Origin of the sequence: Mesobacillus zeae, assembly GCF_003570705.1 — a bacterium.
Lineage (GTDB): Bacteria > Bacillota > Bacilli > Bacillales > Cytobacillaceae > Mesobacillus_C > Mesobacillus_C zeae.
In genome coordinates this window covers 1-56230 of record NZ_QWVT01000014.1, presented here as the reverse complement: position 1 = coordinate 56230, position 56230 = coordinate 1, and the positions used below count along the sequence as shown (strand labels likewise).

The window sequence follows — 56230 nt, the reverse complement described above, 5'->3', positions numbered from 1 at the left end:
AAAATAGGTAATCTCGTTTTTTGTATTTCAATTCGCAATCAGGGTGAACAAGCCTGTCATCGCCCTTATCTTATTTAGAGTCCAGAAGCATTCAACAAACAACCGGACTGTTAATGATCTGTCAGATTCTTGTCTTAAAAGAAGTAGCCTGATAAGGTCGCTTCTTTTTTTATCGATAAAGGGCTTTTTTTTGCACAAAATAACTTAATTGAACATTTTGAGTAATTTTAATAGTAAAACCGAACAATTCAACACAGTGGTGGCACATAAAAATTGAAAAAGCTGAACAAAGAAACAACGAACCCTTTAGTTAGGGGACATAGTCACAAACAAATGGTGCTGGCTACAAAAGAAAGCGGCCCTCTCCGAATATCTTGAATTGAAGGTTTTTGTTCCTTTGTTCCTACTTTATTCGGGAAACCTTTATATGCGTGATATGTTTATATATACTTTTTTTATATAGTCTTTACTTAAAAGAAGAAGGAACAAAGGAACATAATTGAATGAACCCTTGGTACGCATGGATTCAGTCGTTCCTTTTCGCGTGAAAAAGCAGGGACATTTGAGGAACATTTTAAGGTAAAAAGGAACCAAACACCTAATTCCACTCAAACTAGATCGTTTGTTCGCGTGACCCTAGCCTAGATTTAATCGAAAATATTTCTGAATCAACCTCAAACCAGGAACATTTGAAGCAATAAGGAACATTTTTCTCCAAAAAGGAACCAAACCAGGAACAAAGAAAAGGCACCTAATACATCCAAATTAATAATAATCAGAATAATTTTTTCTGTGACCAAAGCCATTTTTTACCCATAAAAAAACTGAGTAAAATGCCCAGCTTTCTTGTCTTGAGGATATCGGATTTCCTGTAATTTATTCTCCACTCATTCAACTGTTTACGAATGAATTTAATTTCGCCTGCCAGCGATTAAATTATTTTAATTATGGTTTTCAACTTTTTTATATTTACTCATGAACTTTATTACATCCTCCCGATCAACGAGCACCTTTCCTTCTAACTCAATAACTGGTAAGCCAAACTTCTCTAATTTTTGCAAATGACCAAAAGAAATACCGATAAACTCACAACATTGTTTTTTGGTCATAAACCTCCCCGCTCCACTATCCCTCTTAGCAGCTTCAAAAGCCTCTTTACTAAGCTCATAAAATAACTCAAAATATTTACCTTTAAACTCATCTGAGACCTGTAACGGTATGAAACCATTCATAAGCTTTGTCCTCCTCTTTACCAAATAAGTAAATTACTTACTTACTTACTTAAGTATATACCCTCCCCTTGTTAGAGTCAATATTTGGTTAGAAAAATATTTACTTAGTAAAGTAAATGTGTAATAATAATAATAATAAACATAAGAGGTGAGGAGAATTTTAATGGATGCGAAAGAATTCGGGCTTAAACTCAAAGAGATACGGAAAGAGAAAAAAATTACTTTACTCGACTTAAAAGCACGAACTGGTTACTCTGATTCCTATTTGTCTCAAATCGAAAACGGTTATAAAGATTTACCTAAACCTGCATTATTAAGGAAGCTTGCTATAGGGTTAGACGTTTCACCTATATATCTAATGAATTTAGCCGGTTACTCTGATTCTTATATAGACGTAGAGAATGACCTTGTAAAATATGAAGGTAATAATCCTTTTAAAGAAGAAAAATTTTTAAATGAAATGAGAAATATAGATGTCAATCTTCCATGCACTGAAGAAATAAAAACGGAATACGGAGAACAAACTATTAGAGAATTATCAGATGACGAATTAAGAAGAAGATTATTTGACCTTCATGATCTTCTTAATATGAAGATTGACTTGTACTATAAGAATGGATTATTAACAGATGAAAAACGCAAAAAAGTTAGAACTATACTTGAATTAATTTTTGAATAAAGAAATTCCCTTTCCTGTATATAGCCTGCCAGCGTATTGGAAAGGAAACTATTATGGCAAACATTAAAAAGTATACAAAGAAAGATGGAACCACCGCTTATATGTTTAATGCGTATCTCGGTAAGGACCCGCTCACTGGAAAGAAGAAACGGACCACACGGCGGGGCTTTAAGACAAAAAAAGAAGCAAATGTTGCGCTATCTAAAATATTGGTGGAAGTCGATGAACACGGGCTCCGCCAAAATGACCAGATGACCTTTCAGGAAGTTTTTGAGGAATGGTTTAAGCAGCATCGTAGAGAAGTAAAGCCAACTACGGTGTATGCAATGGAGAGTAAATTCAGCCGCAGAATCCTCCCAGTCTTCGGTCTTTACAAAATGAAAGACATATCCCGCTCGCATTGTCAAAAAGCTATCAACGTTTGGGCCCAGGAGCTTAAAACCTTCAATGATTATAAGATACAAGCAAACCTGGTCTTTCGATATGCCATGAAAATGGATATTATTAAGCGCAATCCGATGGATTATGTCACGTTGCCGAAACTAAAACATGAAATGGAATATAATGCGGAACTGGAAGAGAAAAAGTATTACTACACACGAGAGGAGCTTAGGAGCTTCCTGAAGGCGATTCAAGACGATACAATGGCATATACCATGTTTCGGCTACTCGCCTTCACAGGAGCGCGTAAGGGGGAACTGTACGCCCTGCATTGGTCGGACGTGGACTTCCACCTTAAGACGATCAGCTTAAAAAAGACATTGATTCATCTGAACGGTAAAAAGCATCTCCAGACATCAAAAACAAAGGCCTCTCGGCGTGTGGTTAGCGTGGACGATGAAACTCTGTCGCTCTTAAAGAAATGGCGTAGCAAGCAAATACAGCTCTATCTGACGTTACAACTTGCCGCTCCTTTTCAATCTGATGATAAGCAGCCCGTCTTTACGGTCTATAATCAGTTAAAAAATGAAATGGATTATTGCCGACTCGCTTACTTGAATGAAAAGTTGGAGCGGATCTATCAAAAGAACCCGGAGCTGCCGCAAATAAATGTTCACGCCTTTCGGCATACACATGCCAGTTTGTTATTTGCTGCTGGTGCTTCCATCAAAGATGTACAAGCTCGACTCGGACATACAGATATTCAAACCACAATGGATATTTACACTCATGTGACCGATGAAGCGAAAGAGAAAACAGCCGAGATGTTCCAAAAGTACATGAAATTTTAGCGTGGGGTATTCAAGGGGTATTCAATTCCAAATTCGGACATGAAAAAACCCTCTCCCGAAAGTTCGGGAAAGGGTTTGAAACGTTGATATTTAAGCAATATTAACGCTTTGAGAACTGAGGTGCACGACGAGCGCCTTTAAGACCGTATTTTTTACGTTCTTTCATACGAGCGTCACGAGTCAGGAGACCTGCACTCTTCAGGGATGGACGGTATTCTGGGTCAACTTGCAAAAGCGCACGGGCGATTCCGTGACGGATTGCGCCAGCTTGGCCAGTGTAGCCGCCTCCGTTTACATTGACAAGAATGTCATAGCTGCCAAGAGTTTCAGTAGCTACAAGCGGTTGCTTAACTACTTCACGCAAAGCTGCGAATGGGATATAATCTTCGATCTCACGACCATTGATAATGATTTTGCCGTCGCCAGGTACTAGACGAACCCTTGCAACGGAGCTCTTACGACGACCGGTACCGATATATTGAACCTGTGCCAAGTTAATTACCTCCTTAATAATTATCCGCGAAGTTCGTAAACTTCAGGTTGTTGTGCCTGATGTGGATGCTCGTTTCCAGCATATACATTCAGTTTTTTGTAGATTTGACGTCCAAGGGAGTTCTTTGGAAGCATGCCTTTGATAGCAAGCTCAAGCATTTTTTCAGGGTAGTTTGTGCGCATTTCTAGCGCTGTTCTTTGCTTCAATCCGCCTGGATGCATTGTGTGACGGTAGTAGATTTTGTCAGTTAACTTTTTACCAGTTAAATGAATTTTAGAAGCATTGATGATGATTACGTGATCTCCAGTATCTACATGTGGAGTGAAAGTCGGCTTATGTTTACCGCGTAGAATGGATGCAACTTCGCTTGCAAGACGGCCAAGAGTTTGGCCTTCTGCATCAACAACATACCATTTACGCTCGATATTCTTGGCATTTGCCATAAACGTTGAACGCATGAGTGTCCCTCCTGTTAATTAAAAAATCCAATTTTCATTACGGTCGATATATTTTACACAGATAAGACTTCCGGGGCTTATCGTGGGTTTAAAATACATACATATGATATGATATATCCTTAACGCCATATTGTCAACACCAGGATTAGTTGTCATAAACTTTTTTCCTGTGTGCTAGTAGAATACTTCCCATAAATACAACCCATGTCCAGGAGCAGTTTTGCCCGCGGCCGATCGATCCTTTTTTTTCAGTATCCCAGGAAGCTCGTCTGGATTGCGGTCACCAGATCCAATCTCCAAAAGGGTTCCAGTCAGTATCCGCACCATATTATATAAAAAGCCATTCCCCCTGAACCGAAAAACGAGACCGCCTTCTACTTCCAGCAGCTGAATCTCTTCCAGCGTCCTCACCCTATCCTCCACTTCCGTCTTTGCCGAACAAAAACTCGTGAAGTTATGCGTGCCGATTAAGTAAGGAAATGACTCCCTTATCCTCTGAATATCCAGTGGATAAGGGTATTGATAGGCATAATTCCTTCTGAAAGGATCCCGTTGCCTGGAACGGTAGATAAAATAGCGATACTCTTTTCCTTTTGCATCAAAACGGGCATGGAAGTTTCCCGGGGCGATTTCCGAATGGAGAACGGAAATATCAGCTGGCAAAAGCGAATTAAGCGCAATCGTCCATCGGTCCTCAGGTAGCATAAGCGGTGTATCGAAATGTATGACCTGCCCTCTCGCATGCACACCCGCATCTGTACGCCCTGATGCGCTCACACGCATTTCCAGGCCCTTATGGATTTTCCCCAGTGCCGCTTCCAATTCTCTCTGAACAGTTCTCTTCTCAGGCTGTACCTGATAGCCTGAAAACCCAGTCCCGTCATAAGAAACGATGCATTTGATCCGGTTTGTCATCACCATCATCCTCTGAATACAATCAATAAAAGTGTTACGGCTGCAAGAAGAAGGATCATTCCTGTATCTGCGAACGTCCAGTTAAGCTGTCTGTACTTCGTCCTGCCTACTCCGCCCCTGTAACCGCGCGCCTCCATGGCAATGGCCAGTTCCTCAGCCCGTTTGAACGAACTGATAAACAGCGGGATTAAAAGGGGGACAATCGCCTTAAGACGGTCCTTAATTGGGCCGCTTGTGTACTCGACACCCCTCGCCATTTGTGCCTTCATGATTTTATCCGTCTCCTGCATGAGGGTAGGAATGAACCGAAGGGAAATGGACATCATCAATGCAAGCTCATGGACCGGGAAGTTGACTTTTTTCAACGGTCCCAAAAGGCTCTCAAGACCATCCGTTATTTCTATAGGCGTGGTCGTCAATGTCAGCAGGGAAGTCACCACAATCAGCAGCAGGAACCTTAGGGAAATGAAAATCCCCTGTCTGATTCCTTCTTCGTATATGGCAAAGCTACCAAGCTGTACGACTGGCTCGCCTCCTTTTGTAAAGAACAAGTGCAGCAATAACGTAAAGAGCACGAGCCACAAAACAGGCTTCAGGCCGGCGATCAAAAACCTCGGAGCGATTTTTGACAGTCCCGCCATCAAGATTGTATAAGCTGCTAATATAAGATAAGTCCAAGGATTGTTTGCCAAAAAAACAATGCAGACATACAAAAAGATAATAATGAGCTTTGAACGCGGATCCATCCTGTGAAGGAGGGAGTCCGCTGGCACATAACGGCCGAACAAAACTTTCTCCATCATGAAGGGTTTCCTCCCTTCAAGAAGCTTGCAACAACGTCCGTGAGTTCCTCAGCCGTCAAACACACCTTGCCCATTTTCCTGCCGAAAGCCTGTTCAAGCTTCAGCTGGAAACGGACCACTTCCGGTACATCAAGCCCCATATCGATCAGGGCTTGCGGCGCTGAAAAGATCTCCGACGGGGTTCCCTTTTCGAAGACTGAGCCTTGATGCATGATAATGATCTCATCCGCGTAAGCAGCGGCGTCTTCCATGCTATGGGTAACAAGGACCGTCGACAGGTTTTTGTCTTGATGGAGCTGGTAAAACAAGTCCATAATTTCTTTGCGCCCGCGCGGGTCAAGTCCTGCAGTAGGCTCGTCCAGGACGATGACCTGCGGTTCCATCGCAAGGACTCCTGCAATCGCCACTCGGCGCATCTGTCCACCCGACAGATCAAAAGGAGACTTTTCAAGGATATCCTTAGTCAATCCAACCTGCTCAATCGCAACAGAAGCCCGCCTTTTTGCTTCTGTTTCAGAAACTCCGAAGTTCATCGGGCCAAAACAAATATCCTTTTCTACTGTTTCTTCAAAAAGCTGGTGCTCAGGAAACTGAAACACGATGCCTACCTTTTCCCTGACCGCTTTCAGATTCTTCTCTTTCCTGCCTGCCCTTATCTCCCTGCTGCCAATCAGGACGGTCCCTTTAGTGGGTTTCAGCAATGCGTTAAGATGCTGAAGAACTGTTGATTTCCCCGATCCCGTATGGCCAATAATGGCTATATAGGAGCCTGAAGGGATATCAAGGGAAACATCCGAAAGAGCCAGGCGCTCAAATGGCGTATCGGCCTGATAACGGTATTCTATATTTTGTAGTGAGATGTCCATAGCTCTGCCACCAACTCTTCTTCACTTAAAAACTGCTTTGTGAGGGGAATTCCCGTTTCACGCAGCATTTTGCCCAGTTTAACCGGGAATGGTATATCGAGCCCCAGACCTATCAATTCTTCATCCATCTGAAAAATTTCTTCTGGGCTTCCCTGACGGTGAATTTGGCCTTGATTCATGACAATGATCCGATCTGCTTTGGCCGCTTCCTCGAGATCATGTGTAATCGAAATGACCGTAATTCTATCCTGCTGCTTTAATTCCTTGACCGTTCCGATGACCTCTTCCCTGCCACGGGGATCAAGCATGGAGGTCGCTTCATCAAGGATAATGATTGACGGCCGTAATGCCAGGATACCCGCGATGGCAACCCGCTGCTTCTGCCCGCCTGAAAGATGGTGCGGCTCTTGATCGAGAAAGCTATCCATTTTCACTTTGTGAAGCGCATCCTTAACCCGCGTTTTCATGGCTTCCTGTGGTACTCCGGCGTTTTCCAGACCAAAAGCCACATCATCCTGTACAGTAGTCCCGACAAATTGGTTATCAGGGTTTTGGAATACCATCCCGATTTGCTTCCGGATGTCCCAGACTGTCTCCTCGCTCAGGCTGTGCCCGCATACAGAAACATTTCCCTCTTGCGGAAACTGAAGTCCATTCAGGATTTTGGCAAGCGTTGACTTGCCTGAACCATTATGTCCTACAATCGCAAGCCACTCGCCTTCAAATACTTCAAGGCTGATTTTCTTTAAAGCAGGGGATGTTTGGTCATCATATTGATAGGTTACATTTTCTAAAGCAACAAGCTGCTTTGCCATACCTGTTCTCCACTCCTCGGTCACTGTCTAAGCTCCGCTGCGCAGTCCTCTTCCATCATACCTGAAGCATAAAAAAATGTCTTTTCCAACATCTATCATTAATCAATACCGCAAAAAAAGCCGGAATATAAAAAAAGCCTGCACCCTTTCCCCTGCGGATTAACGGATTCCGCGTGAATCATAACATCCATTTTTCAGGATGAGGGAAAAGGTGCATGAGCTAGACGAGACGAACAGGAATAGCGGAAGCGGCCTGGTGAGCACTGAAAATTCCGGATATCCCTTTTGCAAAACTTCGCTCATCGTAACGCTCGTTTGGCCTGCATTGCTTTATTCGTCAAAGTTACTTATAAAAAAAGGGGATGAAACAAGTTGTCTAAACTGTCCATCCCCCTTGTTTGAACGCTAATGTTATTAAACTAGCTCGATGATGACCATTGGGGCACCGTCACCGCGACGAGGTCCAAGCTTCATGATGCGAGTATATCCGCCTTGACGCTCAGTGTAACGAGGTGCAATATCAGCAAAAAGCTTTTGTACTGCATCTTGTTTTGTCTCAACATTTGCAATTTCATTACGAATGAATGCAGCAGCTTGACGACGAGCATGAAGGTCACCGCGTTTTCCAAGGGTGATCATTTTTTCAACGACTGAACGCAATTCCTTCGCGCGGGTTTCAGTTGTTTCAATACGCTCATTTATGATTAAATCTGTTGCCAAGTCACGAAGCATTGCTTTGCGCTGTGCACTTGTACGGCCTAACTTTCTGTATGCCATGAGTGTTTCCCTCCTTTGTTGAAGTCATGAACGGGCTTTTTACTAACAGCAAAATGCCCAGTTAACCGCAATTAACTAGTCATCTTTACGTAAGCCTAAGCCTAGCTCTTCTAGTTTTGCTTTTACTTCTTCTAATGATTTTCTGCCAAGGTTGCGGACTTTCATCATATCTTCTTCCGTCTTATGAGCAAGCTCCTGGACGGTATTGATTCCGGCACGCTTAAGGCAATTGTATGAACGCACTGAGAGATCCAATTCTTCGATGGTCATCTCAAGAACTTTCTCTTTTTGGTCTTCTTCTTTCTCAACCATGATCTCAGCATTTTGAGCTTCATCAGTCAATCCGACAAAAATATTCAGATGCTCTGTAAGGATCTTTGCACCAAGCGCAATCGCTTCTTTCGGTCCATTGCTTCCATCCGTCCATACATCCAAAGTCAATTTATCATAGTTAGTCATTTGTCCGACACGTGTGTTTTCAACCTGGTAAGATACACGGGATACAGGTGTGTAGATTGAATCGATCGGAATGACACCGATTGGCTGGTCTTCTCGCTTATTTTGATCAGCAGGTGTATAACCACGGCCTCTTCTTGCAGTCAAGCGCATGCGCAATGACCCTTTGCTTGAAAGAGTAGCAATATGAAGATCGGGATTTAAGATCTCGACATCGCTGTCGTGTGTAATGTTGCCCGCCTTTACGGCACCTTCGCCCTGAATATCGATCTCTAGTGTCTTCTCTTCATCAGAGTAAATCTTTAACGCCAGCTTCTTAACATTCAAGATGATAGATGTAACATCTTCCACGACGCCTTCAATTGTAGAGAACTCATGAAGTACACCATCGATTTGAATCGATGTAACAGCGGCACCTGGGAGTGAGGATAACAGGATACGACGTAAGGAGTTACCCAAAGTTGTACCATATCCACGCTCAAGCGGTTCTACGACAAACTTGCCGTACTTGGCATCATCGCTGATCTCAATCGTTTCGATTTTTGGTTTTTCTATTTCGATCATCAAATATACCCTCCTTCAAAACGTCGAAACCCCGGCAGGATTCTCCTGGCCGTAAGTCCCCCATGTATACGTTCCCGTCTGTGCACAACAACTGGACAATTCTCTGTATATGCAAAAATACTCGTATCACATCCCATTATAGACAGGGATACAAATTCTATACAGGAAAATTAAACGCGGCGACGTTTTGGTGGGCGGCAGCCGTTATGCGGAACTGGAGTGACATCTCTGATCGCAGTAACTTCAAGGCCTGCTGCCTGAAGGGCACGGATAGCAGCTTCACGTCCTGCTCCTGGTCCTTTAACAGTTACTTCAAGAGTTTTCATGCCATGTTCCATAGAAACTTTAGCTGCAGTTTCAGCTGCCATTTGAGCAGCGAATGGAGTAGATTTACGGGAACCTCTGAATCCAAGCGCACCTGCACTTGACCATGAGATTGCATTCCCATGTACATCTGTGATAGTTACGATAGTATTATTGAAAGTTGAACGAATATGCGCAATTCCTGCCTCAATATTCTTTTTGACACGGCGCTTGCGTGTATTAGTTTTACGAGCCATTTAAATGTTTACCTCCTTTACCGATTATTTTTTCTTGTTAGCTACAGTCTTACGAGGACCCTTACGAGTACGGGCATTGTTCTTAGTGTTTTGTCCGCGAACAGGAAGCCCACGACGGTGACGAAGACCGCGGTAAGAACCGATTTCCATTAGACGCTTGATGTTAAGAGAAACTTCACGGCGAAGGTCACCTTCAACCTTAAGCTTGTCAACGATTTCACGGATTTTGTTCAATTCATCTTCAGTAAGGTCGCGAACACGAGTGTCTTCAGAAACACCTGCATCAGCAAGAACTTTTTCAGCAGTAGGTCTGCCGATTCCGAAAATATAAGTCAAAGAAATAACTACACGTTTTTCACGTGGAATATCTACACCAGCAATACGTGCCATTAATGTGCACCTCCTTCAATATTAACCTTGTTTTTGTTTATGTTTAGGGTTTTCACAGATCACCATAACTTTACCTTTTCTGCGAATGACTTTGCACTTTTCGCAGATAGGCTTAACCGATGGTCTCACTTTCATTACTCTAACCTCCTTGATAGTTCGGAGTCTTCCAGTTTATTTAAAGCGGTAGGTAATTCTTCCGCGAGTTAAATCATATGGAGAAAGCTCAACCGTTACTTTATCTCCAGGCAAAATGCGGATAAAGTGCATTCTGATCTTGCCGGAAACATGAGCTAACACTGTATGACCATTCTCTAGTTCTACCTTAAACATGGCATTTGGCAAAGTTTCAAGCACTGTGCCTTCCACTTCAATTACATCATCTTTCGCCATCGAACTCGTCTCCCTTCTATATTCATATGCGTACAGTACTAACAGCTCTGCGAATGCAAAGCCCAGCTTTCTATTGTCTTGCGGCCGGCTTTCCCAATGCTGTCATTTTGAGAGACGGATTCAATATGATCCTGATGCGTAAATCATCCCTGATGGTTGAAGCGTATGTCAGCCGCTTGAGAAAACATGCCTATCATCCGTCAACCTTATAAATATAACATATTGATCCGGTCCCCGTCCTCTAAAAACTCAATAAAATGAGTAATTTTATGAACAGAAAACCCAAAATGATTACTGAATACCCCGTTAGGCTTTTGTCAGAATCTCATAACCAGTCTCGGTAACTGCAATTGTATGCTCATAATGGGCACACATTTTGCCATCCACCGTCACGACGGTCCAATCATCTGCTAAAGTTTTTACATACCGGCTTCCGGCATTCACCATTGGTTCCACGCAAAAAACCATACCAGGCCTTAGCCTTGGTCCTTTGTTCGGAGGGCCGAAATGAGGAACTTGTGGGTCCTCATGTAATTCTTGCCCGATTCCATGGCCTACATACTCACGCACAATCGAAAAGCCGTTGTTTTCCACATACGTTTGAACTGCATGGGAGATGTTCGACAGACGCTGACCCGGCTTCGCTTCTTCCAGACCCCGGTATAACGATTCCTCAGTAACCTCTAAAAGGCGCTGGGACTCTTCGTCAATTTTTCCTACCGGATAAGACCAGGCTGAATCACCATGATATCCATTGTACTTAGCCCCGATATCAATGCTGATGATGTCGCCTTCCTTCAGAAGTCTCTTACCAGGAATCCCGTGAACTAGCTCATTGTTAACAGATGCACAGATGCTCCCGCTGAAACCGTTGTAGCCTTTAAATGAAGGAGTGGCGTCATGGCTGCGGATAAATTTCTCCGCGATGGCATCCAGCTCTTTCGTCGTGATCCCGGGAACAACATGTTTCTTAAGTTCCTGATGGGTCAGCGCTACAATTTTCCCGGCTTCCCGCATGATCTCTATTTCACGAGGGGTTTTGCAAATGATCATTATTTTAAGCCCCCAAGCAATTCTTCAATGTCCTGAAATACAACATTGATATCCTGCTGGCCATTGATGTTGCGAAGATAGCCACGTTCCTCATAAAAAGAAAGCAACGGCTGTGTCTGCTGAATATTAACATCCAGCCTGTTCTGAACAGTTTCTTCGTTATCGTCTGCTCGCTGGTACAATTCTCCGCCGCAGCGGTCGCATATACCTTCGACAGCAGGAGGATTGAAAACAAGGTGATAGGTCGCCCCGCACTTCTTGCAGATCCTTCGTCCTGTCAGACGTTCCATCAGGATGCTTTGATCAACATCAATATTGATGACATAATCGATTTTTTTATTCAAGTCAGCAAGCATTTCTTCCAACGCTTCTGCCTGGGCGACAGTGCGCGGAAATCCGTCCAGAAGGAAACCCTTTGAGCAGTCAGACTTACTTAAGCGCTCACGGACAATACCAATGGTCACTTCATCAGGGACAAGCTGGCCTGCATCCATGAATGACTTGGCCTTCAAGCCTAGTTCCGTTCCTTCTTTCATTGCGGCACGGAACATATCTCCTGTTGAGATATGCGGAATGCTGTACTTAGCAACAATCCTTTCGGCCTGTGTGCCTTTTCCGGCACCCGGGAGTCCCATTAAAACTAAATTCATATGAATTCCCCCCAGTCTTCAATGAAGGTTTAGGGAACGCAGTCCCCTAAACCTCTATTTTATAAAACCTTTATAATGGCGTTTTACAAGCTGGGCCTCGAGCTGTTTCATTGTTTCGAGTGCAACCCCGATAACAATCAGCAGGCTGGTTCCGCCAATCTGGACCGATTGCGGCAGACCGGCAATTTTAATAAAGAATACCGGAAGAATCGAAATAGCCGCCAGGAAAAGCGCTCCTACAAAAGTTAGTCGGTAAAGAACTTTTGTTAAGTATTCCTGAGTATTCTTTCCAGGACGGATGCCCGGGACATATCCACCTTGCTTCTTCAGATTTTCCGCAACCTGTTCTGGATTTACCTGAATAAACGCGTAAAAATAAGTGAAGGCAATGATCAGAGCCACATACACGATCATTCCGATCGGCTGTGTGTAATCGAATGTCTTTTGGATCCAGAGCGTCACATCGTTCGTCCCAAAGAATTGGGCAATCGTTGGCGGTGTGACAACAAACGAAATAGCGAAGATGACTGGAATAACACCGGCAGCATTCACTTTAAGCGGCAAGTGTGTGTTCTGGCCGCCGACCGGGTTATTGCCTGCACTCATTCGTTTGGCATACTGAATCGGGATTTTCCTGTTTGCCTGCTGGACAAAAATAACACCAACAATAATAGCGATAATCGCAACGACAATCAGGACAACAGTTAAGATGCGGATGAACATCTGCTCTCCGGCATTCTCAAACTGCTGTGCATAGATTTGGTTAACCATTGACGGCATTCCAGCAACAATCCCTGCAAAAATGATGATTGAGATCCCATTTCCGACACCTTTTGCCGTAATCTGTTCGCCAAGCCACATCAAGAAAGCAGTTCCGGCAGTAAGTACGGTAGCGATTAGAAGATACGAAGCCATTCCAGTATCAGTAACCAGCCTACCGCCTGCCATATTGTTAAAGCCGTAAGACATGCCAAGAGCCTGGATAAATCCAAGCACAATTGTAAAATAGCGGGTGATTTGTGCCAGCTTGCGACGTCCAACCTCACCTTGTTTGGACCACTCCGTAAATTTAGGCACCACATCCATCTGCAGAAGCTGAATGATGATGGAAGCTGTAATGTACGGCATGATTCCCATCGCAAAGATCGAGAAGTTTTTCAAAGCTCCCCCGCCAAATGTATTAAGCACTCCAAAAACGCTGAGGTCATCCTGCTGAGCCAAAATATCTGCATCTACCCCAGGCACTGGTATAAAGGCACCAAGGCGGAATATGATCAACATTAAAAGGGTGAAGAGAATTTTATTTCTAATTTCACCCACGCGCATAAAATTGGAGATTGTCTGAAACATTAGATCACCTCAGACTGCCCGCCGGCAGCTTCGATAGCTTCCTTAGCAGCAGAGGAGAACTTGTGAGCTTTGATTGTCAGCTTTTTCTCAAGCTTGCCGTTGGCAAGGACCTTGATTCCAGCTAACTCTTTCTTTACAAGCCCTGTTTCAATTAGAAGTTCTGGTGTTACTTCAGTTCCATCTTCGAAACGGTTCAATGCATCAAGGTTTACGACTGCATATTCCTTACGGTTTATGTTCGTGAAACCACGCTTAGGCAGACGTCTGAACAAAGGTGTTTGACCACCTTCGAATCCAGGACGTACGCCGCCGCCAGAACGCGCGTTTTGGCCTTTGTGACCTTTACCGGCAGTTTTACCGTTACCGGATCCAATACCACGGCCTTTACGTTTGCGGTCTTTGCGTGAACCTTCTGTAGGCTTTAACTCGTGAAGTTTCATATGTTGGCACCTCCTTATTTTAAAAGAAGAAAAAAATCAATTACTTTTCGTTTACCTTTACAAGATGAGCGACTTTGTTAATCATTCCGCGGATTGCAACATTGTCTTCTTGCTCAACTGTTTGGTGCATTTTTTTCAAACCAAGGGCTTTAACTGTTTCACGCTGATCTTGCGGACGTCCGATCAAGCTGCGTGTGAGGGTAATTTCCAATTTAGTTGCCATTTCGATTTCCCTCCTATCCTAACAGTTCTTCTACTGATTTGCCGCGAAGCTTAGCAACATCTTCAGCACGCTTTAGTTGTGTAAGTCCATCGATAGTTGCACGGACCATGTTGATTGGTGTGTTAGTACCAAGTGATTTTGAAAGGATATCAGCAACACCGGCAAGTTCAAGCACGGCACGGACAGGTCCTCCCGCAATAACTCCAGTACCTTCAGAAGCAGGCTTCAAAAGAATTTCGCCAGCACCAAAGTGACCGATAACCTGGTGCGGAATTGTAGTTCCGACCATAGGCACATGGATAAGACTTTTCTTAGCATCTTCGATAGCCTTGCGGATCGCATCTGGCACTTCTTGCGCTTTGCCAGTACCGAAACCTACATAGCCGTTTTTGTCGCCTACTACTACAAGAGCAGTGAAACGGAAACGACGGCCGCCTTTAACAACTTTCGCAACACGGTTAACCGTAACTACGCGTTCTTCAAGTTCAAGTTTGTTTGGATCAATACGACGCATCTTTGTGTGTCCCTCCTTTTTTATTAGAATTTCAGACCGTTCTCGCGGGCAGCATCGGCAAGAGCCTGGATGCGTCCGTGGTAAAGATATCCTCCACGGTCAAATACTACTTCGCTTACGCCTTTTTCTACAGCACGCTTTGCAACCAATTCTCCGACCTTTTGTGCAGCTTCAAGGTTGCATGTAGATTCAAGGTTAAGTTCATTCTCTATAGTAGAAGCACTCGCTAAAGTAACTCCTTTTACGTCATCAATCAGCTGAGCATAAATGTGCTTGTTGGAGCGGAACACATTTAAACGAGGACGAGCTGCTGTTCCGCTGAGTTTCGCACGTACACGGGCATGTCTCTTTTTGCGAGTAGCGTTTTTATCAGCCTTAGTGATCATTTCTGTCACTCCTTTCGTTTAACCTATGCGGCATTACTTGCCAGTTTTACCTTCTTTGCGGCGCACGAATTCGCCTTCATAGCGGATTCCTTTGCCTTTGTAAGGCTCAGGCGGACGAACGTCGCGGATGTTGGCAGCTAAAGCTCCAACGCGTTCTTTATCAGTGCCTCTTACAATGATTTTTGTATTGGCAGGCACTTCAACTTCGATGCCTTCTTCAGGCTCGATTTCTACTGGGTGAGAGTAACCAACGCTCAATACAAGCTTTTTGCCTTGTTTTGACGCACGGTAACCGACACCGATTAGCTCAAGGGATCTTTCGAAACCTTTGGAAACGCCCTCTACCATGTTCGAAAGGACTGCGCGAGTTGTTCCGTGCAGAGCGCGGTGTTCTTTCGCATCGGATGGACGGGAAATTGTGACGACATTCTCTTCGATAGCGATTGTCATGTCTTTATTAAATGTACGGGAAAGTTCGCCTTTCGGGCCTTTAACCGTTACATGGTTGTTGTCATTAGTAACCGTTACCCCTGTTGGGATTTCGATTGGTTTTTTACCTACGCGAGACATTCATTGCACCTCCATTCTTTAAGAACTTTATTACCAGACGTATCCTAGAACTTCGCCGCCGACTTGCTTAGCGCGCGCTTCTTTGTCAGTGAGTACGCCATTTGATGTTGACACTAGTGCGATACCAAGTCCGTTAAGTACACGCGGTACTTCGTTAGACTTTGCATAGACGCGAAGACCAGGCTTGCTGATTCGCTTAAGGCCAGTGATAACACGTTCGTTATTGGCACCGTATTTAAGGAAGATACGGATAATACCTTGTTTGTTGTCTTCGATATATTCAACGTCACGCACGAAGCCTTCACGTTTCAGAATTTCTGCGATTTCTTTCTTAACGTTGGAAGCAGGCACTTCCAGCTTTTCGTGACGAACCATATTCGCATTACGAATACGAGTAAGCATATCTGCAATCGGATCTGTCATGACCATTATTGTTTACCTCCTTCCCAGACTTGGGGTTTACCAGCTAGCTTTTTTCACACCAGGAATTTGCCCTTTGTATGCTAATTCGCGGAAACAAATACGGCAAAGCTTAAATTTACGGTATACAGAGTGCGGACGTCCGCAGCGCTCACAGCGTGTGTACTCTTGAACCTTGAATTTAGGCGTGCGTTTTTGTTTTGCAATCATTGATTTCTTAGCCACGTTTTCGCCTCCCTCTATTTAGAGATTACTTTTGGAATGGCATTCCGAATGATGTTAATAGTTCACGAGCTTCTTCATCAGTGTTAGCAGTCGTTACAATAACAATATCCATGCCACGGACTTTATTTACTTTATCGTAATCAATTTCAGGGAAGATCAGCTGCTCTTTAACACCAAGAGTGTAGTTTCCACGGCCATCGAACGACTTCTTGGAAATACCGCGGAAGTCACGTACACGTGGAAGAGAAACTGAGATCAATTTGTCCAGGAATTCATACATGCGCTCGCCGCGAAGTGTAACTTTCGCACCGATAGGCATACCTTCACGAAGACGGAAACCAGCAATTGATTTTTTAGCACGAGTGACAACTGGTTTTTGACCAGTGATCTGTGCCAATTCTTCAACAGCTACGTCAAGTGATTTCGCGTTGGCTACTGCATCGCCCACACCCATGTTGATTACGATTTTATCAAGCTTCGGTACTTGCATTACGGATGTATAGTTGAACTTGCTCACAAGAGCAGGAGTAATTTCTTTATTGAACTTTTCTTTTAGGCGGTTCATTCAATGTGTACCTCCCTTCTTCATTAAACTTTTATTTATCTAAAACTTCACCGGATTTTTTCGCTACGCGTACCTTTTTTCCGTCTTCTTCCTTGTAACCAACTCGGGTTGGTTTGCCGGATTTAGGGTCGATAGGCATAACGTTTGATACATGAATCGGTGCCTCTTTGCTGAAGATTCCGCCTTGCGGATTCATTTGAGAAGGCTTAGCGTGTTTTTTCACGATATTAACGCCTTCTACGAGGACACGGCTCTGCTTAGGAAAAGCTGCCAGGATATTACCTGTTTTGCCTTTGTCCTTACCAGAGATGACCATTACTTTGTCACCCTTTTTCACATGCATCTGTGCGCACCTCCTTAAAGCCAATGTTTTATATTAAAGTACTTCTGGAGCTAATGAAACGATTTTCATGAAATTGTTGTCACGAAGTTCGCGGGCAACCGGTCCGAAGATACGAGTACCACGCGGGCTCTTGTCATCACGGATGATGACACATGCGTTTTCGTCGAAACGGATGTAAGATCCGTCTTTACGACGAAGACCGCTCTTTGTGCGAACAATAACAGCTTTTACAACATCACTCTTTTTAACAACGCCGCCTGGTGTTGCTTGTTTGACTGTGCAAACGATGATGTCTCCGATATTGGCAGTCTTGCGTCCGGAACCGCCTAGAACCTTAATGGTTAGCACTTCACGGGCACCTGAATTATCAGCAACTTTTAAACGTGTTTCCTGTTGGATCATGCGAGTAACCTCCCTTCGGAATCAACCTAAGTCCGAACGATTTAGATAATAACTGCTTTTTCTACTACTTCAATCAAACGGAAGCGTTTAGTGGCAGAAAGTGGGCGTGTTTCCATGATACGTACTACATCGCCGATTTTTGCTTCGTTTTGCTCATCATGCGCCTTGAACTTTTTAGAGTATTTCACGCGCTTGCCATACAGAGAGTGCTTTTTGTATGTTTCTACAAGAACTGTGACAGTTTTGTCCATCTTGTCTGAAACCACTCGTCCTGTATAAACCTTGCGTTGGTTGCGTTCACTCATTGTGAAAGGACCTCCTCTCAATTATCGATTGTTAATCCCGATCTCTCTTTCACGAATCACAGTTTTCATACGGGCGATCGCTTTCCGTACTTCACGGATGCGAGCTGTATTTTCAAGTTGTCCAGTCGCTAATTGAAAGCGCAGGTTGAAAAGTTCTTCTTTCAAAGACTTCACTTTTTGTTCAATTTCGGCAGTGGTAAGGTCACGAAGTTCATTAGCTTTCATTGGATTCACCACCAATTTCTTCACGTTTTACAAACTTACACTTCACTGGAAGTTTGTGTGCTGCAAGGCGTAATGCTTCACGGGCTACCTCTTCAGATACACCTGCGAGTTCAAACATTATTTTCCCTGGCTTTACGACTGCTACCCAGCCTTCAGGAGAACCTTTACCGGAACCCATCCGAACTTCTAGAGGCTTTTTAGTGTACGGCTTGTGTGGGAAAATTTTGATCCATACTTTACCGCCACGTTTCATATAACGAGTCATTGCAATACGGGCTGCTTCGATTTGGCGGTTTGTGATCCATGAAGCTTCAACAGCTTGCAAACCGTACTCACCAAATGCTACTTCAGTGCCGCCTTTGGCACGTCCGCGCATGTTTCCGCGATGTTCACGGCGATATTTAACGCGTTTTGGCAATAACATTTTATTTGCCTCCTTCCCCAGTTTTCTTCTTAGCAGGAAGGACTTCTCCACGATAGATCCATACTTTAACGCCTAGTTTGCCGTAAGTAGTATCGGCTTCAGCTGTTGCATAATCAATGTCGGCGCGAAGCGTATGAAGTGGAACTGTTCCTTCGCTGTAGTGTTCAGAACGAGCGATATCAGCACCGCCAAGACGGCCAGAAACCATTGTCTTGATTCCTTTAGCGCCTGCGCGCATTGCACGCTGGATAACTTGTTTCTGTGCACGACGGAAAGATACGCGGTTTTCAAGCTGGCGCGCAATGTTTTCCGCAACCAATTTAGCTTCGATATCCGCTTTTTTAATTTCAAGGATATTTATATGGACGCGTTTGCCAGTAAGTTGGTTAAGAGCTTTACGAAGTGCTTCGACTTCTGTTCCGCCTTTACCAATTACCATTCCTGGCTTCGCAGTGTGGACAGTTACATTCAAACGGTTTGCAGCACGCTCGATCTCAATCTTGGAAAGAGAAGCATCGCGCAAACGCTTTGTGATGTACTCACGGACTCTAAGGTCTTCGTGTAAAAGATCAGCATAGTCTTTGCCTGCGTACCACCTGGATTCCCAATCACGGATGATTCCGATACGCAAACCGACTGGATTTACTTTTTGACCCACTGATTATCCCTCCTTCTTTTCTGATAAAACGATTGTAATGTGGCTTGTGCGCTTGTTGATTGCACTAGCACGGCCCATTGCGCGAGGACGGAAACGCTTCAGTGTCGGTCCTTCATTTGCGTACGCTTGGGATACTACAAGGTTATTAACATCCATTTCGTAGTTGTGCTCTGCATTAGCAAGGGCAGATTTCAATACTTTTTCCACGATTGGTGAAGATGCTTTTGGGGTAAGTTTTAAAATAGCTACCGCTTCACCAACTTGCTTTCCTCGAATTAAATCTAGTACTAAACGAGCTTTACGAGGAGCAATACGAACTGTTCTAGCAACAGCTTTAGCTTGCATTAGGATGGCCTCCTCTCATTAACGTCTTGTTTTCTTATCGTCACTGGCATGGCCTTTGTACATACGAGTTGGAGCAAATTCTCCAAGCTTGTGGCCTACCATATCTTCAGTGATATATACAGGAACATGTTTGCGACCATCATAAACTGCTACAGTGTGGCCGATGAATTGCGGGAAGATCGTTGAACGGCGAGACCAAGTCTTAACAACTTGCTTGCCTTCAGTTTCATTTAACTTTTCGATCTTTTTAATTAAATGGTCATCCACAAAAGGTCCTTTTTTCAAACTGCGACCCATGATTGAACCTCCCTTCGTGATTGTCCTACGGTTCTTTTGAACCGTAGCTCAATCCCGTTATTTTTTACGACGGCGTACAATAAACTTGTCGGATTTGTTTTTCTTCTTGCGAGTCTTGTAGCCAAGGGTTGGTTTGCCCCAAGGAGACATTGGAGACTTGCGTCCGATTGGTGAACGGCCTTCCCCACCACCATGCGGGTGATCGTTCGGGTTCATAACGGATCCACGGACTGTTGGGCGCTTGCCTAACCAGCGAGAGCGTCCAGCTTTACCGATGTTGATCAGTTCGTGCTGCTCGTTTCCTACTTGACCGACAGTTGCGCGGCACTCAGAAAGAATCATGCGCACTTCACCAGAGTTCAAGCGGATAAGAACATATTTGCCTTCTTTACCAAGAACCTGTGCAGAAGTACCAGCGGAACGAACCAATTGTCCGCCTTTAGCTGGCTTAAGTTCGATATTGTGGATTACAGTGCCGACCGGGATGTTTACTAATGGAAGGGCATTACCCACTTTGATGTCGGCTGTTGGGCCTGACATGATTTCCATACCAACTTCCAGGTTTTTCGGTGCTAGGATGTAACGTTTTTCTCCGTCTACATAATTGATTAGTGCAATGTTTGCAGAGCGGTTTGGATCATACTCAATTGTGGCAACGCGTCCTGGAATGCCATCTTTGTTACGTTTAAAATCGATGATACGATATTGACGCTTATGGCCGCCACCTTGATGACGAACAGTTAACTTACCTTGGTTGTTACGGCCGCCTTTGCGCTTCAACGGAGCAAGCAAGGATTTTTCCGGCTTGTCAGTAGTGATTTCAGCGAAATCAGAAGCTGTCATGTTACGACGACCGTTAGAGGTAGGTTTGTACTTTTTAATCGCCATTTCTTTTCCCTCCTCTTCTGGTTATATGAATTATACTTCGAACAATTCGATTTCTTTGCTGTCTTTTGTAAGAGTGATAACGGCTTTGCGGCGTTTGTTAGTGTATCCGCCGAATTTGCCCATACGCTTGAATTTACCTTTGTAATTCATCACGTTCACTTTTTCAACATTCACGCCGAAGATTTCTTCAACAGCATGTTTTACTTGTGTCTTGTTCGCTCTGACATCAACTTCGAAAGTGTATTTCTTGTCAGCCATTTGTTCAGAGGAACGTTCAGTAATAACGGGGCGCTTAATGATATCGCGTGCATCCATTATGCAAGCACCTCCTCTACTTTTTCAACCGCTGCTTTAGTCATGATCAACTTGTCATGATTTAAAACATCAAGGACATTGATTCCATCTGCAGGAACAAATGTAATGCCAGGGATATTACGTGCTGACAGAGCAACGTTTTCCTCTGTGCCGGCAGTTACGATCAGTGCTTTTGTATCAACTGAAAGGCCTTTTAGTACATTTGCGAATTCCTTTGTTTTCGGAGTTTCGAATGCAAGGTTCTCAAGAACGATGATGTTTTCATCTAGCACTTTCGTAGAAAGCGCAGACTTGATAGCCAAACGGCGTACTTTCTTAGGCAATTTATAGCTATAGCTGCGTGGAGTTGGACCAAATACTGTACCGCCTCCGCGCCATTGTGGAGAACGAATAGAACCTTGACGCGCACGTCCAGTTCCTTTTTGGCGCCATGGCTTACGTCCACCGCCCGCTACTTCAGAACGAATTTTTGTTTTATGAGTGCCTTGTCGCAGTGATGCTCTTTGCATGATAACAGCGTCGAACAGCACATGGCTATTAGGCTCAATACCGAAGACAGAATCATTCAGTTCGATTTCTCCAACCTGTGATCCAGCCTGGTTGAATAATGCTACTTTTGGCATACCTTTTTCCTCCTTTCTCTAAACGTTATTACGCTTTAACCGCAGTTTTGATTTTAAGCAGGGCTTTTTTAGCGCCTGGAACGTTACCTTTGATTAAAAGCAGGTTGCGCTCAGCGTCAACTTTAACGATTTGCAGGTTTTGAACAGTGATCTGGTCTCCACCCATGCGTCCTGGCAATGCTTTGCCTTTGAATACACGGTTTGGAGCGACAGGGCCCATTGAACCTGGACGACGGTGATAACGTGATCCGTGTGCCATAGGTCCGCGGGATTGTCCGTGGCGCTTGATAGAGCCTTGGAAACCTTTACCCTTAGAGATACCTGTTACATCTACTACATCGCCTTCTGCGAAAATATCAACTTTGACTTCCTGACCAACTTCGTAACCCGCCAAGTCAACTCCGTTGAATTCACGAACGAAGCGCTTAGGAGCAGTGTTCGCCTTAGCGACATGGCCTTTTTCCGGTTTGTTGGAAAGTTTTTCACGCTTGTCATCAAAGCCAAGCTGAATCGCTTCATAGCCGTCAGTTTCATTGTTCTTCACTTGAAGGACAACGTTCGCTGCTGCTTCAACTACTGTTACCGGAATAAGATCGCCGTTCTCTGCAAACACTTGAGTCATACCAATCTTTCTTCCTAAGATTCCTTTGGTCATTAGTCACACCTCCTATATTCTCTCGTTTGTTTGATTTATTACATTAAAGTTTAATTTCAATATCTACACCTGATGGCAGGTCTAAACGCATCAATGAATCAACTGTTTGTGGAGTTGGGTTCACGATGTCGATCAAGCGCTTATGCGTACGCATCTCGAATTGCTCACGAGAATCTTTGTACTTATGCACCGCGCGCAGGATTGTGTAAATTGTCTTTTCAGTTGGAAGCGGGATTGGACCAGATACAGCCGCACCAGAACGCTTCGCTGTTTCAACAATCTTTTCTGCAGATTGATCAAGAATCCTGTGATCATATGCCTTCAAACGGATACGAATCTTTTGTTTTGCCATTATTTTCCCTCCTTTTCGCCTATTTTAAAATAGACATTCTCCGCGAAAATTTCCCACACACTCGCCATGGCAAAGCGGCCGGGTGTGTCAGCAACCTTCCGCATCATCGCAGTCAAAGACCAACATTGTCTATTATACAGAAAACATTAGGCAAGTGCAACACTTGATTGCAATCTTTTCCCGATGTTTCGCACACTTTTACTATTATAAGGGTAACACGCTATGTTTTCAAGTAGAGAGTTGCAATTACATTATTTGGGACAACGAAAAGCGAATGCGACCATTCAGACATATAGTCTTTTATACCTTCTTGTTTTTCAGGAGCAGGAATAGTTTCTTCTATATAAAGCAAATCCCTGGTACAACTCCTCAACGCTTGACGAGATAACTTCGTTTTCTCTTAAACATAAAAAAAATCAGCCGGATCGTCACCCGGCTGATTTCTTTATATTAAATTACTCTTGGATAGTCGCAACTACGCCAGCGCCTACAGTACGGCCGCCTTCACGAATAGAGAACTTAGTTCCTTCTTCGATAGCGATTGGAGCGATTAGTTCAACAGTCATTTCAATGTTGTCTCCAGGCATAACCATTTCTACGCCTTCAGGAAGGTTACAAATACCAGTTACATCAGTTGTACGGAAGTAGAACTGTGGACGGTAGTTTGTGAAGAATGGAGTGTGACGTCCACCTTCTTCTTTTGAAAGAACGTATACTTCAGCTCTGAACTTAGTGTGTGGCTTAACAGAACCTGGCTTTGCAAGTACTTGGCCACGTTGGATTTCTTCACGTGCTACACCACGAAGAAGAGCTCCGATGTTGTCACCAGCTTCAGCATAGTCAAGAAGCTTACGGAACATTTCTACACCAGTTACAGTAGTAGATTTTGGCTCTTCAGTCAAACCGATGATTTCGATAACGTCACCGACTTTAACCTGTCCGCGCTCTACACGACCAGTTGCAACTGTTCCACGGCCAGTGATTGAGAATACGTCCTCAACAGGCATCATGAATGGCTTGTCAGTGTCACGAGTTGGTGTTGGGATGTACTCGTCAACAGCAGTCATAAGCTCGATGATTTTTTCTTCCCATGCAGCGTCTCCTTCAAGAGCTTTAAGGGCAGAACCTTTGATAACAGGAATGTCATCGCCAGGGAATTCATATTCAGTAAGAAGGTCACGAACTTCCATTTCTACTAATTCAAGAAGTTCTTCGTCGTCTACCATGTCGCATTTGTTCATGAATACAACAAGGTAAGGTACGCCTACTTGACGAGAAAGAAGGATGTGCTCACGAGTTTGTGGCATTGGACCGTCAGCAGCAGATACTACTAGGATACCGCCGTCCATTTGCGCAGCACCAGTGATCATGTTTTTAACATAGTCAGCGTGTCCTGGGCAGTCAACGTGTGCATAGTGACGAGTTTCAGTTTCATACTCAACGTGTGCAGTAGAGATTGTGATTCCACGCTCGCGCTCTTCTGGAGCTGCGTCGATTTGATCGTATCCGCGGGCTTCAGCGCCACCAGCTTTTGCAAGAACAGTAGTGATTGCAGCTGTTAGAGTAGTTTTACCATGGTCAACGTGACCAATTGTACCGATGTTAACGTGGGGCTTGGAGCGGTCGAATTTAGCTTTTGCCATTATGAAATCCTCCTTCGAATTTTAAAGGTTAAGTATATAATGGGCTGGGGAACACTATAGCATCCCCCGGCTCCACGGCTTACAATAGTAGTTATACTTTATTAAAGGTGCAAAATCAATTATTCACCTTTATTTTTTTTGATGATTTCTTCAGAAATCGATTTAGGTACTTCTTCGTAGTGGTCGAAGTGCATTGAGAACACTCCACGGCCTTGCGTGCTAGAACGAAGCGATGTTGCATATCCGAACATTTCGGATAGTGGAACCATCGCACGAACTACCTGTGCATTTCCGCGTGCTTCCATACCTTCAACACGTCCACGACGGGAAGTGATTTGGCCCATGATGTCTCCAAGATACTCTTCAGGGATAACAACTTCTACCCTCATGACAGGCTCAAGGATAACCGGCTTACACTTGGAAGCGGCATTTTTAAGAGCCATTGATGCAGCAATCTTAAACGCCATCTCACTGGAGTCAACATCATGGTAAGAGCCGTCAAACAGCCTAGCTTTGATGTCAACCAATGGGTAACCGGCAAGGACACCACGGTCAAGCGAGTCTTCAAGACCTGCTTGTACTGCAGGAATGTATTCACGTGGAACAACACCACCGACGATGCCGTTCTCGAATTCAAATCCTTTACCTTCTTCGTTTGGAGAGAATTCAATCCAAACGTGTCCGTATTGTCCGCGACCACCGGATTGGCGTGCGAACTTGCCTTCTACTTGAGCAGAACCGCGGAAAGTTTCACGGTAGGCAACCTGAGGCGCACCTACGTTAGCTTCCACTTTAAACTCACGGCGCATACGGTCAACGATGATATCAAGGTGAAGCTCTCCCATTCCAGCGATGATAACTTGTCCAGTTTCCTGGTCAGTATGAGCACGGAATGTTGGATCTTCTTCTTGAAGCTTCTGAAGAGCAGTAGTCATCTTGTCCTGATCGGCTTTAGATTTTGGCTCTACAGAAAGCTGGATTACTGGTTCAGGGAATTGCATGGATTCCAGGATAACTGCTGATTTTTCATCACACAGTGTATCTCCAGTTGTTGTATCTTTCAAACCTACAGCTGCTGCGATGTCGCCTGCGAAAACCTTAGAAATTTCCTGGCGGCTGTTCGCGTGCATCTGAAGGATACGGCCGATACGCTCACGCTTTCCTTTTGTGGAGTTCTGGACATATGATCCGGACTCAAGTGTACCTGAGTAAACGCGGAAGAATGTCAGTTTACCAACATAAGGGTCTGTCATAACTTTGAATGCAAGCGCCGAGAATGGCTCTTCATCGTCAGCATGACGTTCGATTTCTTCTTCTGTATCCGCTGAATGACCTTGGATAGCAGGAACATCCAGAGGAGATGGAAGGTAGTCGATAACAGCATCTAGCATTAGCTGGACACCTTTATTTTTGAATGCTGATCCGCAAATAACCGGATAGAATTCTACATTGAGGGTACCTTTACGGATTCCTGCTTTAATCTCATCGATTGTAAGCTCTTCTCCACCAAGGTATTTTTCCATCAATTCTTCGTCAAGCTCCGCTACAGCTTCGATAAGCTTTTCGCGGTACTCTTCTGCAAGCTCTCTATGTTCTTCAGGAATTTCACGTACTTCGATGTCAGTTCCAAGGTCATTGCCGTAGAAAACTGCATTCATTTCAACAAGGTCAATGATTGCTTCGAAGTGATCTTCCGCTCCGATTGGAAGCTGGATTGGATGTGCATTCGCTTGAAGGCGTTCATGGATTGTCTTTACAGAATAAAGGAAGTCAGCGCCTAGTTTATCCATTTTGTTAACGAATACTACACGCGGTACTCCATAAGTAGTTGCCTGGCGCCAAACTGTTTCAGTTTGGGGCTCAACACCGGATTGTGCATCAAGAACAGCTACCGCTCCATCAAGTACCCGGAGTGAACGTTCAACTTCAACCGTGAAGTCTACGTGTCCCGGAGTATCAATGATGTTTACACGATGGTCATGCCACTGTGCTGTTGTCGCAGCAGAAGTAATCGTGATTCCACGTTCCTGCTCTTGCTCCATCCAGTCCATTTGAGAAGCGCCTTCGTGAGTTTCGCCGATTTTGTGAATACGGCCGGTGTAATAAAGGATACGCTCAGTTGTTGTTGTTTTACCAGCATCAATGTGAGCCATGATCCCAATATTACGAGTCTTATCCAAGGAGAACTCTCTTGCCATTGGGTATTTCTCCTTCCATGTTATGAGTGTTTTAAATTTAGAGTTGGATTACCAACGATAGTGAGCAAATGCTTTGTTCGCTTCTGCCATTTTGTGAGTGTCTTCGCGTTTTTTCACTGCTGCGCCAGTGCTGTTGGCTGCATCTAGAATTTCATTAGCAAGACGCTCTTCCATCGTTTTTTCACCACGGAGGCGGGCATAGTTTACGAGCCAGCGAAGACCAAGAGTTGTGCGGCGGTCAGGGCGCACCTCAACTGGTACCTGGTAGTTCGCACCACCCACACGGCGTGCTCTTACTTCTAAAACAGGCATGATATTCTTAAGCGCTTGATCAAACACTTCCATTGCATCTTTACCAGAACGCTCAGCAATGATATCAAATGCAGAATAAAGAATCTTTTGGGATTTCCCTCTCTTGCCATCGATCATCATTTTGTTGATTAGGCGTGTTACTAACTTTGATTTGTAAATAGGATCCGGCAATACGTCTCTTTTGGAAACTGGACCTTTACGTGGCATTCTATTTCCTCCTTTCAGAAAGGCTGTTTATTGGTTTAATCGTTTATTTCTTTGCTGCTTTAGGACGCTTTGTTCCGTACTTGGAACGACCTTGCATACGACCGTTTACACCAGCAGTATCAAGTGCTCCGCGAACGATATGGTAACGCACACCCGGTAAGTCTTTCACACGGCCTCCGCGAATAAGAACAACACTGTGCTCTTGAAGGTTGTGGCCGATACCCGGGATATAAGCAGTTACCTCGATTCCGTTTGTCAAACGAACACGAGCGTATTTACGTAGCGCTGAGTTCGGTTTCTTCGGAGTCATTGTACCAACACGAGTACATACACCGCGTTTTTGTGGAGATGATACGTTTGTTTGTGCTTTTTTGAAACTGTTGTAACCTTTATTAAGCGCAGGAGATTTTGACTTCTCCTCTTTAGAGCTACGAGGCTTGCGCACTAATTGGTTAATTGTAGGCATGATTTTTCCTCCCTTCATTTCTTTTGTAAGCCCACACATCCAGGTGGTTCATTTTTTGCCAAAAAACAAAGTTTCTGCAGGCGTACGCCCCGCAAAAACAGTTTTTACTTGAGTATGGCAACAGTGGCTGCCCCAACATTGATTCCGCAAGCTTTCCCGAGTTTTTCCATCGAATCCGCATAAGAGATTGCTGTGCCTGCCTCTTTGGCAGCCATCAACGCTCCAGCTACGATTCTCAGATCTGCATCGGAAGCTACTACCAGTTCGGCAACCTCACCGGTTTTTAAGGCTTTTACTGATTGTTTTGTTCCTATAATGTAGCGTTTCGCCTGCGTTACTTTTTCATAAGACATGAAGACATCCTCCAAAGTTTACAGGTAAATAGGAGCACCTTTGCAATATTAGCATTTTGCTAATTCATTGTCAATACATCATGCGAATTTATACTGATTCTTTTTTCAAAAAACACGGTACTTCCCCTAAAGGGAAAGTACCGGGATCTTTGCTGGAACACTGCTGCTCCGAAATCTATTCAACAGTTACGGTATCTTCTTCCTTGCCAGCGAGTACTGGCACAGCACGCCGGTAGCGCTGCATGCCTGTACCTGCTGGTACAAGTTTCCCGATGATAACATTTTCTTTCAGGCCGAGAAGTTCATCCCGTTTGCCTTTAATAGCGGCATCGGTAAGGACTCTCGTTGTTTCCTGGAAGGATGCTGCAGACAAGAATGAGTCTGTTTCAAGCGATGCCTTCGTAATACCGAGAAGGACCGGACGGCCAGTAGCAGGCGTCTTGCCTTCAAGCAGTGCTTTTCGGTTTGCGTCGGTAAATTGGTGGATTTCCAGCAGAGTGCCTGGAAGGACATCTGTTTCACCCGCATCATTTACCCTTACTTTCCGAAGCATCTGGCGAACCATTACCTCAACGTGCTTATCACCAATCTCAACGCCCTGCATACGGTAAACTTTTTGCACTTCACGAAGCAGGTATTCCTGGACTGAGTTGACATCTTTTACTTTCAGGAGTTCTTTTGGATCGATCGAACCCTCCGTCAACTCCTGGCCGCGTGCAATCTTGGTGTTGATTGCAACTTTAAGCCGCGCTGTATACGGAGCATTATAAGTCCTCGATTCAACATCGCCCTGTACGACAATTTCCTGCTGGCGGTCGCGTCCTTCATTGATTCCGACGACAACGCCGTCGATTTCGCTGATGACTGCCTGACCTTTTGGATTACGTGCTTCAAACAGCTCCTGGATACGCGGAAGACCTTGTGTAATATCGTCTCCTGCAACCCCACCGGTATGGAAGGTACGCATCGTCAGCTGTGTGCCCGGTTCTCCGATAGACTGGGCGGCAATGATGCCGACAGCTTCGCCGACTTCAACTTCCTGCCCTGTCGCGAGATTCCGGCCATAGCATTTTTTACAGACGCCGTGACGCGTATTACACGTAAAGGCGGAACGGATCCAAACTTCTTCAATACTGGTGTTTGCCACTTCTGTAGCAAGATCCTCTGTAATGAGTTCGTTCTCTGCGACCATGACTTTGTTTGTCTCAGGGTGCCTGATCGTTTTTCTTGCATAGCGTCCAACAAGACGCTCTTCAAGTGCTTCGATCACTTCAGTGCCATCTTTAAGCGAGCTGACCTTCAATCCTCTGTCAGTACCGCAGTCATCTTCTCGGACAATAACATCCTGTGCAACATCGACGAGGCGGCGTGTCAGGTAACCCGAGTCAGCAGTTTTCAGAGCTGTATCGGCTAGACCTTTACGTGCACCGTGAGTCGAAATAAAGTACTCGAGAACTGTCAGTCCCTCACGGAAACTTGATTTAATCGGCAATTCAATAATCCGTCCAGCCGGGTTGGCCATCAAGCCCCGCATACCAGCAAGTTGGGTGAAGTTAGATGCGTTACCACGGGCACCGGAGTCACTCATCATGAAGATCGGGTTCGTTTTATCAAGGGATTCCATCAGTTTTGCCTGGATGTTATCCTTCGCAGCACTCCAAATGGAGATTACGCGATCGTAACGCTCATCCTCAGTGATCAAACCACGTCTGAACTGTTTCATCACATTATCCACTTTTGTTTGCGCTTCATGGATGATTTCCTGCTTCTCAGGGAGAACGACGATGTCAGCAACACCGACAGTGATTCCCGCTCTTGAAGAGTAACGGAATCCTAGGTCCTTCATTCTGTCAAGCATTTTTGATGTTTCCGTAATTTTGAAGCGCTTGAACACTTCTGCAATGATATTTCCAAGAATCTTTTTCTTGAAAGGATCTACCGTAGACATTGACTTGATAGCTTCTTTGGCATCAGTGCCTTTATCAAGGAAATACTTCTCTGGTGTTTTCTCTTCAAGGTTTGTTTTCGTTGGCTCATTGATATACGGGAACGATGCAGGAAGAATTTCATTGAAAATCAGTTTTCCTACAGTTGTAACAAGCAGCTGGCTGGCTTGCAGTTCAGTAAAGGTCTGGTTGCCAAGCGAGCCTGCATGGATTGCTACCCTTGTATGAAGATGGACGAAACCATTTTGATAGGCAATCAAGGCTTCATTTGTATCCTTGAAGACCATTCCTTCGCCAATTGCACCTTCCCTCTCCATTGTCAGGTAGTAGTTTCCTAATACCATGTCCTGGGACGGGGTAACAACAGGTTTTCCATCCTTAGGGTTCAGGATGTTCTGCGCCGCTAGCATCAGAAGACGGGCCTCTGCCTGCGCTTCAGCTGAAAGCGGAACGTGGACAGCCATTTGGTCACCATCAAAGTCCGCATTATAAGCAGTACATACAAGCGGGTGAAGACGGATTGCGCGGCCTTCAACCAGCGTCGGCTCAAATGCCTGGATGCCAAGCCTGTGAAGAGTAGGGGCGCGGTTTAACAGTACTGGGTGCTCCTTGATGACTTCTTCAAGAACATCCCAAACTTCCGGTTGTACTCTTTCAATCTTGCGTTTGGCAGATTTAATATTATGGGCAAGTCCTTTTTGGACAAGTTCTTTCATGACAAATGGTTTGAATAGCTCCAAAGCCATTTCCTTCGGCAGGCCGCATTGATACATTTTCAGGTTTGGACCAACAACGATAACGGAACGGCCTGAATAGTCAACACGCTTTCCAAGAAGGTTTTGACGGAAACGCCCTTGTTTTCCTTTCAGCATGTGTGAAAGGGATTTGAGCGGACGATTTCCCGGCCCTGTAACCGGACGGCCACGGCGGCCATTGTCGATCAAAGCATCAACAGCTTCCTGCAGCATCCTCTTTTCGTTCTGGACGATAATGCTCGGAGCACCCAAATCAAGCAGGCGCTTCAAGCGGTTGTTCCGGTTGATTACCCTGCGGTAAAGGTCATTCAGGTCGGAGGTCGCAAAGCGTCCACCGTCCAGCTGGACCATCGGGCGAAGCTCCGGTGGAATAACCGGCAGCACATCTAAGATCATCCATGATGGCTCATTTCCGGAATTACGGAAAGCTTCAAGCACCTCAAGGCGCTTAATGGCCCTTGTACGGCGCTGACCCTGAGCTGTCTTCAGTTCTTCCTTCAGGAATTCAACTTCCTTGTCGAGATCAATGTCGGACAGAAGCTTCTTGATCGCTTCAGCACCCATTGCCGCTTGGAACTTATTCCCGTATTTGTCCCGATATGCACGATATTCCTTTTCGGAAAGCAGCTGTTTTTTCTCCAGCGCTGTGTCCCCGGTTTCCGTTACTACGTATGATGCAAAATAAATGACTTCCTCGAGCGCTCTTGGCGACATGTCCAGCACAAGGCCCATACGGGAAGGAATCCCCTTGAAATACCATATGTGTGAAACAGGAGCCGCTAGCTCAATATGACCCATGCGTTCGCGTCGGACCTTCGCGCGGGTAACTTCGACGCCGCATCGGTCACAGACAACACCTTTGTAACGCACTCTTTTATATTTTCCGCAGTGGCATTCCCAGTCCTTGGTTGGACCGAAAATCCGTTCACAGAACAAACCGTCTTTTTCAGGCTTCAATGTACGGTAGTTGATTGTTTCTGGCTTCTTCACTTCTCCGAAAGACCATGAACGGATCTTATCCGGCGAAGCAAGGCCGATTTTCATGTACTCAAAATTATTGACATCCAGCAAGGGGCCTACCTCCCTTTAATCTCGGGCTTGGACGGGCGGCCAGCTGTTTTCCGCTGGCTCCGCCTATCCTATTTAAATGCATCTATTCTTTGGATCCCACTTTTTCCGAGTCGAAATCCTCTTGTTCCGGAGCAATTGTCAATGTTTCGGCATGCTGCAGTTCTTCTTCTTCATCAAAATCGCGCATTTCGATCTCTTTTTCGTCGCCTGAAAGGATTTTCACATCCATACCAAGGCTTTGAAGTTCTTTCATCAATACTTTGAATGATTCAGGAACACCTGGCTCAGGGACGTTTTCACCCTTGACGATTGCTTCATATGTCTTAACCCGTCCTACAACATCATCCGATTTGACAGTCAGGATTTCCTGAAGTGTATAGGCTGCTCCATATGCTTCAAGCGCCCAAACCTCCATTTCCCCGAAACGCTGTCCGCCGAACTGAGCTTTACCGCCTAGCGGTTGCTGTGTTACAAGCGAGTATGGACCAGTTGAACGTGCATGGAGTTTATCATCAACCATGTGTGCCAGTTTGATCATATACATGATTCCTACGGAAACACGGTTGTCAAATGCATCGCCGGTGCGGCCGTCATAAAGGACAGTTTTCGCATCGCGGGCCATGCCGGCTTCCTCAATAGTTGCCCAGACATCTTCCTCACGCGCACCGTCAAATACTGGTGACGCAACATGGATGCCAAGGTAACGCGCTGCCATTCCAAGGTGAAGCTCAAGCACCTGCCCGATATTCATCCGGGATGGAACGCCCAGAGGATTAAGCATGATATCTACCGGAGTGCCGTCTGGAAGATATGGCATATCCTCCTCTGGCAGGATGCGGGAGATAACCCCTTTATTACCATGGCGACCGGCCATTTTATCTCCTTCAGAGATCTTACGTTTCTGAACAATATATACGCGGACAAGCTGATTTACGCCTGGTGGCAGTTCATCGCCGTCTTCACGGTTAAATACTTTGACATCAAGGATGATGCCTCCGCCGCCATGAGGTACACGCAATGAAGTATCGCGGACTTCACGAGCCTTTTCGCCAAAAATGGCATGCAGCAGGCGTTCTTCGGCTGTCAGCTCCGTTACCCCTTTAGGTGTAACTTTTCCGACAAGAAGGTCACCGTCTTTTACTTCGGCACCAACCCTGATAATTCCGCGCTCATCAAGATTACGGAGCGCATCTTCCCCCACATTCGGGATATCGCGGGTAATTTCTTCAGGTCCAAGCTTCGTATCGCGGGACTCGGATTCATATTCTTCGATATGGATGGAAGTATAGACATCATCTTTAACAAGACGTTCGCTCATGATGATGGCATCCTCATAGTTGTAGCCATCCCAGTTAAGGAAAGCAACCATGACGTTACGGCCAAGAGCTAGTTCTCCTTTTTCCATCGATGGACCGTCTGCAAGGATTTCACCTTTTACAACCCGGTTACCTACGCTTACGATTGGGCGCTGGTTGTAGCATGTGCCTTGATTGGAACGAATGAATTTTAGCATCCTGTACTTGTCAAGGTCACCACGAACTTCCTGACCATCAACCATATTCATGCGTCGGACCCAAACTTCACGTGCTTCTACATGCTCGACGACACCTTCATGCTTGCAGATGACTGCAGCACCGGAGTCCTTCGCACTTACGTGTTCCATTCCCGTTCCGACTCTTGGCGCTTCAGGCTGCATCAATGGAACAGCCTGACGCTGCATGTTCGCACCCATGAGGGCACGGTTGGAGTCATCGTTTTCAAGGAAAGGAATACATGCAGTTGCAGCTGATACAACCTGTTTAGGAGAAACGTCCATGTAGTCAACACGGTCATTCGGAACGACAATGTTTTCTCCGCGGAAACGGGCAACCACTTCATCCTCCATGAATGTACCATCTTCTGACAACTGGGCATTCGCCTGTGCCACAACATAGTTATCCTCTTCATCGGCAGTAAGGTAATCAAAATGTTCGGTTACCTTGCCTGTTTCAGGATCAACCCTGCGGTATGGAGTTTCAATGAACCCGAACCGGTTTACTTTCGCAAACGATGACAGGGAGTTGATCAGACCGATGTTCGGTCCCTCAGGCGTTTCGATTGGACACATACGCCCGTAGTGGGAGTAGTGAACGTCACGCACTTCAAACCCTGCGCGCTCACGTGTCAAACCACCAGGTCCCAATGCAGATAAACGGCGTTTGTGCGTCAATTCTGCTAGCGGGTTTGTCTGGTCCATGAATTGCGAAAGCTGCGAGCTTCCAAAGAATTCTTTAATGGAAGCAATAACAGGCCTGATGTTGATCAGCTGCTGTGGAGTAATTGTATTTGTGTCCTGAATGGACATTCTTTCTCGGACAACCCTTTCCATCCTGGACAAACCAATACGGAATTGGTTTTGGAGAAGTTCCCCAACAGAACGCAGACGCCTGTTTCCAAGGTGGTCGATATCATCGGTATTTCCCACTCCGTGAAGAAGGTTGAAGAAATAGCTGATTGAAGCAATGATATCCGCAGGTGTAATATTTTTCACAGGTTCAGGCACGTAGGCATTCCCTGTTACGTTAATGATTTTTTCATCTTCATCATTCGGCGCATAAATCTTGATGGTTTGAAGAGCAATATCCTCTTCTACCACTCCGCCTACAGGACGGCTGGTTTGGAAACCAACGTTGTTTTCAAGGCTTGGCAGGATTCTGTCAAGTGTCCTGCGGTCAAGAGTGACGCCTTTTTCCGCAATGATTTCACCTGTTTCAGGATCAGCCAGTGTTTCGGCAAGCTTTTGGCCGAACAAACGATTCTTTATATGAAGCTTTTTATTAATTTTATAGCGTCCTACACTCGCTAAATCATAGCGCTTTGGATCGAAGAACCTTGATACAAGGAGGCTCTTTGCATTATCTACAGTAGGAGGTTCACCTGGGCGCAGACGTTCATAGATTTCAAGAAGCGCTTTTTCAGTGCTTTCTGTATTGTCCTTCTCAAGCGTATTGCGGATGTACTCATTGTCACCCACTAGTTCAATAATCTCTTGGTCTGAACCAAACCCAAGAGCACGCAAAAGAACCGTAACAGGGAGTTTCCTCGTACGATCGATCCTGACATATACAACATCCTTGGCATCTGTTTCATACTCGAGCCAGGCACCGCGGTTAGGAATTACGGTTGCAGAAAAGCCTTTTCTGCCGTTTTTATCCATCTTTCCGCTGTAATACACGCTTGGAGAGCGTACCAGCTGAGATACGATAACCCGTTCGGCACCATTAATGACAAACGTGCCCGTTTCTGTCATAAGCGGGAAGTCGCCCATAAAGACATCCTGGTCCTTGACCTCGCCTGTCTCCTTATTAACAAGACGCACCTTCACCCTCAGTGGAGCAGAATAGGTAACATCTCTTTCCTTCGATTCTTCAACTGGATATTTTGGTTCGCCAAGACTATAATCGATAAACTCGAGTGACAGATTGCCAGTAAAGTCTTCAATCGGGGATATATCCTGGAACATTTCCCTAAGCCCCTCATCGAGGAACCATTGATAGGAAGATGTTTGGATTTCGATTAAATTCGGCAATTCCAAAACTTCACTGATACGAGCGTAACTTCTGCGTTGGCGGTGTCGTCCATACTGAACTAGTTGACCTGTCAACTGATTCACCCCTCAAATCAAGCGTTTATTATTCCTGTAGTGCTGCCTCGCAAATCGCAAGGCTACCTTTCATTAGACAAAAAGAAAAAGGGTTTTCACTGTCAAAAACCACAATTCCTTTAACGAACAATTATTTTATTAGCTTTCCCATTTTAGCTAAAATTATACTTTAACAGTTGATTTTAGCAAAGCAAAGAAAACTAATCTTTTGGCATTTTATAATACTAACATAGCGAAATTATTACGTCAACTTTTTCGCTAAGATAATATAGTAGCCTTTCTTCTTTTCCGCCACTTCTACAGACCCAAAGAATTCTTCAAGTTTCTCGATAGCGGACGGAGCTCCCTGTTTTTTCTGGATAACGACCCATAGTTCTCCGCCATCAGCCAGTTTCCCGAAGCTTTGCTCAAAAATGTCATGGACGATTTTCTTACCTGCGCGGATCGGGGGATTGGTGACGATTGCCCGAAAGCCATTTTCGCTCACGCCAAGCAGGCGGTCGCTGGCATAGATTTTGACATTATCTATTTTATTCAGCCGGGCATTTTCACGAGAAAGGCCAAGCGCCCTTTCGTTCACATCAACCATATGGACAGTGGCATCACCGAAGGATTTAGCCAAGGAAAGCCCGATTGGGCCATACCCGCAACCGACATCAAGAATCTTGCCGTTTTCGGCTTCCATCCTAAATGTCTCAATAAGGAGGCGGGAGCCAAAATCGACTTCTTTTTTTGAAAAAACACCGCTGTCTGTTTTAAATCGAAAATCGCTGCCTCTTAACCGAAAATCCCAATATACCGGATTGCTTTCCGTCCCGGGGTTTTTGGAATAATAATGGTCTGACAAAACTTCCACCTCCTCATTTGGTCTTAAGGGTTCATTGCGGTTCTTCCGGAAAGTCCCGCCTGGCGGCAACATTCGCGGTAGTTAAAAAAAGCCCGCTTATACAGCGAGCTTTTTTCAGGTTTATTACTTAACTTCGACGTTTGCTCCAACTTCTTCAAGCTTGCCTTTGATTTCTTCAGCGTCTTCTTTAGATACGCCTTCTTTAACTGCTTTTGGAGTGTTGTCAACAAGTTCTTTTGCTTCCTTAAGTCCAAGGCCTGTGATTTCACGTACAACCTTGATAACTTTGATTTTTTGGTCGCCAGCGCTTCCAAGGATTACATCAAATTCAGTTTGCTCTTCAACTGCAGCTCCGCCAGCAGCTCCGCCCATCATTGCAACTGGTGCAGCAGCTGTTACGCCGAATTCTTCTTCGATTGCTTTTACAAGGTCATTCAGTTCTAAAACAGTCATGGATTTAACTGCTTCAATGATTTGTTCTTTAGTCATTGTTATTTCCTCCTAAGAGTTTATTGGTTTTTTTATTGGTTAAACGCAGATTAGCTTACGCGCCTTGTTCTTCTTTTTGATCTGCAACAGCTTTTGCAGCAAGAGCAAGATTGCGGATTGGAGCTTGAAGCACGCTGAGTAGCATAGACAGCAAGCCTTCGCGTGATGGAAGGTCAGCAAGAGCCTTAACTTCCTCAACAGTCGCAAGGTTTCCTTCGATAACACCCGCTTTGATTTCAAGCGCTTCATTTTTCTTCGCGAAATCATTAAGGATTTTCGCAGGAGCAACAACATCTTCTGTACTGAATGCAATTGCGTTAGGGCCTGTCAACGCTTCGTTCAGGCCTGCAAGCTCAGCAGATTCAGCAGCACGACGAGTCATAGAGTTTTTATAAACTTTGAATTCCACGCCAGCTTCACGAAGCTGTTTACGAAGTTCAGTCAATTCTCCAACAGTCAAACCACGGTAGTCAACAACGATCGTTGATTTGCTCGCTTTGAACTTTTCGGAGATTTCTTCAACTAATTGTTTTTTTGTTTCTAGTACGCTGCTCATTTTTACACCTCCTGTAGAATTGTATCCATTCATACCAGGCAAATAAAAACCTCCATGTCCTAAGCAGACATGGAGGGAGTATACAATAAGTGATCCGAAGGGATCTATCGTATGACCTCGGCAGGTGAATTAAGCCTTACGGCACCTGCTGTCTGCGGTACAAATGTTTAGTTTATATTCACAACAAGATACATTATATAAAATGCATCTTTAATTGTCAATTGGTATTATTTTACTGAAGCAGTAGAAGGATCTACTTTCACGCCAGGTCCCATTGTAGTGGAAACTGTAACGTTTTTCATGTAGGTTCCTTTTGCAGCTGAAGGCTTAACCTTCATCATTGTTTCGAAAATAGTGTTGAAGTTTTCGATTAGCTTGTCATCTTCGAATGAAACTTTACCGATTGGAACGTGAATGTTCCCAGCTTTGTCAACGCGGTATTCTACTTTACCAGCTTTGATCTCGTTAACGGCTTTTGTTACATCGAAAGTAACTGTACCAGTTTTAGGGTTTGGCATTAAGCCTTTAGGTCCCAATGTACGTCCAAGCTTACCAACTTCACCCATCATGTCAGGAGTCGCAACGATTACATCAAATTCGAACCAGCCTTGGCTGATCTTAGTGATGTACTCGGAATCTCCTACATAATCAGCGCCAGCAGCTTCTGCTTCTTTCGCTTTTTCACCCTTCGCGAATACAAGTACGCGCTGAGTTTTACCAGTTCCGTTTGGAAGCACAACTGCTCCGCGGATTTGCTGGTCAGCTTTCTTAGGGTCAACGCCCAAACGGAATGCTGCTTCTACTGTTGCATCGAATTTAACGACGCTTGTTTTTTTCGCAAGTTCAACCGCTTCAGTAACAGAATACGCTTTTGTGCGGTCAACTAGCTTTGCGGCTTCTACATACTTTTTGCCTTTTTTAGCCATTGTTTTTTCCTCCTAGATTGTGGTTTTAGCGGAATAACCTAACCTCCCACTTAGAAAAGCGCAGGCGCCTTCCATCAGCATAGAAGAAAGGTTGCGAGTAAGATATTTCAACCCCGCAACCCCCATCTTGCCATTTGAGCCGAAACATGGATTAATCTTCGATGACGATACCCATGCTGCGCGCAGTACCTTCAACCATAAGCATTGCTGCTTCAACGCTAGCTGCGTTAAGGTCAGGCATCTTTTGTTCAGCAATCTCGCGTACTTTATCACGCTTAACTGTTGCTACTTTATTACGGTTTGGTTCACCAGAACCAGACTGGATTCCAGCTGCTACTTTCAAAAGAACGGCAGCAGGAGGAGTTTTCGTAATAAATGTAAAGGAACGGTCTTCAAATACCGTAATTTCAACAGGAATGATCAAACCAGCTTGATCAGCTGTACGAGCATTGAACTCCTTGCAGAATCCCATGATGTTAACACCAGCTTGACCCAATGCAGGACCTACCGGCGGCGCTGGGTTTGCTTTCCCTGCAGGGATTTGAAGCTTAACCATCTTAATTACTTTTTTAGCCACGAGACACACCTCCTTAAAGTCCGTGATGTGGTAATAGGGGATTTTCCCCTCCCACTCATAACTGTCCCTATGAATCATAAAGACGAATTGATCTATGTCAGTCTCGTTTTGCGAGACATACTGACCTATGAAATGTTACCACTTTTTAAAAATGAATTCAAGTTATTTCAAGCTATAATTTTTTAATCTGGGAAAATTCCAGCTCAACCGGGGTATCGCGCCCGAACATATTCACGAGCACTTTAAGTTTCCCTTTGTCCTTATCAATCTCTTCAATCGAGCCCGAAAAGTTATTGAAAGGTCCTTCACATACTTCTACTGTTTCGCCCACTTCAAAGTCAACGTCGATCCGATTCTCTACTACACCCATCCGTTTCAGGATGACTGCCACTTCTTCCGGCAGCAGTGCGGTTGGTTTGGATCCCGATCCGGCTGAACCTACAAATCCTGTCACTCCAGGAGTGTTTCGCACAACGTACCATGAATCGTCGGTCATAACCAACTCTACCAACACATAGCCAGGGAATGTCTTACGTTTAACAACTTTCTTTTTGCCATTCTTGAAATCTGTCTCTTCATCCTCAGGCACGATCACCCGAAAAATCTTATCTTGCATCCCCATTGTTTCCACGCGCTTTTCAAGGTTCGTTTTCACCTTGTTTTCATAGCCCGAATACGTATGAACAACATACCAATTCTTTTCCATTAAAGAGGACTGTATCGTCCTTCCCTCCTCATATCCTATTCTCCGCAAAAAAAGCCGCGCGAGTCTAGTTCATAGCAGCAAGGCTGCAAGGCATGTGTTTCCATCCCTTTTCACCCAGTTTTAAAACAAATGAAAAAACCCGTTGAACGGGCTTTGTAAACATATCCTGCGTTATTTTCCATTATACCATGAGACTGCTGTGGTTATTCAAGAATTAATCGAATCAATTCAGAAATACCTAAGTCAACGCCAGCAAAAAACAAAGCCATTAGAACGACAGTGGACAAAACCGTGATGGTGTACCGCACCAGTTCCGGGCGTTTTGGCCAGCTGACTTTTCTCATTTCACGCGAAATATCGCCAAAAAACTTCGTGACGCTCATCTTGTAACCTCCAACTTATGCAAATACAAACAGAGACGATTCTATCAATATCTATTTTGTTTCCCGGTGGATTGTATGAGCGCTGCATTTACCGCAGTACTTTTTCAATTCCAAGCGTTCTTGCTGGTCTTTGCTGCTCATTGTTGAGTAGTTGCGTGACCCGCAATCCGCGCATGCCAATGTGACTTTTTTCCTCATTTTGCACCTGCTGTTTCTGTCATATGTCTCTAAAAAATGTATCATGGCTAAAATTCTGTGTCAATAAGGCTTAATCAGAATAAAAAACTGTTTTACGGCTGCTTCTCTTGTATTCGTTACATTGAGAGCTCTCTGACTTCCAAATATCTTTCAAGCTTTCTCTTAACCCGCTGAAGTGCATTATCAATAGATTTCACATGCCTGTTCAGCTCTTCGGAAATTTCCTGGTAGGATTGTCCGTCCAAATAAAGAGAGAGAACCTTCCTTTCAAGATCGCTCAGCAGCTCAGCCATCTTTATTTCTATCTGGTCAAATTCTTCCTGGTTAATAATCAGTTCCTCCGGATCCATCACCTTTGCTCCGGAAAGAACATCCATGAGTGTCCGGTCCGATTCCTCATCATAAATCGGCTTGTCGAGCGAAACATAGGAATTGAGCGGGATGTGCTTCTGCCTTGTTGCTGTTTTAATAGCGGTAATGATCTGCCTGGTAATACACAGCTCGGCAAATGCTTTAAAGGAAGTTAGCTTATCCTCCTTAAAGTCGCGGATCGCCTTATAAAGGCCGATCATCCCTTCCTGGACAATATCCTCTTTATCGGCACCAATCAAAAAATAGGATCTGGCTTTAGCACGCACAAAATTTCGGTACTTGTGGATCAAATAATCGAGGGCTTCGCTTTCTCCCCGATGGACTGCTTCTACAATCTCTTCATCTTCAAGCTCGATATATTTTACAGCTTGTTTCACTTTGAAATCTGCACTCACAGTGATCCCCCCGCCCGGACTTCCATAGATAGAAATATTATACAGCAGGTTTTTTTTTAGCGTCAACCAGTTATTTGTCTCCTCTGCGCCATTTTTCAAAAATTTCTGCTATCTCATTTGTAAGCGGAATCTTGCTGGCTGGCCTTTTTTCCTGGATTCCCTTCACTTTTTTCTCAATCTTCTTTTCTATCATATTTATTTCTGTCAGAAGCTCCCGCGCTGATTTACGGAGGGCACCCTGACCAAAAATAGCCCATTGCTCCGTAAAATCGGAAGTAGCCACATGGATTTGGGTGCGCCTGTTATTCAGCTTGATTGCAAGCTTTTCAATCCGCTCATCAGCCGTTTCATTTTCTTTCGTAAAAATGACTTCCACCTTGTAATTCCGGAATTTTTTTTCTGTACCCTGGACATAGTGTGCATCAAAGACGACGATGACCCGGTAGCCGGTGTAAGCCTGATACTCGGCCATCTTCTCGACCAGCAGGTCCCTGGCCGCTGAAAGTTCTTTGCTCTTAAGCTGGGTCAGCTCGGGCCAGGCACCAATGATGTTATAGCCGTCAACAAGCAGGATATCCATGCCTATTCCCCTAGCGGGTGGCGTTTCCTGTATACTTCGTACATAAGAAGCGATGCGGCTACAGAAGCGTTCAGTGAAGTTACCTTCCCGGCCATCGGAAGGCTGATCAGGAAATCGCATTTTTCACGGATGAGCCTGCCCATCCCTTTTCCTTCACTGCCGATGACAAGCGCAAGCGGCATGTCCGCGTCCATGGCTCGGTAATCCTGCTTCCCGGAGGCATCCGTCCCAGAGATCCAAACCCCTCTATCCTTGAGTTCATCCATTGTCTGAGCAAGGTTGGTTACCCGTACAACAGGAATATACTCAATCGCTCCAGTCGATGACTTGGCAACAGTTGCCGTCAGGCCGACTGCGCGCCGCTTGGGAATAATGATTCCATGCGCTCCCGCCGCATCCGCGGTCCTCATGATTGACCCAAGATTATGAGGGTCCTCAATTTCGTCCAGGATTAAGAAAAACGGCGCTTCATTCCGCTCCTCAGCAACCTTGAACAAATCGTCAAGCTCCGCATATTCATAGGCAGCAACCTGGGCGATCACACCCTGATGGTTCTCTCCAAAAAGCTGATCAAGCTTCTTTCTAGGAACAATTTGAACGATGACATTGGCTTCCTTTGCAAGGGTTACGACTTTCATCATCGGCCCCCGCTGTGATCCTTCTCCAATTAAAATTTTATTGATATCCCGGCCTGATCTCAGTGCTTCAAGGACTGGATTTTTCCCGGCAATATATTCTTCGCTCATCATATTCTCCTCCTTTCTATCTTCAAACCTTACAGCCTGTCCCAAAAACAGTTTGGGTTTTTTCCAAATCTAAGGCTGTTCTGCCAATTCAAGCGCTTTACTCATTAGTTCCTCAAGCCGGCTCGTTGAATTCCCCAAGTATAAAAAACCGATTAATGCTTCAAATGCCGTACTGTAACGGTATGTTTGGACGTCCGTATTCTTGGGGACAGTCCCTGACTTTGCATTTCTGCCTCGCCTTACCACCGCTTTTTCTTCCTCTGACAGCATTTCCTGGTTCATCATCTTGTGAAGTACCCTCGCCTGTGCTTTTGCCGACACATATTTTGTCGCTTCTCTATGAAGTTTATTCGGCCTGACCTTCCCGCTTTGAAGCAGGTAATGCCGTACGTACTGCTCAAATACGGCATCACCCATGTAAGCAAGGGCTAGGCTGTTCAATTGTTTTTCATCAACCTTTGCACTGTTTTGAAGCATGCTTTATCCCCTTTTCCATCTCGTGCCTTGTGCTGTATCTTCGAGAATAATGTTCATGCTTTTCAGCTTGTCGCGAATTTCATCGGATAGCGCAAAATTGCGGTCTTTGCGCGCCCGGATGCGCTGCTCGATCAGCTCTTCCACTTCTTCATCAAGCAAGTCTTCCCCACCTGTTGTCAGACCGAGAACGTTGAACAGCTCCTCGAATTGGGAAGCAAACATCTTAATTACTTTTTCTGAAGTATTTTTCTCAAGGAGATACAGGTTAGCAAGCTTAGAGAGCTCAAACAGGACGGAAACTGCATTTGCTGTATTGAAGTCATCATCCATCGCTTCAATGAACTGGCGCTTTAGCTCACTGATCTTTTCAATCCATTCCGTGTCGTTATCAGCCAGGTTGGCGCTGGCTCCCAGGCGGTGATTCAAGTTTTGGTATGAGGTCATCAGGCGCTCAAACGCCGCCTTCGTGTTCTCCAGCAGCTCTTCGTTATAGTTGATCGGATTCCGGTAATGGACCGACAGCATGAAGAATCTGAGAACCTGCGGGTCATGCTTTTTGATGATGTCATGGACCAGGACAAAATTCCCAAGTGATTTTGACATCTTTTCATTGTCGATATTAATATAGCCATTATGCATCCAGTAGCGGGCAAAAGTTTTACCTGTCAGGGCCTCAGACTGGGCAATTTCGTTTTCATGATGCGGAAACGCCAAGTCCTGGCCTCCCGCATGGATATCAATCGTATCGCCAAGATACTCGCGGGCCATCGCAGAGCATTCAATGTGCCAGCCTGGTCGGCCTTTTCCCCAAGGGCTTTCCCATGAGATTTCCCCTTCTTTCGCAGCCTTCCATAAAGCGAAATCCATGGCGTCCTTCTTTTTCTCCCCAACCTGGATGCGGGCTCCAATCTTCAATTCATCAATCGATTGATGAGACAATTTTCCGTACTCGCCGAACTCCCTCGTACGATAGTAAACGTCTCCACCGGACTCATAAGCAAAACCTTTTTCGATGAGTGAACTGATAAACTCGATAATAAGGTCCATTGTTTCGGTCACGCGGGGATGGGCGTCAGCTTTTTTGCAGCCTAAAGCAGAAACATCTTCGAAATAGGCATTGATGAAGCGTTCGGCAATGGCAGGTACTTCTTCGCCCAGTTCCTTTGCAGCGCGGATGAGTTTGTCATCCACATCGGTGAAGTTGGAAATAAAGCGGACATCATAGCCGCGGAATTCCAGGTAGCGCCTTACCGTATCGAAAACAATCGCCGGGCGCGCATTCCCTATGTGAATGTAATTGTAAACGGTCGGTCCGCATACATACATCTTTACTTTTCCTTCTTCAAGAGGAATAAACTCTTCTTTTTGCCTGGTAAGTGTATTGTAAATTCGAATCGTCATGAGATCGGGCTCCTTTCGCTTTTCAGTTCTGCAAGTTCTTTTTTCAGTTCGTCAAGCTCCGTTTCAATATCCCTGCAACGATCTGAAACTGGATCGGGAAGATCTGAATGGTTAAGATCTTTGTTGATTTTCACTCCGTTCTGGATGACGACCCTTCCCGGTACTCCAACTACGGTTGAATTCGGCGGGACATCCTTCAATACAACAGAGCCTGCCCCGACCTTTGAGGACTCGCCGATCGTAATGGAGCCAAGGACTTTGGCGCCTGTGGCAATCAATGCGTTGTCTTTTACGGTTGGATGGCGCTTTCCTTTTTCTTTGCCTGTTCCTCCAAGCGTCACTCCCTGGTAGACAGTCACATTATTTCCGATTTCACACGTCTCCCCAATAACAACACCCATGCCATGGTCGATGAAAAACCGTCGGCCAATTGTCGCGCCAGGATGGATTTCAATTCCTGTAAAGAATCTGCTTGCCTGGGAGACTACACGTGCAAGAAAATACAATTTCCGCTTGTATAAGCCATGCGCAAGCCGGTGGGACCAGATGGCATGCAGTCCTGAATAGGTTAAAATGACTTCAAGGTAACTGCGAGCCGCCGGATCCTGTTCAAATATCACATCAATATCTTCTTTCAACATTTTAAACATTCTCAGCCCTCCCTTATTCATTCCTTCCGGCAAAGTCGCCCAAAAACGAAAAAAAGCGCCCCTGTCAATATATGACAGAGACGCATATAATGCGCGGTTCCACTCTGTTTGGGCTGCAATAAGCGGCTGCCCCAACTCAGCCTGGTAACGGGAGGTCCCGCCCCGCAATACTAAGGAATAATCCCGTTCATACAGAGGCTCCGAGGCGCATTTCAAAAAATGAGGGGCCTGAACCACTTTCAGCCGGTGATGGTTCTCTCTGAACAAGCATCATTTTCCTACTTCTCCTCTTCAACACTTTCCTAAAATTGAATTACTCTTACTATATTACATTTTCTTGTTTATGTTAACTGTAATGTCTTAAAAAATTTGTCAGCCGAGCAAGTTTGTGACTCTCTGTTTCACTTTTTCCCTGCCAAGGAGCTCAATGGCAAGCATAAGGTCCGGCCCGTGTGTTTGACCGGTTACTGCTGCCCTGATTGGCATGAACAGCTTCTGCCCCTTGTGCCCTGTTCCTTTTTGGACAGCCTTAACAGCCGCTTTAATCTTGTCTGCTGTGAATTCAGGAAGCTCCTCGATTTCGGCAAGGAATGCTTTCAGCACTTCCGGAACCTGTTCGCCGGACAATACGTCTTTAGCATCTCCCTCGTAGTCTACCTCATCGGTGAAGAATATATCCGAGAGTTTTACGATTTCTGCTCCAAAGCTCATTTTTTCATGGAACAGGGAAATTAGGCTGCGTACCCAGCGGTCTTCTTCTTCCGTACGGTTTTCAGCGATTTTGCCAGCTTTCAGAAGATGTGGGATTGCAAGCTCGGCCACTCTGTCGAGATCAGCCTTTTTCATATACTGGTTATTCATCCACTCAAGCTTCTGACGGTCAAATAGTGCAGGCGACTTTGACAGCCTTGCAGAATCAAAGATTTCAATGAATTCCTCTTTCGAGAAAATTTCTTCTTCCCCGGCAGGCGACCAGCCGAGCAGTCCGATAAAGTTAAACAAAGCTTCAGGCAAATACCCAAGTTCTTCGTATTGTTCAATGAACTGGATGATGGATTCATCCCGCTTGCTCAGCTTTTTCCTGTTTTCATTGACAATCAGCGTCATATGGCCGAACACTGGTCTGTCCCAGCCAAACGCATCATAGATCAACAGCTGTTTTGGCGTATTGGAAATATGGTCATCTCCGCGCAGGACATGCGAAATCTCCATAAGATGGTCATCGAGCACCACGGCATAATTGTACGTTGGCGTTCCGTCTTTTTTCACGATAACGAAATCGCCAAAGCCTTCGGACTCAAAAGATACTTGGCCTTTGACCATATCGTCAAACTCCAGCACTAATCCTTCCTGCACTTTAAAACGGAGGCTTGGCTGGCGTCCTTCCTGTTCAAACCGCTTCCTGTCTTCTTCTGAAAGATGGCGGCACCGGCCCGAATATTTAGGAGTCTCATTGCGGGCCAACTGTTCTTCGCGCTCTGCCTCAAGCTCTTCTTCCGTGCAATAGCACTTGTACGCATACCCTTTTTCAAGGATTTCCTGGTTGTATTCCTCGTAAATATGGTTGCGTTCCGATTGGCGGTAAGGCTCATATTCGCCTCCGACATCAATGCTTTCGTCCCAATCGATTCCAAGCCACTTCAAATAATGGAGCTGACTTTGCTCTCCGCCCTCGATATTACGTTTCTTGTCGGTATCTTCAATCCTGATGATGATTTTGCCTCCCTGGCTGCGGGCAAACAAATAGTTGAACAGAGCCGTACGGGCGTTACCAATATGTAAATGTCCGGTTGGGCTGGGGGCATAACGAACTCTAATATTTGACATAACGAATCCTCCCAAAAAAAAGCGTAAGCCTTATGCCATGTCCTCTGGGGCTGGCATAAGCAGCTGTACACTTTTCATAAAGTTTATGATTTGACTATTGTATCACTAAGCCTTGACGGAAGAAAGACACCTCGGGGTCAAACTCTTTCAAGCAGAATGACAGCCTGGGAAGCGATTCCCTCACCGCGCCCTGGAAATCCAAGCTTCTCTGTTGTCGTGGCTTTTACGTTAACCTGGTCTGCAGTCCCTTCCAAAAGCCCTGCAATCCTCTCTTTCATCCTGTCAATATACGGAGCCATTTTTGGCTGCTGGGCAATGATCGTACAATCTACGTTCACAAGCCTGTAGCCTTTTTCTTTGACAATGGACCATACATGCTCCAGAAGCCTTGCAGAGTCGGCATCCTTGAACTCGGGATCCGTATCCGGGAAGTGTCTGCCAATATCGCCTTCCCCAATTGCGCCAAGAGCTGCATCAGCAATCGTATGCAGCAGCACATCAGCGTCAGAATGCCCCAGCAAGCCTTTTTCATAAGGAATGGTGATTCCCCCAATGATAAGCGGCCGACCCTCGGTCAATATATGTACATCAAAACCTTGTCCAATACGAAACATCATCTAATACTCCTTTTATTGTTTATTCGGCCTGATCTCCCTCTTTTTCATGATTGCTTCGGCAAAATAAAGATCCTCTGGCGTTGTTAGCTTAATATTATCATAATCGCCTTCAATAATGGCGACCTTGTGCCCAAGCCGTTCCACAAGGCTACTGTCATCCGTTCCGGTAAAATGGTCTTTCTCCGCCTGTTCATGAGCTTCCCTCAGGACAGAAACGCGAAAAGCCTGCGGGGTTTGAACTGCCCACAAGCTTGATCTCTCAACCGTTTCGGTTACATGGAGGTTTTCCGCTTTCTTGATCGTGTCCTTTACAGGCACCGCAGCAATAGCGGCTCCATCCAACAGGGCAGCCTCAGCCAGCATGCGGATCGTATTTTTTTTGATAAACGGCCGCGCTGCATCATGGACAAGGATGACCTCACTAGCTGGAGCGGCCTTAAGGCCGTTAAAGACACTATCCTGTCTTTCCCGGCCTCCATGCACCAACGCCGCGATTTTCGTAATGCCATACCTGCCAAGCAGCTCTTTAAAGGACTGTTCATCATCAGGGTGGATGGTAAGGATGACTCCTGTGCACGCCTCATCAGCCTCAAATACTCTTAGTGTATGGATCAGCACTGGTATCCCTTCCAGTGTCAGTAAAAGCTTGTTTTTCCCCGCACCCATTCTCTTTCCCTGTCCGGCTGCGGGAATAATGACTACATAATCCATTACATAACTCCTATCCCTCTATAAGGCTTTCTCCAGCAGTTTAGGCTTGGCAAAAATCATCCTGCCGGCTGATGTCTGAAGAACACTTGTTACAAGAACGTCTATCCGCTTGCCGATATACTCGCGACCTTCTTCAACCACAATCATCGTCCCGTCATCGAGATAGGCGATGCCCTGGTTTTGTTCCTTCCCATCCTTGATCACCTGGATGCTCATTTCTTCTCCTGGCAGGACCACCGGCTTTACGGCGTTGGCAAGGTCGTTGATATTCAGGACGGATACACCCTGCAGTTCACATACTTTATTCAGGTTAAAGTCATTCGTGACGACAATCCCGCTCGATAGCTTAGCAAGCTTGACAAGCTTGCTGTCCACTTCCTGGATTTCTTCAAAATCACCTTCATAAATTTCCACTTTGATTTCCAGCTCTTTCTGGATCCTGTTCAGGATATCCAGTCCGCGGCGCCCCCTGTTCCTTTTAAGGACATCAGAGGAATCCGCAATATGCTGCAGCTCTTCCAGCACAAACTGCGGAATGACGATTGTACCGTCAAGGAATCCCGTCTGGCAGATATCCGCAATCCGACCATCGATAATCACGCTTGTATCGAGGATCTTCAGCGTGCCGGGATGCTCTTTTTCAGGCTCTTCATCGCTGGTTTTTTTCTTATTCTTTGAAAAAAGGACAAGAAGTTCATCCCGTTTTTTAAAGCCCACCTGAAACCCTAGGTAGCCAAACAAAAGGGTCAGCACAATTGGAGCCACAGTGTTTAGAACTGGCACCTGGATGGTATTCAGTGTAAAACCGATCAAAAAAGCTACAAACAGCCCAAAAAACAAGCCAACGCTCCCAAACAGGACGTCCGTGATCGGCGCCTTTATGAGCGACTCTTCAAACCACTTCACAAAATTCGTTACATGGTCAACTGCCCAGAAAGTAAGAAGATAAAAAATAATTGCTCCAAGTATGGCAGAAACATATGGACTGTCAACCAGGGGAACACCATCAAGGTTGACCAGCGTCAATAAATCAGGAATTAAGAATATACCAAGCGTTCCTCCGATGATAAGGAAGCAGGCTTGGATGATACGTCTTAACATCCCTTCACCTCCTTCTAATCATTATAAACATTTTCCAATATTTGAAACATGGTCTTGTGAAGATTTTTTATTGCCATCATCGAGGCACCAAGGCTATAAACAGCCCTTGTTTCCCCAGTTTTTTCGGTGTTCGGCACACCTTTAAGGTAGCACCGGATATAGGGGCTGTCAAATGATAACAAATAATGCACCTATCCGTCCGGTCCAGACAATCCTTCCTTTAAGAGCAGCGCCCGTCCAGACGTAATTAAGGCCTTAAAAAGCATTAATCCAGTGTAACCTTCAATGCTTCACTAACTGTGGATACACCGATCAGCGCGACCCCTTTCGGCGCAGTCCATCCGCCAAGGTTGTTCGCCGGCAGGATAATTCTCTCGAAGCCAAGCTTCACCGCTTCCTGCACCCTTTGTTCAATCCTGGATACCCGGCGGACTTCCCCGGTCAGTCCTACTTCGCCGATCATGCAGTCAGACGGGCGTGTTGGCCTGTCACGGAAGCTTGAAGCAATGCTGACAGCAATGGCAAGGTCAATGGCTGGCTCGTCCAGTTTTACCCCTCCAGCGACTTTTAAGTATGCATCCTGGTTGGCCAGCAGCAGCCCCACCCTTTTTTCAAGGACAGCCATCAGCAGGGATACCCTGTTATGGTCAATACCTGTTGCCATCCTCCTAGGATTCCCAAAGCTGGAAGGAGAAATTAGCGCCTGGACCTCAACAAGAACCGGCCTTGTCCCTTCCATCGAAGCAACAACCGTCGAACCTGAAGCACCCTGGGAACGCTCCTCAAGAAAAATTTCAGAAGGATTGGCGACCTCTTCAAGCCCCGATTCCTTCATTTCAAAAATTCCCATCTCGTTAGTGGAACCAAAACGATTCTTGACTGCCCGCAGTATCCGGTACGTATGGTGTCGCTCACCTTCAAAGTAAAGGACTGTATCGACCATATGCTCAAGAAGCCGCGGTCCGGCAATCGAACCTTCCTTCGTGACATGTCCGACGATAAAAATCGCAACGCCTTTTGTTTTGGCGATCCGCATCAGTTCCGCTGTACATTCCCTTACCTGCGAGACACTTCCCGGAGCTGAAGTAATGTCTGGGTGGTAAACAGTCTGGATGGAGTCCACAATAACGAACTCAGGTGACGTATTCTCGATTGTGCGGCTGATTTCCTCAAGATTTGTCTCCGAATAGATCAGGAGTTTGTCCGATGCGACTCCTAGCCGTTCAGCGCGCAGCTTGGTCTGCCTCATCGACTCCTCCCCGGAAATATAAAGAACAGAATGGTTTTTTCGGGCCAGCTGGAATGATACTTGAAGGAGCAGTGTCGACTTTCCGATCCCCGGGTCCCCGCCAATTAAAACGAGCGAGCCTTTCACCACGCCGCCGCCGAGCACCCGGTTCATTTCCATCAAGTCCGTATGGATCCGCGGCTCGCTTACCATCTTGATTGAAGTGATAGGAACAGGCTTTGCAGCTATGGCAGATGAAGCAGTCCCAGCCCCCATAAATGCCCCTCTTCTTCCCTTTCCTGCGGTCTCTGTTTCTTCCACCATCTTGTTCCATTGTCCGCATCCGGGACACTTCCCCATCCACTTTGCCGATTCATACCCGCATTCCTGGCATATAAATTTTGTTTTTCTTTTCCCCATTTCATTTCTTCCTCTCAGTAACACGTGTTCATATATAGAATATGCTACAAGCACTGCGAAAAAGCGGAAACGCCCGTTTAACGCGGTCCACTAGTCGCTAGCCGCTGCAGCTGGACAGTTATCGAAGAATAAATTTACAAGCTTTCTTCAGTTAGCAAAAAAAGCTGCTGCCCTTTACACCAAGCTGGCATTCTCACCATTATGCCGGCTTAACCAACCTCTTATAGAAAAAGAGGTACACGTTATCCGTATACCTCTTTATTATAATGGAAATCTCTTACCTGTTCGCAGCTTTCTCTACTGTTTTTACGGTAAACTCCCCATTTTCTACATCAATCAAGACATTTTGCCCGGTTAGGACAGTACCTTTAAGCAGTTCTTCCGAAAGCTGGTCTTCGATATGCTTCTGGATCGCCCTGCGAAGCGGCCTTGCTCCATATTCAGGATCGTATCCTTCCTCGGAAATTTTCACTTTTGCAGCTTCGGTAAGTTCAAGATGGATATCCTGCTCCTCTAGCCGCTTAACAAGCTGATCCGACATAAGGGTAACAATCTTTTTAAGATGTTCTTTCTCCAAAGCATGGAACACGATAATTTCATCAATCCGGTTCAGGAACTCAGGGCGGAAAGCTTTTTTCAGCTCTTCCATGACTTTACCCTTCATATCCTTATAATCCTGTTCCCCATCCTGAATGTTAAAGCCCACATACTTATTTCGTTTCAAGGCTTCCGCACCAACGTTTGAAGTTAAAATCAGGACTGTGTTCCGGAAATCAACTGTCCGTCCCTTTGAATCCGTCAGCCTTCCGTCTTCAAGCACCTGCAGGAGGATATTGAAAACATCAGGATGCGCTTTTTCAATTTCATCCAGCAAGATGACGGAATACGGCTTCCTGCGGACTTTTTCAGTCAGCTGGCCGCCCTCATCATAGCCGACATAACCCGGAGGTGAACCTACGAGCCTTGAAGTCGAATGCTTTTCCATGTATTCGGACATGTCGATGCGGATCATCGCATCCTCATCGCCAAACATGGACTCAGCAAGCGCTCTTGCAAGTTCCGTCTTTCCTACGCCTGTAGGGCCGAGGAAAATAAAGGAACCAATCGGCCGTTTTGGATCCTTGAGGCCGGCACGTGCACGGCGCACAGCCTTGGAAACAGCTTTTACCGCTTCTTCCTGCCCGATCAGGCGGGAATGAAGGATTTCCTCAAGCTTCAGCAATTTATCGGTTTCTGTTTGAGCCAGTTTGGAAACAGGCACTCCCGTCCAGCTTGACACAACATGGGCGATATCTTCCACTGTGACTTCGCTGTTTTCTTTGCCCTGTTTTTCTTTCCATGTCTTCTTCGTATTATCAAGCTGCTCACGCAGGCGCTGTTCTGTATCGCGCAGCGAAGCGGCTTTTTCAAACTCCTGGCTTTGAACGGAGGCATCCTTTTCCTTGCGCACTTCCTCCAGCTTCATTTCAAGCTCTTTCAGATTAGGAGGCGTTGTATAGGAGCGCAGGCGTACTTTCGATCCAGCTTCATCGATTAAATCAATCGCTTTATCCGGAAGGAAGCGGTCTGAAATATAGCGGTCCGAAAATTTAACGGCAGCATCAATCGCTTCGTCCGTAATCGATACCCGGTGATGAGCTTCATAACGGTCACGCAGCCCTTTTAAAATCTGGATGGACTCTTCTGCGGTCGGCTCATCCACTGTGATTGGCTGGAACCGCCTTTCAAGCGCTGCATCTTTTTCAATGTATTTCCGGTATTCATCAAGCGTTGTTGCCCCAATGCACTGGAGCTCGCCGCGAGCAAGGGATGGCTTCAGGATGTTGGAGGCATCAATGGCCCCTTCTGCCCCGCCTGCACCAATCAGCGTATGGAGTTCATCAATAAACAAAATGATATTTCCAGCCTGGCGGATTTCATCCATGACCTTTTTCAGCCGGTCTTCAAACTCACCGCGGTATTTGGTGCCTGCAACAACAGTCCCCATGTCTAGCGTCATAACGCGTTTGTCCCTAAGGATTTCAGGTACTTCATTGTTGACAATCTGCTGGGCAAGGCCTTCTGCAATCGCCGTTTTCCCGACACCAGGCTCACCAATCAGGACTGGGTTATTTTTTGTCCTCCTGCTAAGCACCTCGATGACCCTCTGAATTTCTTTGCTTCTGCCAATGACGGGGTCAAGGCTGCCTTCCCTTGCGATCGCTGTAAGATCCCTGGCAAGGCTGTCGAGTGTAGGCGTGTTTGCGTTTGCCGACCCGCCTCCCTGGCCCCCTGATGTTTCATTACTTCCCAGGAGTTGGAGCACTTGCTGACGGGCTTTATTAAGGCTGACGCCAAGATTGTTGAGGACGCGTGCCGCAACGCCTTCGCCTTCGCGGATGAGTCCCAGCAAAATATGTTCTGTTCCTACATAGGAGTGGCCTAGTTTTCTTGCTTCATCCATTGATAATTCAATGACCTTTTTGGCCCGAGGGGTATAGTGAATGGTTTGTGCCCCTTCTTCTCCCCGGCCGATCAGATTCTCCACTTCTTTCTGTATTTTCTCAGCCCCAAGGCCCAAACCGTACAACGCTTTAGCCGCGATTCCTTCCCCTTCGCGCACAAGCCCGAGCAGGATGTGCTCAGTCCCAATATTGCTGTGCCCAAGGCGGATTGCTTCTTCCTGTGCCAATGCCAGTACCTTCTGCGCTCTCTCTGTAAAGCGTCCAAACATCATAATACCCATCCTCCTTATTGTTCTTTTATTTCCATCTTTAAACGTTCTCTGATCATGGCAGCCCTTCGGATGTCCCTTTCATCAGGCCTCAGGGGTCCGCCTGCATACTGCTGCAAAAAGCCCGGCTGAGTAAGAATCATCAATTCATTTAAAATATTTTTCGATATATCTTTTAAATACCCCATATCTATACCAAGCCGTACATCTGACAAGCAGCCAGCTGCTTCCTTCGTCTCAATGATCCGGCTGTTCGCAAGGATTCCGTATGACCGGAAGATTCTATCTTCTAATTGTATGTTAGAGGTCTTCGCTAATGCTTCACGTGCTGATCTTTCTTGAGAAATTAGCTGTTTAACAACACTCTTTAAATCTTCCACAATGTCATCCTCGGATTTACCCAACGTTATTTGGTTGGAAATCTGAAAAATATTCCCCAGTGCTTCACTGCCTTCACCGTATATACCCCTTACCACCAAACCAAGCTGGTTAATCGCCGGTACAATCCTGTTTATTTGCTGTGTTAAGTACAGGCCGGGCAGGTGCATCATAACGGATGCCCTTAGGCCTGTGCCTGCATTCGTAGGACAGCTTGTTAAATAGCCGTACTTTTCATCAAAAGCATAATCAAGGCTTTCTTCCATCAAATCATCAATTTCATTGGCAGCTGACAGCGCTTCTGACAGTTGGAACCCAGGGAAGAGACATTGAATCCGGATATGATCCTCCTCGTTAACCATAATGCTGTACTCTTCATTTTCTGATAAAAGACACGCACCGTGCCGTGAATTCTCTGCGAGATGCGGACTTATTAGATGCTTCTCAACAAGCACACGTTTCTGAAGCGGCTGAATATCATTCATTTTCACCATTTCAAAACGTGAGGCGCCCGGGTGGGAGCCGCTATTTGCCCATTCTTCCACTGCTGCTGTAACCTTGAATGCTTCTTCATTTGTGGCAAGCGTCGGAAAATCAAACTGGCTTAAATTCCTTGCCAGCCTGATCCTTGAGCTAAGGACAATATCCGAATCGGGTCCTTCTGTGCTCATCCATGAACTTACGGCCTGGCTGATAAATCGTTCCAGTGACAAGTTACTCCCCTCCCCTGTGCTGCTCGGCGAGTCTCTTTTCCAATGCACGAATTTCGTCCCTCAGCTCTGCTGCTTTTTCGAATTCCTCTTTCGAAATCAGCTCTCCCAGTGTTTCCTTAAGGGCTGTTAAATTCCGTTGCATGCTGATGGTCCCGCCTGCTCTTTTCGGGATCTTTCCGTTATGGACAGAGTTTCCGCTGTGAAGCCTCCTGATGATCGGTCCCAATTGCTCTTTGAACGTATCATAGCAATGGGCACAGCCAAAACGGCCGATTTTCACAAATTGTGGATAAGTCATATGGCAGCGGCTGCATTGAATAATTTCTTCCTGGTGAAAATGTTCCTTAGTATTTGGCTGAAGAGCGGGTTCAATATTTAGAAGTCCTGCAAGAAGATGATTTAGTGAAAAACCATGCCCTTGGTTCATCATAAACATTTCTCCTTTCTCATGTGCACATCGCTCACATAAATGAAGTTCCGTCTTTTCACCATTGCTGAAATTTGTAAAATGCAGTGTTGCCGGTCTTTGATTACATTCCTGGCATATCATGCTTTCACCTCTCCAGCTCAATTCATATTATTTATATTTAAGAGCCACCAGCATTGCATTCAGCATTCTTGCCCGCAGTTCATCCCTCTGCGGCAAATCGATATGGATGACTGAACGGTCCAGGACACTAAGCATAATCTTCGCCTCCCGTTCCGTAATCACCTCTTCTTCGATGATCCGTTTAATAATATGCTCGGCATTTGCTTGGGTTACGCGGTGGTTGACCAATGACAGCAGCTGATCAATCAGATTTGCGTGATCATATAATCTCACTCTCATGATGCGGATATATCCGCCGCCGCCGCGTTTGCTTTCCACCATATATCCCCGCTCAATTGTGAACCTCGTATTGATAACGTAATTAATCTGGGATGGCACGCATTGAAATTTATCGGCGATTTCACTTCGTTTAATTTCAACGAGTTCTTTTTCGCTCATCTCCAAAACCTGTTTCAGGTATCTTTCAATGATATCCGATATATTCCTCACAAAACCTCCCCCATTCTGACTTTAGCATTCCTTAGCCACCAGTCCTGACTTTGACTATCTTTGACATTAATTATACATAACTTTTTCATACGATGCAATTCATGCGGCACTTCTATCTTATCCAGAAATATGTAAAGTGAAACCTGGCGCGGGGAGGTTAAGTATTTTCTACCCGCCCACATTATGCGGGAAACCATTCTACGCTGAATTGAAGGATTTTCTATAGGGAGGGGGTTAGATTACGGAAGTTGAGGAGGCTGAGTTTTTGCTTGTTGGGAAAATGATCGAATCCAGCAGGATAGTTGATATCTGTAAAAGTCTCCAGCTTGCCGGAATGTTAGAAAAAAGTGTTTTGGTCTTAATTTCTCGTTTGGACCTGTGTCTGATGGGGAATTTTTTTGTAGTTCTATAACTAGGGATAAGACTGAATGGGGTGATGCGTGCGGTGAGCTTTTAATAAAGCCAGCTGCAGGAACAACAACTTCCAACCTGGATAATACGTGTTGTAGCTTTTTGTAAAATCTGCTGCTTATACAGCGGTTTTCGGTTTGGCGGAAGTTCCTGCTCATTTGTGGTTGGCTGGATTTTTGTGATATCAACCAACTTTCGCCAGATATCAACCATCCTCTGAGCTAAATCAATCAACTTGGAGCGGATATCGACCATCTGTTGTGAGATATCAACCAACCCCACCAGCCGCCCGCTTTCAAACTGAAACAACAAAAAAA

The 56230-nt window shown here is 45.4% G+C and carries 70 protein-coding genes and 2 other annotated features; of the genes, 2 read left to right on the top strand and 68 right to left on the bottom strand.

The window, feature by feature from the left end:
• Positions 1-941: 941 nt before the first annotated feature.
• A complete protein-coding gene (locus D1970_RS07800) occupies positions 942-1232 on the bottom strand; it encodes a hypothetical protein (protein WP_119112324.1) in 291 nt (96 codons plus the stop codon).
• 163 nt (positions 1233-1395) lie between these two features.
• Here D1970_RS07800 and D1970_RS07795 point away from each other — a divergent pair, with 163 nt between their 5' ends.
• On the top strand, positions 1396-1911 hold the full coding sequence (locus D1970_RS07795; protein ID WP_119112323.1) for a helix-turn-helix domain-containing protein: 516 nt from the start codon (positions 1396-1398) through the stop codon (positions 1909-1911).
• Positions 1912-1964: 53 nt separating this feature from the next.
• Positions 1965-3143 carry a site-specific integrase gene (locus tag D1970_RS07790; RefSeq protein WP_119112322.1) on the top strand — a complete coding sequence of 393 codons (1179 nt, stop codon included), beginning with the start codon at positions 1965-1967 and terminating at the stop codon, positions 3141-3143.
• Between the two features lie 100 nt (positions 3144-3243).
• Here the strand turns inward: D1970_RS07790 and rpsI are convergent, their stop codons facing one another.
• From rpsI to D1970_RS07455, 67 genes are all read right to left on the bottom strand, one after another.
• Entirely contained in the window at positions 3244-3636 is a 393-nt protein-coding gene (rpsI, locus tag D1970_RS07785; protein WP_119112321.1) for a 30S ribosomal protein S9, read from the bottom strand.
• A gap of 20 nt (positions 3637-3656) precedes the next feature.
• Positions 3657-4094 carry a 50S ribosomal protein L13 gene (gene rplM / locus D1970_RS07780; protein ID WP_119112320.1) on the bottom strand — a complete coding sequence of 146 codons (438 nt, stop codon included), beginning with the start codon at positions 4092-4094 and terminating at the stop codon, positions 3657-3659.
• A gap of 174 nt (positions 4095-4268) precedes the next feature.
• Positions 4269-5009: a tRNA pseudouridine(38-40) synthase TruA gene (gene truA, locus D1970_RS07775; RefSeq protein WP_119112319.1), complete on the bottom strand. Its 741-nt coding sequence runs from the start codon at positions 5007-5009 to the stop codon at positions 4269-4271.
• A 5-nt stretch (positions 5010-5014) separates the two neighbouring features.
• Positions 5015-5812: an energy-coupling factor transporter transmembrane component T family protein gene (locus D1970_RS07770; protein WP_119112318.1), complete on the bottom strand. Its 798-nt coding sequence runs from the start codon at positions 5810-5812 to the stop codon at positions 5015-5017.
• A complete protein-coding gene (locus D1970_RS07765) occupies positions 5809-6678 on the bottom strand; it encodes an energy-coupling factor ABC transporter ATP-binding protein (protein ID WP_119112317.1) in 870 nt (289 codons plus the stop codon). Before D1970_RS07765 ends, D1970_RS07770 begins: the two co-directional genes overlap by 4 nt.
• On the bottom strand, positions 6654-7493 hold the full coding sequence (locus D1970_RS07760; RefSeq protein ID WP_119112316.1) for an energy-coupling factor ABC transporter ATP-binding protein: 840 nt from the start codon (positions 7491-7493) through the stop codon (positions 6654-6656). Before D1970_RS07760 ends, D1970_RS07765 begins: the two co-directional genes overlap by 25 nt.
• A gap of 414 nt (positions 7494-7907) precedes the next feature.
• Complete coding sequence (gene rplQ, locus D1970_RS07755) at positions 7908-8270, bottom strand: 50S ribosomal protein L17 (RefSeq protein ID WP_119112315.1); 363 nt, start codon at positions 8268-8270, stop codon at positions 7908-7910.
• Positions 8271-8345: 75 nt separating this feature from the next.
• On the bottom strand, positions 8346-9290 hold the full coding sequence (locus tag D1970_RS07750; protein ID WP_119112314.1) for a DNA-directed RNA polymerase subunit alpha: 945 nt from the start codon (positions 9288-9290) through the stop codon (positions 8346-8348).
• 170 nt (positions 9291-9460) lie between these two features.
• Positions 9461-9850, bottom strand: a complete 390-nt coding sequence (gene rpsK, locus D1970_RS07745) for a 30S ribosomal protein S11 (RefSeq protein WP_119112313.1) — start codon at positions 9848-9850, stop codon at positions 9461-9463.
• A 24-nt stretch (positions 9851-9874) separates the two neighbouring features.
• Complete coding sequence (rpsM, locus tag D1970_RS07740; RefSeq protein ID WP_119112312.1) at positions 9875-10240, bottom strand: 30S ribosomal protein S13; 366 nt, start codon at positions 10238-10240, stop codon at positions 9875-9877.
• A gap of 21 nt (positions 10241-10261) precedes the next feature.
• A complete protein-coding gene (gene rpmJ / locus D1970_RS07735) occupies positions 10262-10375 on the bottom strand; it encodes a 50S ribosomal protein L36 (RefSeq protein WP_003156543.1) in 114 nt (37 codons plus the stop codon).
• Between the two features lie 36 nt (positions 10376-10411).
• Positions 10412-10630, bottom strand: a complete 219-nt coding sequence (gene infA / locus D1970_RS07730) for a translation initiation factor IF-1 (RefSeq protein WP_025909748.1) — start codon at positions 10628-10630, stop codon at positions 10412-10414.
• A 306-nt stretch (positions 10631-10936) separates the two neighbouring features.
• Positions 10937-11683, bottom strand: coding sequence for a type I methionyl aminopeptidase (gene map, locus D1970_RS07725; RefSeq protein WP_119112311.1), 747 nt, complete (start codon positions 11681-11683; stop codon positions 10937-10939).
• Complete coding sequence (locus tag D1970_RS07720) at positions 11683-12333, bottom strand: adenylate kinase (protein WP_119112310.1); 651 nt, start codon at positions 12331-12333, stop codon at positions 11683-11685. Before D1970_RS07720 ends, map begins: the two co-directional genes overlap by 1 nt.
• Before the next feature lie 54 nt (positions 12334-12387).
• On the bottom strand, positions 12388-13683 hold the full coding sequence (secY, locus tag D1970_RS07715; protein WP_119112309.1) for a preprotein translocase subunit SecY: 1296 nt from the start codon (positions 13681-13683) through the stop codon (positions 12388-12390).
• Entirely contained in the window at positions 13683-14123 is a 441-nt protein-coding gene (gene rplO / locus D1970_RS07710) for a 50S ribosomal protein L15 (RefSeq protein WP_119112308.1), read from the bottom strand. The genes secY and rplO overlap by 1 nt, the downstream gene beginning before the upstream one ends.
• 40 nt (positions 14124-14163) lie before the next feature.
• Positions 14164-14346 carry a 50S ribosomal protein L30 gene (rpmD, locus tag D1970_RS07705; protein ID WP_119112307.1) on the bottom strand — a complete coding sequence of 61 codons (183 nt, stop codon included), beginning with the start codon at positions 14344-14346 and terminating at the stop codon, positions 14164-14166.
• A gap of 13 nt (positions 14347-14359) precedes the next feature.
• Positions 14360-14860 (bottom strand): 30S ribosomal protein S5, encoded by a 501-nt coding sequence (gene rpsE / locus D1970_RS07700; protein WP_119112306.1) that lies wholly within the window; start codon positions 14858-14860, stop codon positions 14360-14362.
• Between the two features lie 23 nt (positions 14861-14883).
• Positions 14884-15246 (bottom strand): 50S ribosomal protein L18, encoded by a 363-nt coding sequence (gene rplR / locus D1970_RS07695; RefSeq protein ID WP_119112305.1) that lies wholly within the window; start codon positions 15244-15246, stop codon positions 14884-14886.
• 33 nt (positions 15247-15279) lie between these two features.
• Complete coding sequence (rplF, locus tag D1970_RS07690) at positions 15280-15816, bottom strand: 50S ribosomal protein L6 (protein ID WP_119112304.1); 537 nt, start codon at positions 15814-15816, stop codon at positions 15280-15282.
• A gap of 30 nt (positions 15817-15846) precedes the next feature.
• A complete protein-coding gene (gene rpsH / locus D1970_RS07685) occupies positions 15847-16245 on the bottom strand; it encodes a 30S ribosomal protein S8 (protein WP_071458961.1) in 399 nt (132 codons plus the stop codon).
• 30 nt (positions 16246-16275) lie between these two features.
• A complete protein-coding gene (gene rpsN, locus D1970_RS07680) occupies positions 16276-16461 on the bottom strand; it encodes a 30S ribosomal protein S14 (RefSeq protein ID WP_001085700.1) in 186 nt (61 codons plus the stop codon).
• 25 nt (positions 16462-16486) lie between these two features.
• Positions 16487-17026 (bottom strand): 50S ribosomal protein L5, encoded by a 540-nt coding sequence (gene rplE / locus D1970_RS07675; RefSeq protein WP_119112303.1) that lies wholly within the window; start codon positions 17024-17026, stop codon positions 16487-16489.
• Between the two features lie 31 nt (positions 17027-17057).
• Positions 17058-17369 (bottom strand): 50S ribosomal protein L24, encoded by a 312-nt coding sequence (rplX, locus tag D1970_RS07670; RefSeq protein WP_119112302.1) that lies wholly within the window; start codon positions 17367-17369, stop codon positions 17058-17060.
• Positions 17370-17402: 33 nt separating this feature from the next.
• Positions 17403-17771, bottom strand: coding sequence for a 50S ribosomal protein L14 (gene rplN, locus D1970_RS07665; protein ID WP_119112301.1), 369 nt, complete (start codon positions 17769-17771; stop codon positions 17403-17405).
• A gap of 41 nt (positions 17772-17812) precedes the next feature.
• Positions 17813-18076 carry a 30S ribosomal protein S17 gene (gene rpsQ / locus D1970_RS07660; RefSeq protein WP_119112300.1) on the bottom strand — a complete coding sequence of 88 codons (264 nt, stop codon included), beginning with the start codon at positions 18074-18076 and terminating at the stop codon, positions 17813-17815.
• A gap of 21 nt (positions 18077-18097) precedes the next feature.
• Positions 18098-18301 (bottom strand): 50S ribosomal protein L29, encoded by a 204-nt coding sequence (gene rpmC / locus D1970_RS07655; protein ID WP_119112299.1) that lies wholly within the window; start codon positions 18299-18301, stop codon positions 18098-18100.
• On the bottom strand, positions 18291-18725 hold the full coding sequence (gene rplP, locus D1970_RS07650) for a 50S ribosomal protein L16 (protein ID WP_119112298.1): 435 nt from the start codon (positions 18723-18725) through the stop codon (positions 18291-18293). Before rplP ends, rpmC begins: the two co-directional genes overlap by 11 nt.
• A 1-nt stretch (position 18726) precedes the next feature.
• On the bottom strand, positions 18727-19383 hold the full coding sequence (gene rpsC / locus D1970_RS07645; RefSeq protein WP_119112297.1) for a 30S ribosomal protein S3: 657 nt from the start codon (positions 19381-19383) through the stop codon (positions 18727-18729).
• Between the two features lie 3 nt (positions 19384-19386).
• Positions 19387-19728: a 50S ribosomal protein L22 gene (gene rplV, locus D1970_RS07640; RefSeq protein ID WP_119112296.1), complete on the bottom strand. Its 342-nt coding sequence runs from the start codon at positions 19726-19728 to the stop codon at positions 19387-19389.
• 18 nt (positions 19729-19746) lie between these two features.
• Entirely contained in the window at positions 19747-20025 is a 279-nt protein-coding gene (rpsS, locus tag D1970_RS07635) for a 30S ribosomal protein S19 (protein WP_119112295.1), read from the bottom strand.
• Between the two features lie 57 nt (positions 20026-20082).
• On the bottom strand, positions 20083-20913 hold the full coding sequence (gene rplB, locus D1970_RS07630) for a 50S ribosomal protein L2 (RefSeq protein ID WP_119112294.1): 831 nt from the start codon (positions 20911-20913) through the stop codon (positions 20083-20085).
• 30 nt (positions 20914-20943) lie between these two features.
• Positions 20944-21228 carry a 50S ribosomal protein L23 gene (gene rplW, locus D1970_RS07625; protein ID WP_119112293.1) on the bottom strand — a complete coding sequence of 95 codons (285 nt, stop codon included), beginning with the start codon at positions 21226-21228 and terminating at the stop codon, positions 20944-20946.
• A complete protein-coding gene (rplD, locus tag D1970_RS07620) occupies positions 21228-21851 on the bottom strand; it encodes a 50S ribosomal protein L4 (RefSeq protein WP_119112292.1) in 624 nt (207 codons plus the stop codon). Before rplD ends, rplW begins: the two co-directional genes overlap by 1 nt.
• Before the next feature lie 28 nt (positions 21852-21879).
• Complete coding sequence (gene rplC / locus D1970_RS07615) at positions 21880-22506, bottom strand: 50S ribosomal protein L3 (RefSeq protein WP_119112291.1); 627 nt, start codon at positions 22504-22506, stop codon at positions 21880-21882.
• Between the two features lie 43 nt (positions 22507-22549).
• Complete coding sequence (rpsJ, locus tag D1970_RS07610; RefSeq protein ID WP_059174169.1) at positions 22550-22858, bottom strand: 30S ribosomal protein S10; 309 nt, start codon at positions 22856-22858, stop codon at positions 22550-22552.
• Between the two features lie 455 nt (positions 22859-23313).
• Positions 23314-24501 (bottom strand): elongation factor Tu, encoded by a 1188-nt coding sequence (gene tuf / locus D1970_RS07605; protein WP_119112290.1) that lies wholly within the window; start codon positions 24499-24501, stop codon positions 23314-23316.
• 119 nt (positions 24502-24620) lie between these two features.
• Entirely contained in the window at positions 24621-26699 is a 2079-nt protein-coding gene (gene fusA, locus D1970_RS07600; protein ID WP_119112289.1) for an elongation factor G, read from the bottom strand.
• Positions 26700-26747: 48 nt separating this feature from the next.
• On the bottom strand, positions 26748-27218 hold the full coding sequence (gene rpsG / locus D1970_RS07595) for a 30S ribosomal protein S7 (RefSeq protein WP_119112288.1): 471 nt from the start codon (positions 27216-27218) through the stop codon (positions 26748-26750).
• A gap of 43 nt (positions 27219-27261) precedes the next feature.
• A complete protein-coding gene (gene rpsL / locus D1970_RS07590; protein WP_119112287.1) occupies positions 27262-27684 on the bottom strand; it encodes a 30S ribosomal protein S12 in 423 nt (140 codons plus the stop codon).
• 104 nt (positions 27685-27788) lie between these two features.
• A complete protein-coding gene (locus D1970_RS07585) occupies positions 27789-28037 on the bottom strand; it encodes a 50S ribosomal protein L7ae-like protein (protein WP_119112286.1) in 249 nt (82 codons plus the stop codon).
• A 175-nt stretch (positions 28038-28212) separates the two neighbouring features.
• Positions 28213-31809 (bottom strand): DNA-directed RNA polymerase subunit beta', encoded by a 3597-nt coding sequence (gene rpoC / locus D1970_RS07580; protein ID WP_119112285.1) that lies wholly within the window; start codon positions 31807-31809, stop codon positions 28213-28215.
• A gap of 82 nt (positions 31810-31891) precedes the next feature.
• Positions 31892-35452, bottom strand: coding sequence for a DNA-directed RNA polymerase subunit beta (gene rpoB, locus D1970_RS07575; RefSeq protein ID WP_119112284.1), 3561 nt, complete (start codon positions 35450-35452; stop codon positions 31892-31894).
• A gap of 241 nt (positions 35453-35693) precedes the next feature.
• Entirely contained in the window at positions 35694-36299 is a 606-nt protein-coding gene (locus D1970_RS07570) for a class I SAM-dependent methyltransferase (protein WP_119112283.1), read from the bottom strand.
• A gap of 123 nt (positions 36300-36422) precedes the next feature.
• Complete coding sequence (gene rplL / locus D1970_RS07565; RefSeq protein WP_119112282.1) at positions 36423-36788, bottom strand: 50S ribosomal protein L7/L12; 366 nt, start codon at positions 36786-36788, stop codon at positions 36423-36425.
• Between the two features lie 55 nt (positions 36789-36843).
• Positions 36844-37344 (bottom strand): 50S ribosomal protein L10, encoded by a 501-nt coding sequence (gene rplJ, locus D1970_RS07560; RefSeq protein WP_119112281.1) that lies wholly within the window; start codon positions 37342-37344, stop codon positions 36844-36846.
• 34 nt (positions 37345-37378) lie between these two features.
• Positions 37379-37520, bottom strand: a sequence feature (ribosomal protein L10 leader region).
• Between the two features lie 51 nt (positions 37521-37571).
• Positions 37572-38270, bottom strand: a complete 699-nt coding sequence (rplA, locus tag D1970_RS07555; protein ID WP_119112280.1) for a 50S ribosomal protein L1 — start codon at positions 38268-38270, stop codon at positions 37572-37574.
• A 151-nt stretch (positions 38271-38421) separates the two neighbouring features.
• Entirely contained in the window at positions 38422-38847 is a 426-nt protein-coding gene (gene rplK / locus D1970_RS07550; RefSeq protein WP_142921002.1) for a 50S ribosomal protein L11, read from the bottom strand.
• A gap of 172 nt (positions 38848-39019) precedes the next feature.
• Entirely contained in the window at positions 39020-39553 is a 534-nt protein-coding gene (gene nusG / locus D1970_RS07545) for a transcription termination/antitermination protein NusG (protein ID WP_119112278.1), read from the bottom strand.
• Positions 39554-39756: 203 nt separating this feature from the next.
• Positions 39757-39936 (bottom strand): preprotein translocase subunit SecE, encoded by a 180-nt coding sequence (gene secE, locus D1970_RS07540; RefSeq protein ID WP_119112277.1) that lies wholly within the window; start codon positions 39934-39936, stop codon positions 39757-39759.
• 51 nt (positions 39937-39987) lie between these two features.
• Positions 39988-40134, bottom strand: a complete 147-nt coding sequence (rpmG, locus tag D1970_RS07535) for a 50S ribosomal protein L33 (RefSeq protein ID WP_119112276.1) — start codon at positions 40132-40134, stop codon at positions 39988-39990.
• A gap of 116 nt (positions 40135-40250) precedes the next feature.
• A complete protein-coding gene (gene sigH, locus D1970_RS07530) occupies positions 40251-40967 on the bottom strand; it encodes an RNA polymerase sporulation sigma factor SigH (protein WP_181213434.1) in 717 nt (238 codons plus the stop codon).
• 4 nt (positions 40968-40971) lie between these two features.
• Complete coding sequence (locus D1970_RS07525; RefSeq protein WP_119112275.1) at positions 40972-41481, bottom strand: NYN domain-containing protein; 510 nt, start codon at positions 41479-41481, stop codon at positions 40972-40974.
• A 2-nt stretch (positions 41482-41483) separates the two neighbouring features.
• A complete protein-coding gene (rlmB, locus tag D1970_RS07520; RefSeq protein ID WP_119112274.1) occupies positions 41484-42227 on the bottom strand; it encodes a 23S rRNA (guanosine(2251)-2'-O)-methyltransferase RlmB in 744 nt (247 codons plus the stop codon).
• A gap of 69 nt (positions 42228-42296) precedes the next feature.
• Positions 42297-42704 (bottom strand): Mini-ribonuclease 3, encoded by a 408-nt coding sequence (locus D1970_RS07515; protein WP_119112273.1) that lies wholly within the window; start codon positions 42702-42704, stop codon positions 42297-42299.
• A gap of 3 nt (positions 42705-42707) precedes the next feature.
• Positions 42708-44105, bottom strand: coding sequence for a cysteine--tRNA ligase (gene cysS, locus D1970_RS07510; protein WP_119112272.1), 1398 nt, complete (start codon positions 44103-44105; stop codon positions 42708-42710).
• Positions 44102-44755 carry a serine O-acetyltransferase gene (gene cysE, locus D1970_RS07505; RefSeq protein WP_119112348.1) on the bottom strand — a complete coding sequence of 218 codons (654 nt, stop codon included), beginning with the start codon at positions 44753-44755 and terminating at the stop codon, positions 44102-44104. Before cysE ends, cysS begins: the two co-directional genes overlap by 4 nt.
• Positions 44756-44828: 73 nt before the next feature.
• Positions 44829-45059: a binding site (T-box leader), on the bottom strand.
• A gap of 68 nt (positions 45060-45127) precedes the next feature.
• On the bottom strand, positions 45128-46582 hold the full coding sequence (gene gltX / locus D1970_RS07500) for a glutamate--tRNA ligase (protein WP_119112271.1): 1455 nt from the start codon (positions 46580-46582) through the stop codon (positions 45128-45130).
• 137 nt (positions 46583-46719) lie between these two features.
• A complete protein-coding gene (ispF, locus tag D1970_RS07495) occupies positions 46720-47196 on the bottom strand; it encodes a 2-C-methyl-D-erythritol 2,4-cyclodiphosphate synthase (protein ID WP_119112270.1) in 477 nt (158 codons plus the stop codon).
• A gap of 15 nt (positions 47197-47211) precedes the next feature.
• Positions 47212-47910 (bottom strand): 2-C-methyl-D-erythritol 4-phosphate cytidylyltransferase, encoded by a 699-nt coding sequence (ispD, locus tag D1970_RS07490; RefSeq protein ID WP_119112269.1) that lies wholly within the window; start codon positions 47908-47910, stop codon positions 47212-47214.
• 18 nt (positions 47911-47928) lie between these two features.
• Positions 47929-49011 carry a PIN/TRAM domain-containing protein gene (locus D1970_RS07485; RefSeq protein WP_119112268.1) on the bottom strand — a complete coding sequence of 361 codons (1083 nt, stop codon included), beginning with the start codon at positions 49009-49011 and terminating at the stop codon, positions 47929-47931.
• Positions 49012-49276: 265 nt separating this feature from the next.
• Positions 49277-50659, bottom strand: a complete 1383-nt coding sequence (gene radA / locus D1970_RS07480) for a DNA repair protein RadA (RefSeq protein WP_119112267.1) — start codon at positions 50657-50659, stop codon at positions 49277-49279.
• A gap of 277 nt (positions 50660-50936) precedes the next feature.
• A complete protein-coding gene (gene clpC / locus D1970_RS07475) occupies positions 50937-53375 on the bottom strand; it encodes an ATP-dependent protease ATP-binding subunit ClpC (RefSeq protein WP_119112266.1) in 2439 nt (812 codons plus the stop codon).
• Between the two features lie 14 nt (positions 53376-53389).
• Entirely contained in the window at positions 53390-54463 is a 1074-nt protein-coding gene (gene mcsB / locus D1970_RS07470; protein WP_119112265.1) for a protein-arginine kinase McsB, read from the bottom strand.
• 1 nt (position 54464) lies between these two features.
• Positions 54465-55013 (bottom strand): protein-arginine kinase activator protein McsA, encoded by a 549-nt coding sequence (gene mcsA / locus D1970_RS07465; protein ID WP_119112264.1) that lies wholly within the window; start codon positions 55011-55013, stop codon positions 54465-54467.
• 27 nt (positions 55014-55040) lie between these two features.
• The gene (locus D1970_RS07460) at positions 55041-55502 is read right to left on the bottom strand and encodes a CtsR family transcriptional regulator (protein WP_119112263.1); all 462 of its coding nucleotides are present in this window, start codon (positions 55500-55502) and stop codon (positions 55041-55043) included.
• 453 nt (positions 55503-55955) lie between these two features.
• Positions 55956-56230, bottom strand: a 275-nt coding sequence (locus D1970_RS07455) for a hypothetical protein (protein ID WP_220453196.1), incomplete at its 5' end; no start/stop codon positions are given.

Bases quoted from the DNA above. Each gene is read 5' to 3' on its own strand.
- rplA (WP_119112280.1), bottom strand. From the start codon at position 38,270: ATGGCTAAAAAAGGCAAAAAGTATGTAGAAGCCGCAAAGCTAGTTGAC.
- tuf (WP_119112290.1), bottom strand. From the start codon at position 24,501: ATGGCAAAAGCTAAATTCGACCGCTCCAAGCCCCACGTTAACATCGGT.
- D1970_RS07765 (WP_119112317.1), bottom strand. From the start codon at position 6,678: ATGGACATCTCACTACAAAATATAGAATACCGTTATCAGGCCGATACG.
- rpsQ (WP_119112300.1), bottom strand. From the start codon at position 18,076: ATGAGTGAACGCAACCAACGCAAGGTTTATACAGGACGAGTGGTTTCA.
- rplP (WP_119112298.1), bottom strand. From the start codon at position 18,725: ATGTTATTGCCAAAACGCGTTAAATATCGCCGTGAACATCGCGGAAAC.
- mcsA (WP_119112264.1), bottom strand. From the start codon at position 55,013: ATGATATGCCAGGAATGTAATCAAAGACCGGCAACACTGCATTTTACA.
- ispD (WP_119112269.1), bottom strand. From the start codon at position 47,910: ATGGATTATGTAGTCATTATTCCCGCAGCCGGACAGGGAAAGAGAATG.
- secY (WP_119112309.1), bottom strand. From the start codon at position 13,683: ATGTTTCAGACAATCTCCAATTTTATGCGCGTGGGTGAAATTAGAAAT.
- rplC (WP_119112291.1), bottom strand. From the start codon at position 22,506: ATGACCAAAGGAATCTTAGGAAGAAAGATTGGTATGACTCAAGTGTTT.
- rplF (WP_119112304.1), bottom strand. From the start codon at position 15,816: ATGTCTCGCGTAGGTAAAAAACCAATCGAAATCCCAACAGGGGTAACG.
- D1970_RS07720 (WP_119112310.1), bottom strand. From the start codon at position 12,333: ATGAATTTAGTTTTAATGGGACTCCCGGGTGCCGGAAAAGGCACACAG.
- rpsJ (WP_059174169.1), bottom strand. From the start codon at position 22,858: ATGGCAAAACAAAAGATTCGTATCCGTTTGAAGGCATATGATCACAGG.
- ispF (WP_119112270.1), bottom strand. From the start codon at position 47,196: ATGTTTCGTATTGGACAAGGTTTTGATGTACATATATTGACCGAGGGT.
- D1970_RS07770 (WP_119112318.1), bottom strand. From the start codon at position 5,812: ATGATGGAGAAAGTTTTGTTCGGCCGTTATGTGCCAGCGGACTCCCTC.
- rplV (WP_119112296.1), bottom strand. From the start codon at position 19,728: ATGCAAGCTAAAGCTGTTGCTAGAACAGTTCGTATTGCTCCTCGTAAA.
- rplR (WP_119112305.1), bottom strand. From the start codon at position 15,246: ATGATCACTAAGGCTGATAAAAACGCTACTCGCAAAAAGAGACATGCC.
- rplJ (WP_119112281.1), bottom strand. From the start codon at position 37,344: ATGAGCAGCGTACTAGAAACAAAAAAACAATTAGTTGAAGAAATCTCC.
- rplL (WP_119112282.1), bottom strand. From the start codon at position 36,788: ATGACTAAAGAACAAATCATTGAAGCAGTTAAATCCATGACTGTTTTA.
- rplM (WP_119112320.1), bottom strand. From the start codon at position 4,094: ATGCGTTCAACGTTTATGGCAAATGCCAAGAATATCGAGCGTAAATGG.
- D1970_RS07790 (WP_119112322.1), top strand. From the start codon at position 1,965: ATGGCAAACATTAAAAAGTATACAAAGAAAGATGGAACCACCGCTTAT.
- infA (WP_025909748.1), bottom strand. From the start codon at position 10,630: ATGGCGAAAGATGATGTAATTGAAGTGGAAGGCACAGTGCTTGAAACT.
- rpsK (WP_119112313.1), bottom strand. From the start codon at position 9,850: ATGGCTCGTAAAACTAATACACGCAAGCGCCGTGTCAAAAAGAATATT.
- fusA (WP_119112289.1), bottom strand. From the start codon at position 26,699: ATGGCAAGAGAGTTCTCCTTGGATAAGACTCGTAATATTGGGATCATG.
- D1970_RS07515 (WP_119112273.1), bottom strand. From the start codon at position 42,704: ATGCTTCAAAACAGTGCAAAGGTTGATGAAAAACAATTGAACAGCCTA.
- rplQ (WP_119112315.1), bottom strand. From the start codon at position 8,270: ATGGCATACAGAAAGTTAGGCCGTACAAGTGCACAGCGCAAAGCAATG.
- gltX (WP_119112271.1), bottom strand. From the start codon at position 46,582: ATGTCAAATATTAGAGTTCGTTATGCCCCCAGCCCAACCGGACATTTA.
- D1970_RS07800 (WP_119112324.1), bottom strand. From the start codon at position 1,232: ATGAATGGTTTCATACCGTTACAGGTCTCAGATGAGTTTAAAGGTAAA.
- radA (WP_119112267.1), bottom strand. From the start codon at position 50,659: ATGGGGAAAAGAAAAACAAAATTTATATGCCAGGAATGCGGGTATGAA.
- cysS (WP_119112272.1), bottom strand. From the start codon at position 44,105: ATGACGATTCGAATTTACAATACACTTACCAGGCAAAAAGAAGAGTTT.
- rpmC (WP_119112299.1), bottom strand. From the start codon at position 18,301: ATGAAAGCTAATGAACTTCGTGACCTTACCACTGCCGAAATTGAACAA.
- D1970_RS07485 (WP_119112268.1), bottom strand. From the start codon at position 49,011: ATGTTAAGACGTATCATCCAAGCCTGCTTCCTTATCATCGGAGGAACG.
- clpC (WP_119112266.1), bottom strand. From the start codon at position 53,375: ATGATGTTTGGACGCTTTACAGAGAGAGCGCAGAAGGTACTGGCATTG.
- rpmG (WP_119112276.1), bottom strand. From the start codon at position 40,134: ATGAGGAAAAAAGTCACATTGGCATGCGCGGATTGCGGGTCACGCAAC.
- nusG (WP_119112278.1), bottom strand. From the start codon at position 39,553: ATGGAAAAGAATTGGTATGTTGTTCATACGTATTCGGGCTATGAAAAC.
- rpsG (WP_119112288.1), bottom strand. From the start codon at position 27,218: ATGCCACGTAAAGGTCCAGTTTCCAAAAGAGACGTATTGCCGGATCCT.
- rplD (WP_119112292.1), bottom strand. From the start codon at position 21,851: ATGCCAAAAGTAGCATTATTCAACCAGGCTGGATCACAGGTTGGAGAA.
- rpsH (WP_071458961.1), bottom strand. From the start codon at position 16,245: ATGGTCATGACAGATCCGATTGCAGATATGCTTACTCGTATTCGTAAT.
- rplO (WP_119112308.1), bottom strand. From the start codon at position 14,123: ATGAAACTTCACGAGTTAAAGCCTACAGAAGGTTCACGCAAAGACCGC.
- rpmD (WP_119112307.1), bottom strand. From the start codon at position 14,346: ATGGCAACTAAATTGGAAATTACCCTCACACGCAGCTTGATCGGACGT.
- rpsM (WP_119112312.1), bottom strand. From the start codon at position 10,240: ATGGCACGTATTGCTGGTGTAGATATTCCACGTGAAAAACGTGTAGTT.
- D1970_RS07585 (WP_119112286.1), bottom strand. From the start codon at position 28,037: ATGTCTTATGAAAAAGTAACGCAGGCGAAACGCTACATTATAGGAACA.
- D1970_RS07760 (WP_119112316.1), bottom strand. From the start codon at position 7,493: ATGGCAAAGCAGCTTGTTGCTTTAGAAAATGTAACCTATCAATATGAT.
- rplN (WP_119112301.1), bottom strand. From the start codon at position 17,771: ATGATCCAACAGGAAACACGTTTAAAAGTTGCTGATAATTCAGGTGCC.
- rplB (WP_119112294.1), bottom strand. From the start codon at position 20,913: ATGGCGATTAAAAAGTACAAACCTACCTCTAACGGTCGTCGTAACATG.
- rplX (WP_119112302.1), bottom strand. From the start codon at position 17,369: ATGCATGTGAAAAAGGGTGACAAAGTAATGGTCATCTCTGGTAAGGAC.
- map (WP_119112311.1), bottom strand. From the start codon at position 11,683: ATGATCATTTGCAAAACCCCTCGTGAAATAGAGATCATGCGGGAAGCC.
- rplE (WP_119112303.1), bottom strand. From the start codon at position 17,026: ATGAACCGCCTAAAAGAAAAGTTCAATAAAGAAATTACTCCTGCTCTT.
- rplW (WP_119112293.1), bottom strand. From the start codon at position 21,228: ATGGATGCACGCGATATCATTAAGCGCCCCGTTATTACTGAACGTTCC.
- rpsS (WP_119112295.1), bottom strand. From the start codon at position 20,025: ATGGGTCGCAGTTTGAAAAAAGGACCTTTTGTGGATGACCATTTAATT.
- cysE (WP_119112348.1), bottom strand. From the start codon at position 44,755: ATGTTTAAAATGTTGAAAGAAGATATTGATGTGATATTTGAACAGGAT.
- rpsE (WP_119112306.1), bottom strand. From the start codon at position 14,860: ATGCGTCGTATTGATCCAAACAAACTTGAACTTGAAGAACGCGTAGTT.
- secE (WP_119112277.1), bottom strand. From the start codon at position 39,936: ATGAGCGTCACGAAGTTTTTTGGCGATATTTCGCGTGAAATGAGAAAA.
- rlmB (WP_119112274.1), bottom strand. From the start codon at position 42,227: ATGAGCGAAGAATATATTGCCGGGAAAAATCCAGTCCTTGAAGCACTG.
- D1970_RS07750 (WP_119112314.1), bottom strand. From the start codon at position 9,290: ATGATCGAAATAGAAAAACCAAAAATCGAAACGATTGAGATCAGCGAT.
- rpsL (WP_119112287.1), bottom strand. From the start codon at position 27,684: ATGCCTACAATTAACCAATTAGTGCGCAAGCCTCGTAGCTCTAAAGAG.
- truA (WP_119112319.1), bottom strand. From the start codon at position 5,009: ATGACAAACCGGATCAAATGCATCGTTTCTTATGACGGGACTGGGTTT.
- D1970_RS07795 (WP_119112323.1), top strand. From the start codon at position 1,396: ATGGATGCGAAAGAATTCGGGCTTAAACTCAAAGAGATACGGAAAGAG.
- D1970_RS07525 (WP_119112275.1), bottom strand. From the start codon at position 41,481: ATGGATATCCTGCTTGTTGACGGCTATAACATCATTGGTGCCTGGCCC.
- rpmJ (WP_003156543.1), bottom strand. From the start codon at position 10,375: ATGAAAGTGAGACCATCGGTTAAGCCTATCTGCGAAAAGTGCAAAGTC.